This is a genomic window from Marinitoga aeolica (assembly GCF_029910535.1).
Taxonomy (GTDB): domain Bacteria; phylum Thermotogota; class Thermotogae; order Petrotogales; family Petrotogaceae; genus Marinitoga; species Marinitoga aeolica.
The window spans coordinates 1-57,671 of record NZ_CP069362.1; the positions used below are offsets into that span (position 1 = coordinate 1).

At 27.2% G+C, this 57,671-nt stretch carries 60 protein-coding genes and 1 tRNA gene (1 of these 61 running past the window's edge); 30 read left to right on the forward strand and 31 right to left on the reverse strand.

The annotated features are described in order from the left end of the window. Window positions 1-1,365 (forward strand): chromosomal replication initiator protein DnaA, encoded by a 1,365-nt coding sequence (gene dnaA / locus JRV97_RS00005; RefSeq protein ID WP_280999028.1) that lies wholly within the window; start codon window positions 1-3, stop codon window positions 1,363-1,365. A 47-nt stretch (window positions 1,366-1,412) separates the two neighbouring features. On the opposite strand, the gene JRV97_RS00010 is transcribed toward dnaA, so the two are convergent. Continuing rightward, entirely contained in the window at window positions 1,413-2,687 is a 1,275-nt protein-coding gene (locus tag JRV97_RS00010) for a TrpB-like pyridoxal phosphate-dependent enzyme (RefSeq protein ID WP_280999029.1), read from the reverse strand. 442 nt (window positions 2,688-3,129) lie between these two features. Here JRV97_RS00010 and JRV97_RS00015 point away from each other — a divergent pair, with 442 nt between their 5' ends. From JRV97_RS00015 to lpdA, 8 genes are all read left to right on the forward strand, one after another. Continuing rightward, window positions 3,130-3,960: a hypothetical protein gene (locus JRV97_RS00015; protein WP_280999030.1), complete on the forward strand. Its 831-nt coding sequence runs from the start codon at window positions 3,130-3,132 to the stop codon at window positions 3,958-3,960. A gap of 14 nt (window positions 3,961-3,974) precedes the next feature. Further along, window positions 3,975-6,113, forward strand: a complete 2,139-nt coding sequence (locus JRV97_RS00020) for a fibronectin type III domain-containing protein (RefSeq protein WP_280999031.1) — start codon at window positions 3,975-3,977, stop codon at window positions 6,111-6,113. A gap of 264 nt (window positions 6,114-6,377) precedes the next feature. After that, window positions 6,378-7,208 carry a lipoate--protein ligase family protein gene (locus JRV97_RS00025; RefSeq protein ID WP_280999032.1) on the forward strand — a complete coding sequence of 277 codons (831 nt, stop codon included), beginning with the start codon at window positions 6,378-6,380 and terminating at the stop codon, window positions 7,206-7,208. Window positions 7,209-7,220: 12 nt separating this feature from the next. Continuing rightward, window positions 7,221-7,664 carry a pyridoxamine 5'-phosphate oxidase family protein gene (locus JRV97_RS00030; RefSeq protein WP_280999033.1) on the forward strand — a complete coding sequence of 148 codons (444 nt, stop codon included), beginning with the start codon at window positions 7,221-7,223 and terminating at the stop codon, window positions 7,662-7,664. 2 nt (window positions 7,665-7,666) lie between these two features. Continuing rightward, window positions 7,667-8,638 (forward strand): pyruvate dehydrogenase (acetyl-transferring) E1 component subunit alpha, encoded by a 972-nt coding sequence (pdhA, locus tag JRV97_RS00035; protein ID WP_280999034.1) that lies wholly within the window; start codon window positions 7,667-7,669, stop codon window positions 8,636-8,638. A gap of 15 nt (window positions 8,639-8,653) precedes the next feature. Then, window positions 8,654-9,631, forward strand: a complete 978-nt coding sequence (locus JRV97_RS00040; RefSeq protein ID WP_280999035.1) for a pyruvate dehydrogenase complex E1 component subunit beta — start codon at window positions 8,654-8,656, stop codon at window positions 9,629-9,631. A 12-nt stretch (window positions 9,632-9,643) separates the two neighbouring features. Beyond that, entirely contained in the window at window positions 9,644-10,879 is a 1,236-nt protein-coding gene (locus JRV97_RS00045; RefSeq protein ID WP_280999036.1) for a dihydrolipoamide acetyltransferase family protein, read from the forward strand. A gap of 10 nt (window positions 10,880-10,889) precedes the next feature. Continuing rightward, window positions 10,890-12,257: a dihydrolipoyl dehydrogenase gene (gene lpdA / locus JRV97_RS00050; RefSeq protein WP_280999037.1), complete on the forward strand. Its 1,368-nt coding sequence runs from the start codon at window positions 10,890-10,892 to the stop codon at window positions 12,255-12,257. Window positions 12,258-12,297: 40 nt separating this feature from the next. Here the strand turns inward: lpdA and cysK are convergent, their stop codons facing one another. Beyond that, window positions 12,298-13,185 carry a cysteine synthase A gene (cysK, locus tag JRV97_RS00055; RefSeq protein ID WP_280999038.1) on the reverse strand — a complete coding sequence of 296 codons (888 nt, stop codon included), beginning with the start codon at window positions 13,183-13,185 and terminating at the stop codon, window positions 12,298-12,300. 184 nt (window positions 13,186-13,369) lie between these two features. On the opposite strand from cysK, the gene JRV97_RS00060 reads away from it, so the two are divergent. From JRV97_RS00060 to JRV97_RS00115, 12 genes are all read left to right on the forward strand, one after another. Next, window positions 13,370-14,842, forward strand: a complete 1,473-nt coding sequence (locus tag JRV97_RS00060; protein WP_280999039.1) for an FGGY family carbohydrate kinase — start codon at window positions 13,370-13,372, stop codon at window positions 14,840-14,842. Then, window positions 14,782-15,261 carry a tRNA (adenosine(37)-N6)-threonylcarbamoyltransferase complex ATPase subunit type 1 TsaE gene (gene tsaE, locus JRV97_RS00065; RefSeq protein ID WP_280999040.1) on the forward strand — a complete coding sequence of 160 codons (480 nt, stop codon included), beginning with the start codon at window positions 14,782-14,784 and terminating at the stop codon, window positions 15,259-15,261. The genes JRV97_RS00060 and tsaE overlap by 61 nt, the downstream gene beginning before the upstream one ends. After that, window positions 15,258-16,337, forward strand: coding sequence for a redox-regulated ATPase YchF (gene ychF / locus JRV97_RS00070; protein ID WP_280999041.1), 1,080 nt, complete (start codon window positions 15,258-15,260; stop codon window positions 16,335-16,337). The genes tsaE and ychF overlap by 4 nt, the downstream gene beginning before the upstream one ends. 9 nt (window positions 16,338-16,346) lie before the next feature. Further along, the gene (queA, locus tag JRV97_RS00075; RefSeq protein WP_280999042.1) at window positions 16,347-17,381 is read left to right on the forward strand and encodes a tRNA preQ1(34) S-adenosylmethionine ribosyltransferase-isomerase QueA; all 1,035 of its coding nucleotides are present in this window, start codon (window positions 16,347-16,349) and stop codon (window positions 17,379-17,381) included. Between the two features lie 28 nt (window positions 17,382-17,409). Further along, a complete protein-coding gene (locus JRV97_RS00080; protein WP_280999043.1) occupies window positions 17,410-18,285 on the forward strand; it encodes a DMT family transporter in 876 nt (291 codons plus the stop codon). Between the two features lie 161 nt (window positions 18,286-18,446). Further along, window positions 18,447-19,271 (forward strand): phosphate ABC transporter substrate-binding protein PstS family protein, encoded by an 825-nt coding sequence (locus tag JRV97_RS00085; protein ID WP_280999044.1) that lies wholly within the window; start codon window positions 18,447-18,449, stop codon window positions 19,269-19,271. A gap of 15 nt (window positions 19,272-19,286) precedes the next feature. Further along, complete coding sequence (pstC, locus tag JRV97_RS00090) at window positions 19,287-20,147, forward strand: phosphate ABC transporter permease subunit PstC (protein WP_280999045.1); 861 nt, start codon at window positions 19,287-19,289, stop codon at window positions 20,145-20,147. Further along, entirely contained in the window at window positions 20,144-20,968 is an 825-nt protein-coding gene (gene pstA, locus JRV97_RS00095) for a phosphate ABC transporter permease PstA (RefSeq protein ID WP_280999046.1), read from the forward strand. The genes pstC and pstA overlap by 4 nt, the downstream gene beginning before the upstream one ends. Further along, window positions 20,958-21,737 carry a phosphate ABC transporter ATP-binding protein PstB gene (gene pstB / locus JRV97_RS00100; RefSeq protein WP_280999047.1) on the forward strand — a complete coding sequence of 260 codons (780 nt, stop codon included), beginning with the start codon at window positions 20,958-20,960 and terminating at the stop codon, window positions 21,735-21,737. Before pstA ends, pstB begins: the two co-directional genes overlap by 11 nt. A gap of 13 nt (window positions 21,738-21,750) precedes the next feature. After that, entirely contained in the window at window positions 21,751-22,413 is a 663-nt protein-coding gene (gene phoU, locus JRV97_RS00105) for a phosphate signaling complex protein PhoU (RefSeq protein ID WP_280999048.1), read from the forward strand. A gap of 10 nt (window positions 22,414-22,423) precedes the next feature. Beyond that, complete coding sequence (locus JRV97_RS00110) at window positions 22,424-23,101, forward strand: response regulator transcription factor (RefSeq protein ID WP_280999050.1); 678 nt, start codon at window positions 22,424-22,426, stop codon at window positions 23,099-23,101. A gap of 1 nt (window position 23,102) precedes the next feature. Continuing rightward, window positions 23,103-24,050, forward strand: a complete 948-nt coding sequence (locus JRV97_RS00115; protein WP_280999052.1) for a sensor histidine kinase — start codon at window positions 23,103-23,105, stop codon at window positions 24,048-24,050. 2 nt (window positions 24,051-24,052) lie between these two features. Here JRV97_RS00115 and JRV97_RS00120 read toward each other — a convergent pair whose 3' ends face one another. The 14 genes from JRV97_RS00120 to JRV97_RS00185 form a co-directional block, all read right to left on the reverse strand. Next, on the reverse strand, window positions 24,053-25,864 hold the full coding sequence (locus tag JRV97_RS00120) for a UvrD-helicase domain-containing protein (RefSeq protein WP_280999054.1): 1,812 nt from the start codon (window positions 25,862-25,864) through the stop codon (window positions 24,053-24,055). Window positions 25,865-25,877: 13 nt separating this feature from the next. Then, on the reverse strand, window positions 25,878-27,074 hold the full coding sequence (locus JRV97_RS00125; RefSeq protein WP_280999056.1) for an L-cysteine desulfidase family protein: 1,197 nt from the start codon (window positions 27,072-27,074) through the stop codon (window positions 25,878-25,880). A 29-nt stretch (window positions 27,075-27,103) separates the two neighbouring features. Continuing rightward, complete coding sequence (locus tag JRV97_RS00130) at window positions 27,104-27,979, reverse strand: DMT family transporter (RefSeq protein ID WP_280999058.1); 876 nt, start codon at window positions 27,977-27,979, stop codon at window positions 27,104-27,106. Window positions 27,980-28,132: 153 nt separating this feature from the next. Next, window positions 28,133-29,248 carry an NADP-dependent isocitrate dehydrogenase gene (locus tag JRV97_RS00135; protein WP_280999059.1) on the reverse strand — a complete coding sequence of 372 codons (1,116 nt, stop codon included), beginning with the start codon at window positions 29,246-29,248 and terminating at the stop codon, window positions 28,133-28,135. Window positions 29,249-29,265: 17 nt separating this feature from the next. Next, the gene (proB, locus tag JRV97_RS00140; protein ID WP_280999060.1) at window positions 29,266-30,315 is read right to left on the reverse strand and encodes a glutamate 5-kinase; all 1,050 of its coding nucleotides are present in this window, start codon (window positions 30,313-30,315) and stop codon (window positions 29,266-29,268) included. 1 nt (window position 30,316) lies between these two features. Continuing rightward, entirely contained in the window at window positions 30,317-31,561 is a 1,245-nt protein-coding gene (locus JRV97_RS00145) for a glutamate-5-semialdehyde dehydrogenase (RefSeq protein WP_280999061.1), read from the reverse strand. Between the two features lie 10 nt (window positions 31,562-31,571). Further along, complete coding sequence (proC, locus tag JRV97_RS00150; protein ID WP_280999063.1) at window positions 31,572-32,351, reverse strand: pyrroline-5-carboxylate reductase; 780 nt, start codon at window positions 32,349-32,351, stop codon at window positions 31,572-31,574. Between the two features lie 4 nt (window positions 32,352-32,355). Beyond that, entirely contained in the window at window positions 32,356-32,853 is a 498-nt protein-coding gene (locus tag JRV97_RS00155; protein WP_407081603.1) for a 3-isopropylmalate dehydratase small subunit, read from the reverse strand. After that, the gene (locus JRV97_RS00160) at window positions 32,853-34,103 is read right to left on the reverse strand and encodes a 3-isopropylmalate dehydratase large subunit (RefSeq protein WP_280999065.1); all 1,251 of its coding nucleotides are present in this window, start codon (window positions 34,101-34,103) and stop codon (window positions 32,853-32,855) included. Before JRV97_RS00160 ends, JRV97_RS00155 begins: the two co-directional genes overlap by 1 nt. Before the next feature lies 1 nt (window position 34,104). Beyond that, entirely contained in the window at window positions 34,105-35,223 is a 1,119-nt protein-coding gene (locus JRV97_RS00165) for a citrate/2-methylcitrate synthase (RefSeq protein WP_280999066.1), read from the reverse strand. Between the two features lie 299 nt (window positions 35,224-35,522). Further along, complete coding sequence (locus JRV97_RS00170) at window positions 35,523-36,299, reverse strand: transporter substrate-binding domain-containing protein (RefSeq protein WP_280999067.1); 777 nt, start codon at window positions 36,297-36,299, stop codon at window positions 35,523-35,525. A 209-nt stretch (window positions 36,300-36,508) separates the two neighbouring features. Further along, window positions 36,509-37,204 (reverse strand): amino acid ABC transporter ATP-binding protein, encoded by a 696-nt coding sequence (locus tag JRV97_RS00175; protein WP_280999068.1) that lies wholly within the window; start codon window positions 37,202-37,204, stop codon window positions 36,509-36,511. Continuing rightward, window positions 37,201-37,941, reverse strand: coding sequence for an amino acid ABC transporter permease (locus JRV97_RS00180; protein ID WP_280999069.1), 741 nt, complete (start codon window positions 37,939-37,941; stop codon window positions 37,201-37,203). The genes JRV97_RS00175 and JRV97_RS00180 overlap by 4 nt, the downstream gene beginning before the upstream one ends. Before the next feature lies 1 nt (window position 37,942). Continuing rightward, complete coding sequence (locus JRV97_RS00185) at window positions 37,943-38,719, reverse strand: transporter substrate-binding domain-containing protein (protein WP_280999070.1); 777 nt, start codon at window positions 38,717-38,719, stop codon at window positions 37,943-37,945. A 349-nt stretch (window positions 38,720-39,068) separates the two neighbouring features. On the opposite strand from JRV97_RS00185, the gene JRV97_RS00190 reads away from it, so the two are divergent. Continuing rightward, entirely contained in the window at window positions 39,069-39,581 is a 513-nt protein-coding gene (locus tag JRV97_RS00190; RefSeq protein ID WP_280999071.1) for a ferritin, read from the forward strand. Window positions 39,582-39,707: 126 nt separating this feature from the next. Here the strand turns inward: JRV97_RS00190 and JRV97_RS00195 are convergent, their stop codons facing one another. The 6 genes from JRV97_RS00195 to JRV97_RS00220 all read right to left on the reverse strand — a co-directional run bounded on the left by JRV97_RS00195 (window position 39,708) and on the right by JRV97_RS00220 (window position 44,528). Beyond that, window positions 39,708-40,844, reverse strand: coding sequence for a family 1 glycosylhydrolase (locus JRV97_RS00195; protein WP_280999072.1), 1,137 nt, complete (start codon window positions 40,842-40,844; stop codon window positions 39,708-39,710). A gap of 13 nt (window positions 40,845-40,857) precedes the next feature. Beyond that, window positions 40,858-41,313 (reverse strand): secondary thiamine-phosphate synthase enzyme YjbQ, encoded by a 456-nt coding sequence (locus JRV97_RS00200; RefSeq protein WP_280999074.1) that lies wholly within the window; start codon window positions 41,311-41,313, stop codon window positions 40,858-40,860. Between the two features lie 12 nt (window positions 41,314-41,325). Continuing rightward, window positions 41,326-42,387, reverse strand: coding sequence for a YqeG family HAD IIIA-type phosphatase (locus tag JRV97_RS00205; protein ID WP_280999076.1), 1,062 nt, complete (start codon window positions 42,385-42,387; stop codon window positions 41,326-41,328). Then, complete coding sequence (locus tag JRV97_RS00210) at window positions 42,362-42,607, reverse strand: DUF4911 domain-containing protein (RefSeq protein WP_280999078.1); 246 nt, start codon at window positions 42,605-42,607, stop codon at window positions 42,362-42,364. Before JRV97_RS00210 ends, JRV97_RS00205 begins: the two co-directional genes overlap by 26 nt. A 69-nt stretch (window positions 42,608-42,676) precedes the next feature. Then, window positions 42,677-43,957, reverse strand: a complete 1,281-nt coding sequence (locus tag JRV97_RS00215) for a PhoH family protein (RefSeq protein ID WP_280999080.1) — start codon at window positions 43,955-43,957, stop codon at window positions 42,677-42,679. A 1-nt stretch (window position 43,958) separates the two neighbouring features. Next, window positions 43,959-44,528: a 3'-5' exonuclease gene (locus JRV97_RS00220; protein WP_280999082.1), complete on the reverse strand. Its 570-nt coding sequence runs from the start codon at window positions 44,526-44,528 to the stop codon at window positions 43,959-43,961. Between the two features lie 179 nt (window positions 44,529-44,707). Here JRV97_RS00220 and rpsF point away from each other — a divergent pair, with 179 nt between their 5' ends. The 8 genes from rpsF (at window position 44,708) to JRV97_RS00260 (ending at window position 49,178) form a co-directional block, all read left to right on the forward strand. Further along, entirely contained in the window at window positions 44,708-45,091 is a 384-nt protein-coding gene (gene rpsF / locus JRV97_RS00225) for a 30S ribosomal protein S6 (RefSeq protein WP_280999084.1), read from the forward strand. Between the two features lie 13 nt (window positions 45,092-45,104). Then, window positions 45,105-45,608 (forward strand): single-stranded DNA-binding protein, encoded by a 504-nt coding sequence (locus JRV97_RS00230; protein ID WP_280999086.1) that lies wholly within the window; start codon window positions 45,105-45,107, stop codon window positions 45,606-45,608. A gap of 13 nt (window positions 45,609-45,621) precedes the next feature. Continuing rightward, a complete protein-coding gene (gene rpsR / locus JRV97_RS00235; protein WP_280999088.1) occupies window positions 45,622-45,849 on the forward strand; it encodes a 30S ribosomal protein S18 in 228 nt (75 codons plus the stop codon). A gap of 122 nt (window positions 45,850-45,971) precedes the next feature. Next, window positions 45,972-46,421 carry a 50S ribosomal protein L9 gene (rplI, locus tag JRV97_RS00240; RefSeq protein ID WP_280999090.1) on the forward strand — a complete coding sequence of 150 codons (450 nt, stop codon included), beginning with the start codon at window positions 45,972-45,974 and terminating at the stop codon, window positions 46,419-46,421. 6 nt (window positions 46,422-46,427) lie between these two features. Then, window positions 46,428-47,267 carry an MBL fold metallo-hydrolase gene (locus JRV97_RS00245; RefSeq protein ID WP_280999092.1) on the forward strand — a complete coding sequence of 280 codons (840 nt, stop codon included), beginning with the start codon at window positions 46,428-46,430 and terminating at the stop codon, window positions 47,265-47,267. Between the two features lie 22 nt (window positions 47,268-47,289). Further along, window positions 47,290-47,718: an NfeD family protein gene (locus JRV97_RS00250; protein WP_280999094.1), complete on the forward strand. Its 429-nt coding sequence runs from the start codon at window positions 47,290-47,292 to the stop codon at window positions 47,716-47,718. 13 nt (window positions 47,719-47,731) lie between these two features. Beyond that, complete coding sequence (locus JRV97_RS00255) at window positions 47,732-48,661, forward strand: SPFH domain-containing protein (protein ID WP_280999096.1); 930 nt, start codon at window positions 47,732-47,734, stop codon at window positions 48,659-48,661. A 4-nt stretch (window positions 48,662-48,665) separates the two neighbouring features. Then, on the forward strand, window positions 48,666-49,178 hold the full coding sequence (locus JRV97_RS00260) for a hypothetical protein (RefSeq protein ID WP_280999098.1): 513 nt from the start codon (window positions 48,666-48,668) through the stop codon (window positions 49,176-49,178). Between the two features lie 28 nt (window positions 49,179-49,206). Here the strand turns inward: JRV97_RS00260 and JRV97_RS00265 are convergent, their stop codons facing one another. The 9 genes from JRV97_RS00265 to JRV97_RS00305 all read right to left on the reverse strand — a co-directional run. After that, window positions 49,207-50,346, reverse strand: a complete 1,140-nt coding sequence (locus JRV97_RS00265; protein WP_280999100.1) for a glycosyltransferase — start codon at window positions 50,344-50,346, stop codon at window positions 49,207-49,209. 22 nt (window positions 50,347-50,368) lie between these two features. Further along, window positions 50,369-50,443: transfer RNA gene (locus JRV97_RS00270), tRNA-Val, on the reverse strand. Between the two features lie 18 nt (window positions 50,444-50,461). Beyond that, window positions 50,462-51,631 (reverse strand): glycosyltransferase, encoded by a 1,170-nt coding sequence (locus JRV97_RS00275; protein ID WP_280999102.1) that lies wholly within the window; start codon window positions 51,629-51,631, stop codon window positions 50,462-50,464. Between the two features lie 2 nt (window positions 51,632-51,633). Further along, on the reverse strand, window positions 51,634-52,746 hold the full coding sequence (gene glf / locus JRV97_RS00280) for a UDP-galactopyranose mutase (protein ID WP_280999104.1): 1,113 nt from the start codon (window positions 52,744-52,746) through the stop codon (window positions 51,634-51,636). After that, window positions 52,743-53,651, reverse strand: a complete 909-nt coding sequence (locus JRV97_RS00285; RefSeq protein WP_280999106.1) for a glycosyltransferase family 2 protein — start codon at window positions 53,649-53,651, stop codon at window positions 52,743-52,745. Before JRV97_RS00285 ends, glf begins: the two co-directional genes overlap by 4 nt. Beyond that, the gene (locus tag JRV97_RS00290; protein ID WP_280999108.1) at window positions 53,641-54,705 is read right to left on the reverse strand and encodes a lysylphosphatidylglycerol synthase transmembrane domain-containing protein; all 1,065 of its coding nucleotides are present in this window, start codon (window positions 54,703-54,705) and stop codon (window positions 53,641-53,643) included. Before JRV97_RS00290 ends, JRV97_RS00285 begins: the two co-directional genes overlap by 11 nt. Window positions 54,706-54,735: 30 nt before the next feature. Then, window positions 54,736-55,743, reverse strand: coding sequence for a lysylphosphatidylglycerol synthase transmembrane domain-containing protein (locus tag JRV97_RS00295; RefSeq protein WP_280999110.1), 1,008 nt, complete (start codon window positions 55,741-55,743; stop codon window positions 54,736-54,738). Beyond that, on the reverse strand, window positions 55,724-56,728 hold the full coding sequence (locus tag JRV97_RS00300; RefSeq protein WP_280999112.1) for a glycosyltransferase family 4 protein: 1,005 nt from the start codon (window positions 56,726-56,728) through the stop codon (window positions 55,724-55,726). Before JRV97_RS00300 ends, JRV97_RS00295 begins: the two co-directional genes overlap by 20 nt. Before the next feature lie 9 nt (window positions 56,729-56,737). Beyond that, window positions 56,738-57,671, reverse strand: partial view of a cyclic nucleotide-binding domain-containing protein gene (locus tag JRV97_RS00305; protein ID WP_280999114.1) — the 3' portion only. It continues 344 nt past the right edge of the window; the window shows 934 of its 1,278 coding nt (coding positions 345-1,278); its start codon lies beyond the right edge, outside the window — the gene reads right to left on this strand; the stop codon is at window positions 56,738-56,740.

Sequence of the window (57,671 nt, forward strand, 5' to 3'; positions counted from 1 at the left end):
GTGACAAACGAAGAATTGTTGGAACTACTTAAATCAAAAATTAACCATAATACCTGGGAACAATGGTTTACCTCTGCCCAAATATTAGATATTCAGGAAAAAAAGGTAATAATAGGTATTGGAAATCTTTTTGTTAAAGATTTTATAGCTAGAAAATACGGTTCTTTAGTTTCCAATACATTATCTGATATTCTTTCTAAAAAAGTAACTGCAGAATTTACATTTATTCCTGCTGATCAATCCACAAAGAAAAAAGCAGGTCCTTTAATAAAGGAAAGACCTTTAAAACTTTCTGATTTTAACCCTGAATATACATTTAATAGCTTTGTAATCGGAGAAGCAAATAGAGTTGCATATTATTCTGCATTAGAGGTAGCAAATAACCCAGGCAAATATAATCCTTTGTTTATTTATGGTGATGTTGCATTGGGAAAGACTCATCTTTTACATGCTATTGGAAATCATTTAATGGAAACTTCTCCAGATTTAAAAGTTATGTATGTAACAGCAGAGGAGTTTATGAATGATTTAATGAAATCATTACGTGAAGAAAAAATGGATGATTTTAGAGAACGCTATAGAAAAAAGATAGACATATTATTAATAGATGATGTGCAATTTTTAATTGGAAAGGATATGGCTCAAGGAGAGCTTTTCCACACATTTAACACTTTATTTAATCTTGGAAAACAAATAATAATATGTTCTGATAGGACTCCCGAAGAACTAGCAACATTTCACCCAAGATTAATTAGCAGATTTGAGATGGGGTTAGTGGTAAACGTTGATGAACCAGATAAAAAAACAAAATTAAAAATTGCTAAAAAAATGGCCGAAATGTCTTCATTGTATCTATCTGATGATGTTGTTTCTTATTTAGTAGAAAATATAGATAACAATTTAAGAAGACTAAGAGGACTAATATTAAATTTATTTTTTCATAGTAAAGTTACTGGAGAAAAGGTTAATATAGAAACTGTTAAAAAATTATATAGCTCTTTAAAAGCTCATAAGAAAAACATTCCTCAAACCAAAGAAACTTTAAGAGTATTAAAGAAAAACCTTATCTTAGAAGCAGTTATTAAAGAATATAATTTAACAAGAGAACAGTTGTTTAGCCCAACCAGAAAAAAAGAAATATCAGAAGCAAGACAAATATTATCATTTATGCTTAAAAATTATGGAAAAATGAAGGTTAAAGATATTTCTGAATTTATAGGAAAAAATCATTCTACAATTAGCCAATCTATTAAAAAAATAGAAAAAGAATTAACTGGCGGAAATTTAATCTTGAAAAGAAGAATAGATGAAATAAGGAAACAATTTGAAGAAGCTGAAAAAATACAAAGCCAAACAGCAAGTTAAAAAAACTATATATATAAAACTAGCGGTTGAATTAACCGCTAGTTTTTTTATGCATATGCAGTCAAGTCTAAAAGCCCATGCCCAGATAAAGTAAAAACTATAACCTTCTCTTCCTTATTTTCTTTTGCTTTAATTGCTTCTCTTATAGCTCCTGCAATAGCATGAGAAGATTCTGGAGCAGGAATTATACCCTCTAATTTAGAGAAAATCCTTGCTGCTTCAAAAGTTTCTTCTTGATCCAAAGCTATAGCATTTAACATATTTTCATGTTTTAGCTTTGCAATAATAGGTGCTGAACCATGATATCTTAAGCCTCCAGCATGAATTTTAGGTGGAATAAATTCTTTTCCTAAAGTATACATCATCATCAAAGGGGTTAATCCCGCTGTATCTCCATTATCATATCTATACTCACCTTCTGTTAAAGTAGGACAAGATTTTGGTTCACAAGCTAAAAATTCAATTTTTTCTCCAGATAATTTTTCAGGAATAAATGGCAATATAGTTCCACCAAGATTTGAACCTCCGCCATGACATCCTATTATAACATCCGGCTTTATATTTATTTTTTCAAATTGTTTTTTTATTTCTAAACCTATAATAGTTTGATGTAATAATACATGATTTAAAACGCTACCTAAAGCATATTTTGCATTATCTTTCTTAAAAACCTCTTCTAAAGCTTCACTAATAGCAATACCTAAACTTCCCGGATTTTCTCTATCAATATCTAACATTTTCTTTCCAAATTCTGTGTTTAAACTTGGACTCGGAGATACTTTACCACCAAAAAAATTAATAATAAGTTTTCTCATAGGCTTTTGTTCAAAACTCGTTTTTACCATATAAACTTCAATATTCAATCCAAATTTTAACCCTGCATATGATAAAGCAGTTCCCCACTGTCCAGCTCCTGTTTCTGTTACCAAAGTTTTAGTTCCAGAAATCATATTATAATATGCTTGTGGAATAGAAGTATTAGTTTTATGACTACCTGTAGGAGAAACTCCTTCATATTTATAATATATTTTTGCTGGAGTTTCTAAGTATTCTTCTAAATTAGATGCTCTAATTAATGGTGATGGTCTAAATACAGCATATTCATCAAATACTTTTTTAGGAATTTTAATAAATCTTTCTGTAGTGACTTCTTGTTCTACAAGCGGTTGCGGAAATATAGCCCCTAATTCTTCAGGTTTTAAAACTTCTCTTGTTTGAGGATTTAAAGGCGGATCTAATTGAAAAGGCAAATCAGCTAATACATTATACCAATATTTAGGCATCTCCTCAACAGATAAATATATTCTTTCTCTTCTACTCATAATAACACTCCCCTTTCGTTATTTTAATAAAAAAAACCGGACATCCATATGGATATCCGGTGATTGTCTACAATAATAAAAATACTCTAAACTTATCTCAGAGCATGACAAAACGGTAGACACCCACCGGGCGTCCACCACCAATTTAAGCTATTGATATTTATTGAATTAAATAAATTTTTACCATTTTTAGTTATTTTTTCCATATTCATTCCTCCAAATTTTTTACCATTATACTACATTTTTTTCAAAAAGTAAACTACTTTATTGAAAAAAAGTTAATCATAACAAAGAAATACTTATATTAATATATCTAAGATATATTAATGATATGTAAAAAATAATAGTTTTCAATCAAAACTATTTGATTTATATTTTCTAAGTGATATAATATTTGTATAAGGTTAATTTTTTTAAAATTTATTTTAATTTGGAGGTTGTTATGAGAAAATTTATAGTTTTTATAATTTTGATTTTATCTGCTATATCGTTCTCTGATTTCGTGAAAATAGGAATATATGGTTTTGAGAATAAACCTATATACAATAAAATAGCTGAATCTTATCTTTCTAAAAAAGATAATGTTATCGTCGTTGATAGAACAAATCTCGAATTAATTATTGAAGAAAAAAAATTAGAATTATTGGGTATTGTAGAAAATGATGAGAAAGCTGGAGAATTTAGCGAATTAGCTAATTTAGACTATCTTTTTATTGGCAAAACATTAGATAATGGTGTATATTATAAGATCATTGATAAATCTGGAAAAGTTATATATAGTAATGTATTAAAAGGTAATATAGAAAAATCATTAAGAAAAGATTTATCTTCGTTAGAGTTTAATATTTCAAACGGCGAAATAATAAACGTAATAAAAAAAGATATACCTAACACTTTTCAAAACACTGCTTATATATCTTTTAAAGGTACATTATCTTTTTTTGAACCATATTTAGGTTTAGATATGGGTTATTATATTATAGATAATATAGCCTTAGGCATATCAGGAGAATTAAATGTAATTGGTTATCCATTATCAAGATGGAATATTGAAGGATATACAAAATATAACTTTAATAGATTTTATTCAAAATTTGGTTTAGGTTATCACAATGATATATACAACATAGCAAATACAATATATTATTTAACATTTAATCCTGGTTATGAATTAAATAATTTTAGTATAGAATTACCTTTAAAATTGGGATATAATTTAGGTCAATTAATTTTTGATCCTGGTTTGAATTTATATATAACAATAAAATTTTAATTTGGGGGTATAATATGAAAAAAGTTTTTATTCCTATAATTACACTAATACTCATTCTTATTTCATGTATGAATTTGAATAATCCTCCAACCATACCTAATAATCCAGTGCCAGCAGATAAAGCAAAAGATATTCCAGTTAATACAACATTAAGTTGGAATGCTACAGATCCAGATAAAGATATACTAATATACAAGGTATATTTTGGAGAAAATAGTAATCCACCATTGGTTAATAAAGGACAGGTGGATAATAAATATAATCCCGGAATATTAAAATATAATACAACATATTATTGGAAAATAGTTGCTATAGATAGTAATGGTTTCAAGACAGAAGGAGATATATGGTCATTTACTACTAAACCACAAAACACAGCACCAGAATTAGAAATAACTTATCCAAAAAATAATTCAACTAATATAGAATTAAATCCAACAATAACCTGGAGCGCAACAGATAATGAAAATGATGAAGTTAAATACAATGTATATTTAAACGGAGAATCAAAAACAGAAAATTACACATCAAAATCATATCAATTATCTAACTTAAATACCAATACAACATACACAGTAAAAATAGTAGTTATAGATGAATATAATGCAATAACAGAAAAAACAGTATCATTTACAACAACAAAAGCACCAACAATATCATTAAATAAACCAGATAATAATTCCACAGTAATTGGTAAAGAAATAACATTATCATGGACAGCGTCTGATCCAGATAATGATACTTTGACATATGATATATATTTAGATAAAAACACTAACCCAACAACAAAAGTAAAATCAGATATAACAGAAACAAGTACAACAATAACAGTAAATGATTACAGAACATACTATTGGAAAGTAGTTGCTAAAGATGATAAAGGAGCCAAAACAGAAAGTAATATATATACTTTTACTAACAAAATACCTCGATGGCAAAAAACTTTCGGTGGTTCAAATGGTGATATGGCACACTCAATTCAACAAACAACAGATGGTGGTTATATCGTTGCTGGTACTACTTATTCAAATGATGGTGATGTTTCTGGTAATCATGGATATTACGATTATTGGATAATAAAGTTAGATGAGAAGGGGAACTTAAAATGGCAAAAAACTTTTGGAGGATCTGATATGGATGAAGCTTATTCAATACAAGAAACTAGCGATAATAATTTTATTATTGCTGGATATACAAGATCAACAGATAAAGACATATCAAATAATCATGGAAATTTTGATTATTGGATAATAAAAACTGACAGTGAAGGAAATTTGCTTTGGCAAAAAACTTTCGGAGGTAATGGTGAAGATATTGCTTTTTCAATATTAGAAACAAACAATGATAATTTTATTATTGCAGGCACTTCTGCTTCTAATAATGGAAAATTTTCTAATAATCATGGTGATTTTGATTACTGGATAATAAAGACCAATAATGAAGGTAACTTGCTTTGGCAAAAAAACTTTGGTGGTTCTGATTGGGATATAGCTTATTCAATGCAAAAAACTAACGATAATTGTTTTATTATTGTTGGATATACAAAATCAAACGATAATGATATTCTCTTTAATCACGGAAATTTTGATTATTGGATAGTAAAAATTGATAGTTATGGAAATCTACTCTGGCAAAAAACTTTTGGTGGTTCAAATGATGATTACGCTCAATCTATAGAAAAGACTAGTGATGGTGGTTTTATTATCGTTGGATATACAAATTCAAATGACAGTGATGTTACTGATAATCATGGTGATTATGATTATTGGGTTATAAAAATAGATAATAATGGTAATTTACTCTGGCAAAAAACTTTTGGTGGTTCTAAAAATGATTATGCTTACAATATAAAGAAAACAATTGATAATAACTTTATTATAAGTGGTGAAAGTTATTCAAACGATGGTGATGTTACTGATAATCATGGTAATTATGATTATTGGATTATAAAAATAGATAATAATGGTAATCTACTTTGGCAAAAAACTTTTGGGGGATCTGATAATGATTGTGCTCAATCTGTCGAAGAAGCAAACTATGGTAGTTTAATTATTACTGGATATACAAAATCAAATAATGGTGATATTACTAATAATCATGGTAGTTACGATTATTGGATTATAAAAACTGATAAAAATGGAAATATACAATAATATTTAAAGATAATAAGATTTATAAGTATTTCTTATCTATAAAATCAAAAAATAATATAAAAATAAAATTATAAATTTTTCGGCTAATGATTTTCATTAGCCGCTTTTTTATTATCTACTTAATCACGATAAAGAATAGAAAAATAAGTTTTTTAATTAACAATCTTATTTTTAATATGTAACAAATAAGAAATCTTTAATTCCGATAAAAATGGTAGAATTTAAATGAAATAAAATTAAAATAATTACAAAGAAGGAATTATTATGAATATAAATTTAATTAAAAGCAAAAATACTAATATATATAATAATTTAGCTATAGAAGAATATATTTTAAACCAAAATATTAAAGATATCTATTTATTATTTTGGAAAGCAAAAGATTCTGTAGTTATAGGAAAACACCAAAATCCATGGAGAGAAATTAATTTTGATAGTGATTATAACTTTAATATTGCCAGAAGAATTTCTGGTGGAGGAGCAGTATATCATGATTTAGGTAATTTAAATTACTCAGTTATTGCACCAAAAAATTATCTAAATAGTGATGAAATATTTGAATTCGTATTAGAAGCTTTAAATAATTTAGGAATTGATAGTTATAGAAATTATAAGAATGATTTAATGCATAAGGATTTTAAGTTTTCTGGTAGTGCGTTTTGTATTAAAAAAAACAATTTCTTACATCATGGGACATTACTTATTGACTCTAATATAGAAAAAATAAAAGAAACATTAAAAATAAATCCAGCATTTAATACACATGCTACTATTTCAAAACCATCTGAAATTATAAACATAAAGGAAATTAATTTTTGTATTGACGATGATATGATTATGAACAATATAATTAATGTATTTTCAAAAAGACTTAAATTACAAACCCAATTAATAGAAACCCATTATTTTAGAGATAATGAATTAATTAAAAAACATAAATCCTGGGAATGGATATATGGAAGAACACCAAAATTTACTGTTGAATTAGGAAATAATATTTATCAAATAGAGAATGGATATATTATTTCAATTAATGAAAAAAATATGAATAAAAAAGAAAAATTTGATTTTAAAAACTTATTATTAAACGTTTAGGAGGCGCTTATTATGGATAAAAATGATGTTATGGAGAAATTAGGAAAACTATTATCTGAAACCAAAACAGGTGTTTTAGGATGGGTAAATAAAGAGGGATATCCTGAATTAAGATGGATGTCACCATGCTTAATGCCTTATAACAAAGAATGCACTTATGCAGTTACTTTAGAAGATTTTCCAAAAGTTAATGACTTAAAAACAAATGATAAGGTTCAATGGTTAATACAAAATAGAGACCTTACAGAAGTTATCAATATATATGGAAAAATGAATATTATTGAAGATGCTCTATTTAAATCAGAAGTATTAGAAAATTTATCTTCTAATTTAGTAGCAATATGGAAATTAGAAGATGATGCAGAATTTGTAGTATTGGAAACAGTTATAGAAGAAATTGTATATTATGACACAATGAAAGGCATTAAAGAAAGAATTAATTTTAGGGAGGAATAATTATGAAAGATATTAATAAATATGATTCCAAATTACTTAAAGATTTACTGTATAAAATGGTTTTAATTAGAAGATTTGAAGAAAAAGCTGCTCAAGCATATGGGTTAAAAAAAATAGGTGGATTCTTACATCTATATATTGGTGAAGAAGCAGTAGCAGTAGGTTCTATTTCAAATTTAGATATGACAAAAGATTATGTTGCTGCAGCATATAGAGACCATGGTCACGCTTTAGCTGCTGGATTAGATCCAAATTCATTAATGGCTGAATTATATGGGAAAATCACTGGCTGTTCAAAAGGGAAAGGTGGTTCAATGCACTTTTTTGATTATGAAAAACATTTCTTTGGAGGAAATGGTATAGTTGGTGCTCAAATTCCTGTAGCAACTGGTATAGGATTAAAAATAAAATACAATGAAGAAGATGGAGTTGTATTGTGTTATTTTGGTGATGGTGCTATTCATCAAGGTTCATTCCATGAAAGTTTAAATTTAGCAAAAATATGGAATTTACCTGTTGTATATATATGTGAGAATAACCATTATGGCATGGGAACAGATTTTAGAAGAGTATCAGCAATTGACGATTTTTCTATAATGGCTGAATCATATGCAATGAAAGGAAAACAAGTAAATGGTATGGATGTTTTAGAAGTATATGATGCTACAAAGGAAGCTATTGAAGTAGCAAAAAGTGGAACTCCATTTTTACTTGAGGCTAAAACATATAGATTTAAAGGACATTCAATGAGTGATCCTGCAAAATACAGGACTAAAGAAGAATTAGAAAAATACAAACAAAAAGATCCAATTATTAGTTTCAAAGAATTATTAATAGAAAATAATGTTATTACAGAAGATGATTATATAGAAATGGATAAACGATGTAAGAAAATTGCTAAGGATGCTGCAAAATATGCAGAAGAAAGTCCTGAACCTGATCTGAATGAATTATATACAGATCTATACGTTTAAGAGGGAGTGGTATAAATGGCAATTATAACTATGAGAGAAGCTTTAAGACAAGCCATGGATGAAGAAATGGCAAGAGATAAAAATATTATATTAATGGGCGAAGAAGTAGCACAATATAATGGTGCGTATAAAGTGAGTCAAGGATTATATGATAAATATGGTGAAAAAAGAGTTATTGATACACCTATTACCGAAAATGGTTTTGCAGGTGTTGGAATAGGTGCTGCCATGGCAGGTTTAAGACCTATAGTAGAATTTATGACCTTCAATTTTGCTCTACAAGCATTTGATCAAATTGTAAATAACGCAGCAAAAATGAGATATATGTCAGGAGGACAATTTAAAGTTCCAGTCGTTTTTAGAGGGCCAAATGGACCTGCTGAATATCTAAGTTCTCAACATTCTCAAGCAACACAATCATTTTTTGCACATGTACCTGGATTAAAAGTAGTTGCTCCTGGAACACCCTATGATGCTAAAGGATTATTAAAATCTGCTATTAGAGATGATAATCCAGTTATATTCTTGGAAAGTGAATTAATGTATTCTTGGGAAGGTGAAGTGCTTGAAGAAGAATATGTTATTGATATAGGAAAAGCTGATGTGAAAAAAGATGGTTCTGATGTAACTATTATTTCTTATTCAAAACCATTAAAATATGCAATGGAAAGTGCTGAAATATTAGAAAAAGAGGGTATTAACGTTGAAGTTATTGATATAAGAAGTATTAGACCTTTAGATGAAGAAACAATACTTAATTCTGTAAAGAAAACAAACAGATGTGTAATTGTAGATGAATCATGGCCATTTGTTAGTGTTGCATCTCATATAGGATGGTTAATTTCACATAAGGCATTTGATTATTTAGATGCACCTGTTGAATTAGTTACTTCAGAAGATGTGCCAATGCCTTACAATCACAAATTAGAATTAGCTGCACAACCATCTGTTGAAAAGATTATAAAAGCTGTTAAGAAAGTTATGTATATTTAGGAGGACGATAATATGGCTGAAAAATTATATATGATAGCCTTATCTCCTACGATGGAGAAAGGAACTATCGTTAAATGGAATATAAAAGAAAATGAATCCTTTTCAGAGGGAGATGTGCTCTGTGAAGTTGAAACAGATAAAACTACAATGGATTATGAAGCTACAGATGAAGGAACTATATTGAAAATATTAATTCCTGAAGGTGGTAAGGCTGCCGTTGGAGAGCCAATTGCTATTTTCGGTGAACCTGGTGAGGATATTTCCGATTTATTATCTGAAGAAAAGGAAGAAATTGAAAATGTTGAAGAAAAAACTCAAATAGAAAAACAAGTAGAAACAAAAAATACTACTATCCCAAAAGAAATACCAGAAAATAATGATTTAAAGAGAATAAAAATATCACCATTAGCAAGAAAAATTGCATTAATGAAAAAAATTGATATTTCTAAAATTAAAGGTACTGGACCAGGTGGTAGAATAGTAAAAAGAGATGTGGAAAATTATACTGCAGAACCTGTTCGAACTGTGAAAGAAATCAAAAGAGAGTATGCATCTATACAAGTTGAAACAAGAGATGAAGATGTTGTTATTCCATTATCTGATAAAAGAAGAATTATTGGTGAAAGATTATCTCAATCAAAATACACAGCACCTCATTTCTATTTAACTGTTAGTGTTGATATGAGCAATGTGTTAGAAAATAGAAAAATGCTTAATAAAAAATATAACTTATCATTAAATGCATTTATTATAAAAATTGTTGCAAATACATTGAAAAAGCACAGAAGAATTAATGCTACATTAAACAATGATTCTATAATTGAATTTGGTAGAGTTGATATAGCATTAGCAGTTGCGCAAGAAGATGGATTAATAACTCCTATCGTAAGGAATGCTGATAAAAAAGGTATTTTACAAATAGATGATGAATTAAAAACATTAATTGATAAGGCTAAAAATAACAAATTAGATCCAGAAGAATATACAAATGCTACATTTACAATTAGTAATTTGGGTTCATTTGGAGTTGATGAATTCACTGCAATAATTAATCCTCCAGGATCAGCTATTTTAGCTATTGGTATGATAAAAGAAACTCCAGTTGTAGAAAATGGAGAAATCGTTATTAAACCTATAATGAAAATGACATTATCATCTGATCATAGAGTTATAGATGGTGCTTTAGCTGCTGCATTTATGAAAGACTTAAAAGATACATTTGAAAATCCAATATTAGCAATACTTTGAGGTGATAGATATGAATTATGATTTAATAGTTTTAGGTTCAGGACCAGGCGGATATGTTGCTGCTATTAGAGCATCGCAACTTGGATTAAAAACAGCAATTATTGAAAAGGAAAAAGTTGGAGGTGTTTGTTTAAATATAGGCTGTATCCCTTCAAAGGCTTTAATCCATCAAGCAGAAACTTTTTCTAGAATAAAAGAATTAGAATATATGGGTATAAAAATTGATAAGGGTGAATTTGATTATAAAAAGGTATTTGAAAAATCCAGAAAAGCTGCCGACACATTATCAAAAGGTGTTCAGTTTTTATTAAAGAAAAACAAAATAGAATTAATTCAAGGGTTTGGACAATTAATAAGTAAAAATGAAATTAAAGTTAATGATAAAATATATTCTGCAAAAAATATTTTATTAGCTACTGGATCAAAACCAAAATCCATTCCAGGATTTGATATAGATGAAAAACAAATATTAAGTTCTAATGGTGCTTTAATGTTAGAAAAATTGCCTAAATCAATAGCAATTATTGGTAGTGGAGTAATAGGTATAGAATTTAGTTATATAATGAATGCTTTTGGTGTTGGAGTTCATATTATAGAAATTATGGACAGAATATTACCTACCGAAGATTTAGAAATAGCAGAATTTCTTGAGAAAGTGTATAAAAAAAGAAATATAAAAATATATAAATCTACTAAATCAAAGATTATCGAAAAAACAGAAAATTCAATTAAATTAGAAGTAAACGGTAAAGATATTATTGAAGTAGAAAAAGTATTAGTTGCTGTAGGAAGAAGTCCTAATACAGAAAACATAGGGTTAGAAACTGTTGGAATAGAATTAGAAAATGAATATGTTAAAGTAGGTAATTATTATAAGACTAATGTGGAAAATATTTATGCTATTGGAGATATTGTAAAAACCCCTCAACTAGCTCATGTAGCTTCAAAAGAAGGAGAAATTGTTGTAGAACATATTGCTGGATTAGAAACAGAAGAATTTATTGATTTAAATAAAATTCCTTCTGCTATTTATTCAGAACCACAAATAGCAAGTTTTGGTTTAACAGAAGAAAAATTAAAAGAATTAAAAATTGAATATAATAAATTTTCATTCCCATATAGGGGTGTTGGTAAATCAGTAGCAATAGAAAAGTCTGAAGGTTTTGTAAAAATACTAACTGATAAGACAACAAATGAAATTTTAGGAGCACATATTATTGGTGCTGAAGCTACAGAATTAATCCATGAAGTTTTACTTGCAAAAAATGCAGAATTATTACCTGAAGATATTGCAAAAATGATACATGCACACCCTACTCTATCTGAAGGTATTATGGAAGCATTTAGAGGTATTGAAGGCTGGGCAATCCACATTTAACACTTTATAAACAAAGCAGCTACAAATTGTAGCTGCTTTGTTATAATAAACTCAAATATTTATCTCCAAAATCTGGTGCCACAGTAACTATCTTTTTATCAGGATATTTTTCTGCTAATTTTTTTGCTGCTAATATATTTGCAGCAGCTGATATTCCAACAAATAATCCTTCTTTTTTTGCTAAAATATCCTGCATTTCAAATGCTTCTTCATCTTTTATTGTAATTACCTCATCTAAAATAGAAACATCTAAATTTTTCGGAATAAATCCTGCTCCTATCCCTTGAATTCTGTGTTTTCCAGGCTGTTTCCCCGATATAACTGCTGAATTTTCAGGTTCAACTGCTATTATTTTTATTTTATCTCTAAAAAATCTTTTTAATACTTTTCCTGTCCCAGTTATTGTTCCACCGGTTCCAACACCAGCTACAAAAATATCTAAATTATAATCCATTTGTTTTAATATTTCTGGTCCTGTTGTTAATTCATGTGCTAAAACATTTGCTGGATTTTCAAATTGATTTGGCATATATGCATTTTTCTCATTTACTATTTCTAAAGCCTTTTCTATGGAACCTTTCATTCCTTTATCAGCTGGAGTTAATATTAATTCTGCCCCATACTTTTCTAATATCTTTCTTCTTTCTATACTCATACTTTCTGGCATAGTTAATATAACTCTATAACCTCTGTACTTTCCAATTGCTGCCAAAGCTATACCTGTATTTCCACTTGTAGGTTCTACTATAATATTATTATCTTTACCTAATTTTCCTTCTATTTCTGCTTTTCTAAGCATAAAATATGCTGCTCTATCTTTTACACTACCTGTTATATTATTTTTTTCAAGCTTTACAAATATTTTATTAGGTTTTACAATTTTTGAGAGTGTTATTATAGGTGTACCACCAATTCCTCTATCAAACATTTTTCTCCCTCCTTATGAAATTTATCACAAATAGTATATATAAATTCAGACAATTTTTATCTTGTTTCTTCCATTATATCAAATTGGATAAAAAAAGTCAAGTTAAAAAATCACAAATTATATTACATATATATGATATAATATAATTATAATAAAATTCAAATTTTGCATTGGGGGGATTATAATGTCATATTATTTAGCTATTGATGAAGGCACAAGTAGTACAAGGACGTTATTATTTAATGAAAATTTTAAATTAGTAGATTATGTTCAGAAAGAAATTAATATGTATTATCCACACCCAGGATGGGTTGAACAAGATGCTGAAGAATTATATCAAAAAACTGAAGAAACAATGATAGAAGTATTAGAAAAAAATAATGTTTCCTGGAATGAAATTATTGGAATTGGTATTACAAACCAAAGAGAAACTATTGTAGCTTGGGATAAAAATACAGGAAAGCCATTATATAATGCTATTGTCTGGCAATGTAGAAGAACTGCAGATATATTAAATAGGTTTCCTGTAAGTTTTTGGACTGAGGTTAGGAGAAAAACTGGTCTTGTTAAAGATCCATATTTTTCTGGATCTAAAATATTATGGTTGATTGAAAATGTTGATGAAGTAAAAAATGCGTATGATAATGGAAATTTAAAAGTTGGAACAATAGAATCATGGTTAGCATTTAAATTATCTGGTAAACATGTATCAGATGTATCAAATGCATCAAGAACTCAATTAATGAATATTCACACATTAGATTGGGATGACGAAATATTAAAAACCTTTGGAATAAAAAAAGAGATATTACCAGAAATTGTAAACACTGCTATTGAAAATGGTATAGAAACAAAATTTGGACCTAAAATATATGGTATGATAGGAGATCAACAATCTGCACTTTTTGGACAAAGAGCATTTGAAGTAGGAGATGCTAAATGTACGTATGGTACTGGTGCATTTGTTTTAATGAATTCAGGAAGTACTCCACCAAAACCACATCCCGGATTATTAACCTCTGTTGGATGGAAAATAAATGAAGAAGCTATATATTCTTTAGAAGGAAGTATATTTACTGTAGGCGCTTTCTTTAAATGGTTAAAAGATATTAAAATGATAGACGAATATGAAGATTTAGAAAATTATTCAAGAAATACAGATAATGGTGGAATATATATAGTCCCAGCATTGAGTGGTTTAGGATCTCCATATTGGGATTCAGATGCTAGAGGATTAATTATTGGTTTAACTAGAGCTACTAAAAAAGAAAATATTATTAGAGCCGCTTTAGAATCTGTTGCGTTTAGTGTTAGAGAAGTCATTGATTCAATGCAAGAAGCTGTTTGGACAAAAATTAAAAAGATGAATGTTGATGGTGGAGCTACAAAAAATAGATTATTAATGGAAATTCAAAGTGATTTGATTAATGCAGAAATATTTGTTCCTGAATTCCAGGAAATCACAGCGTTAGGTGCAGCATTTATGGCTGCTATTGGTTCAAAAAATATTTCTATTAATGACATAAAAAATTTGCATTTTTCAGGTATAAAGATAATGCCTAACAATTCAGATAAAATAGAAAAAGAATATTATATTTGGAAGGAGGCCGTTCTAAGATCAAGAGGCTGGATAAAATCAACGAATATAAGTTATTAGAAATAGCAAAAAATATATCTGAATATGCTTTCCCTGGAATGATAGTATTATTATATGGTGATTTGGGTACTGGTAAAACAACTTTCACAAAAGGTTTTATTAGAAGTCTTTTAAAAGATGATTCATTATCAGTAACATCACCAACTTTTGCATTAGTTAAAGTATATGATAATGATTACAAAATATATCATGTGGATTTATATAGACTCTCTGATCCGGAAGAAATTCCATATGTTGGTCTTTTTGAGGATTCAGAAGGTATATATTTAATAGAATGGCCAGAAAGATTAGATTATTATATTCCAGACGAATATTTAGAAATAAAATTATATTATAACATTGAAGATATGACAAAAAGAGATATAGAAATTGAAGCTATAGGTGAAAAATATAAAATTTTCGAGGAGGCTTTAAAATGAAAATAGGTATTTTAGGATTACCTTTAACAGGAAAAACTACAATTTTTTCCCTTTTGACAAATAAACCATATGATGGCAGTTACAAGCAAGATGCTGAAGAAAGAGTAGCAAATGTTATGGATGAAAGGCTTGAAAAATTAACTGCTATGTATAATCCAAAGAAAACAGTTCATGCTACCTTAAATTTTATTGATATTCCAAGTTATAACACATCTGCAGATAGGAAAGAAAAAAATAGAATATTACAAATGATTCAAACTGTTGATGCCATAATATTAGTAATAAGAGCATTTAAAAATGATTCTGTTCCTTTCCCAGAAGGTGCTGAAACGCCAACAGATCAATTGGACACTTTAAAGACTGAACTTATTATAAGGGATTTGGAAGTTGTTGAAAATAGATTAACAAGATTAATAGAACAAAATAAAAAGAAAAAGCCAACAAAAGAAGAGGAAAGACAGGTAAAGATTTTAAATGAAATAAAACCTATTTTAGAAGATGGAAAATTTGCTTCAAAAATTGAGTTAAGCGAAGATGACAAAAAATTAATTAGTTCTTTAGCATTGTTTACGCTAAAACCAATAATCACAGTAGTAAATGTTGATGAAGATCAATTAATGAGTGGCGAATATCCTGGAAAAGATGAATTGATTAATACATGTAAAGAAGAAAACTTTGCATATATTGAAATTTGTGGAAAAACAGAAGCTGATTTGATTGAACTTGAACCTGAAGAAAAAGAAGAATTTATGAAAGAATTGGGTATTGAGAGACCTGGTATCGCAAGATTGTCTAAAACTGTTTATGATCATTTAGGATTAATAACTTTCTTTACTGTTGGTGAAGATGAAGTGAGAGCCTGGACGATTAATCAAGGTACTACCATGAAAAAAGCTGCCGGTAAAATTCATACAGATTTAGAAAAAGGATTTGTAAAAGCTGAAGTTATGCATTATGATGACTTAATTAGATTAGGTTCAGAAGAAGAGGTTAAAAAAGCTGGATTATGGAGATTAGCTGGAAAAGAAGAAATTGTAAGAGATGGTGATATATTAACTATAAGAGCAAATGCATAGGAGGAAAAGATGAGAAAACCATTATACGAAGTAAAAGATTTTGATTATTATTTACCAGATGAATATATAGCTCAAAAGCCTGTTGAACCAAGAGATTCATCCAGACTAATGGTTTTAAATAGAAAAGAAAAAAGCATTGAACACAAGATTTTCAGAAACATTATTGATTATTTACATCCTGGTGATTTATTGGTTGTAAATAATACCAAAGTAATTCCTGCCAGATTATATGGTCAAAAAACAACAGGTGCAAAAGTAGAAGTTTTATTATTAGAAAAAACTCATGAAGAAAACACATGGAAAGCTTTGGTAAAACCTGGTTCTAAATTAAAAACGGGAGCAGAAATTAAATTTTCAGATAATTTATTTGCAAAGATAGTTCAACACAACAACGATGGTTCGAGAATAATAAAATTCTTTTCAAATTCTGATGTTTGGGAAGAAATTGAAAAAATAGGTAATATGCCTTTACCACCTTATATAAAAAATTATAATGGCCCAAAAGAAAGATATCAAACTACTTATGCCAAAGTTCAAGGTGCTGTAGCCGCACCAACTGCAGGGCTTCATTTTACAAAGGCATTAATTGAAAATATCAAAAATAAAGGAATTGAATTTGCTGAAGTTACTCTTCATGTGGGTTTAGGAACTTTTAGACCTGTAAAAGTAGATAACATTGAAGAACATGAAATGCATGAGGAATATTATGAAGTTCCAGAAGAAACAATTAAAAAAATAAGAGAATATAAAAATAATGATGGAAGAATTATCAGCGTTGGAACTACAGTAGTCAGAACCTTAGAGACTATAGCTAATTTACCTAAGCAGGATGCATATATGGGAACAACTGATATTTTCATTTATCCACCATATGAATTTAAAATGATAGATGCTTTAATAACTAATTTTCATTTACCAAAATCAACTCTATTAATGTTAGTTGCAGCTTTTGGAGGATACGATTTTATTATGAATGCTTATAAAATTGCTGTTCAAGAAAAATATAGATTTTTTTCATTTGGTGATTCAATGTTTATTTATTAATATAATTTCACATGGGTGGTGGGGTGGTTTGAATAAAAAAACTATTGGAATTTTATATATGCTATTAACTGTTATCTTTTGGGGTATCTCATTTGTTGCTACAAAAATAATTGTTCAAAATATTCCGCCTATAACAGCGGCTTTTTTAAGATTCTTTTTAGCTACTGCTGTATTATTAATTTTTATTAGAAAGGAAATTAAATATACAAAAAAAGAATTATTATATGTAATGCTCTCTGGTTTTTTTGGTGTTACTGCGTATTTTTTGTTTGAAAATACCGCTTTGCAATATACGACTCCCACAAATGGTTCTTTAATTATTTCTGCGACACCTGTGATGTATTTGTTTTTTTCTGACATTTTAAAAAAATCTTTTTCTCATAAAATGAGATATTTGGGAACTTTATTAGCTTTTTCAGGAGTAGCAGCCATTGTTTTAAATGGTAGATTTATTTTAAAATTAAATCCAATTGGCGATATGTTAATGTTCGGTGCATCATTTTCATGGATTTTTTATACAATTTTTATTGAAAAACTACATCATCATGATAATTTGATTATTACCAAGGATTTAAATTTTTATGGAATGTTATTCTTTTTACCATTTGTTTTTTTTGAATTAAAAGGTAGTGGTACATGCCCTCTATTCCAATTATGGTTTCAACCAAAAGTCATAGTTGCTTTTATTTTTCTCAGTATCTTTTGTACTGCATTAGGATATATATGGTGGAATAAAGCCATAAGACTTGCTGGTGCAAAAACAACAACAAATGGTATCTTTTTTATACCTATAGTTACTGTTATTTCAGATGCTATAATTTTAAAAAATATTCCAAATTTATATACTATTTTAGGAGTTATCTTAGTTTTATTAGGAAATTATATAGCCGAAATAAGAGATTAATCTAAAAAATAAAGGGATCTTCGAAAATTCGAAGGTCCCTTTATTTTTTTGGCCAAAGCAATCTTAACATTTCTTAATATTTGTATATATTCAAAAAAACAAAGATATATATAATCAAATCGTAAAACTAAAAAAGAAATTTAATTAATGGAGGTAAAAGTATGAAGAAAGTATTATTAGTTATAGTCTTAATGAGTATTATGGTTATTTCATTTTCTGCCAAATTAGTTATTAAAGGTTCAAATACTATTTTCCCTATAGCTCAATTATGGATAGAGGAATTAAAAAAAGAAAAACCTGATTTAGAAATAACATTAGAAGGTGCAGGATCTTCAACTGGAATTGCAGCATTATTTAATGGTACAACAGATATTGCAAATGCAAGTAGATTTTTAAAAGAAAAAGAAATAAAAAAAATGAATGAAGAAGGAAAATACTTTGCACCAATTGTTATAGCATATGACGGAATTGCTATAATAGTTAATCCAAAACTTGGAATTAATGACATATCATTAGAGACATTAAAGGGAATTTATACAGGAAAATTACGCACCTGGAATCAAGTTAGCCCTAATCTACCTAAAAAGAGAATAGTTATCTATTCAAGAAATACAGCTTCTGGAACATTTGAAACATTTGAAAAAAAAGTATTAAAAGAAGCAAGAATGGCTCCAACTGTAAAAATGGTAGAATCTACTCAATTTGAAATTGATCAAGTTGCAAGAAACCCATATGCAATTGCCTATGTTGGTGTAGGTTATGTAAATAATTCTGTTAAAGTTTTGAAAGTTGAAGGTGTTGAACCAACAAAATTAAATGTTTTAAAAGCAACTTATCCTATTTCCAGACCATTATACATGTTTATTGATGTAAGCAATGGTTGGCCAGAAACAGGAATAATAAAAGAATATATAACATTTGGATTATCCAAAAAAGGACAAGAATTAGCAGAAAAGGCTGGATATATTGCAGCATATGGATTCTAAAAAGGAGTGTTTTAGTTGAGAGAGTTTAAAAATAAAATAAATTCTTTAATTATAAAAAGTGTTGCATTAACTGGAATTATAGCTTTAATATTAATTTTTGGATTTGTTATAAGGGAATCCATACCAGCTTTAAAAGAAGCTGGTATGGAAATTTTTACGTCATTTGATTGGTATCCTACATATGATCCACCTTCATTTGGTATATTAACCATGTTAATAAATTCTATACTTTTAACTATATTTTCTTCATTAATTGTTTTACCTTTAGGATATATTGTAGCATTTTTCATGTATGATTATGCAAAAAATTTTGAAAAAAGAATGATTAAAGGAGCAATAGATTTACTATCTGGTGTCCCATCTGTTATTATAGGTATGTTTTTAATAATATATGTTTCTCCATGGATGCTTGAAATAGGCGCATGGTCACCAGAAAATATACTACTTGCATCAATTGGTTTAACTATTCTTTCATTACCCTATACAGCTTCTTTAATGGAAGAAGCCATGAGTTCTATTGATAAAAGCCTTAAAGAAGGAGCTTTAGCATTAGGGACAACAAGATTTACTGCTGGTTTTAAAGTAGTTTCTAAAGCGGCATTACCTGGAATTTTCAATGCAATTATATTAACTATAAATAGAATTATTGGTGAAACAATGGTTGTATTAATGGCTGCAGGAGGTGCTAATATGCTTCCACTTTCTATTCTTGATCCTATTAGGCCTTTAACTGCAGCTATAGCAAGTGAAATGGGAGAAGTAGAAATAGGAAGTATTCATTATTCCGCTTTATTTGTTTCTGGATTGGTACTACTTACAATATCATTTATACTCACCTTAACTTCTAAAAGACTCTCAAGGAGATGGAGCAAATGAGAAAAGATAAAATAATTTCTTTAATATTTAGAATAATAAGTTATATAACATTTTTTAGCATAGTTTTTATATTTATTTTTGTTATATTAGATGGAATAAGATATTTTTCGATAGATTTTTTTACTCAATTTCCCAAAAATATGATGACTGAAGGCGGAATTTTTCCAGCTATTATAGGTACAATTTATCTTCTTTTAATGACATTAATAATTGCAATTCCATTTGGTGTATTAACAGGTATATTTTTATCCGAATATGGAAATAATAAAATTGGAAGATTATTAGACACAGCTATTACATCTTTATCCGGTGTTCCTTCTATAGTATACGGATTATTTGGATTAGCATTATTTTCTATAACGATGGGATTAAGAACATCATTAATATCAGGTTCTTTAACTTTATCTATAATGGCTTTGCCAATTATTTCTTCTTCTACAAGAGAAGCAATGAGTTCTATTCCTAATACAATGAGAGAATCAGCATATGCATTAGGGGCAAAAAAAACTGAAGTTATATATAAAGTATTATTACCTGCAGCAAGATCAAGAATAATAACTGCTATTTTGATTGGTGCTGGTAGAGTTATGGGAGAAACAGCACCTGTGTTATTAACTGCCGCTGTGTTTTATTCAACGCATATGCCTAAATCTATAAAAGATCCAATTATGACTTTACCTACACATATTTATAATGTTGCTATGGCTTATGGTGAAGATGCTCAATGGATGGCAAAAGGTACAGCATCATTTTTAATGTTATTAATATTAGTTATATACTCAATAGCATTTAGAATAAGGAGGAAGGTTAATGATAAATGATGTAATTTTAAAAAATGATGATATAATCAAAGTAAGGAATTTTAATGCATGGTATGGTGATAAACAAGCTTTAAAAAATATAAATATAGATTTTAAAAGAAATAAAATTTCAGCTATTATTGGTCCATCTGGCTGTGGAAAATCTACATTATTAAGAAGTATTAATAGAATAAATGATGAAATTCCGACTTATAAAACCTCTGGAGAAATTATTTTTGAAAATAAAAATATATATGATAAAAACTTAGATTTAACTATATATAGAAAAAGGGTGGGAATGGTTTTTCAAAAACCAGTTCCATTTCCAATGTCAATATATGAAAATGTAGCATTCGGTTTAAGGATTCATGGAATGAAAAATAAAAATAAGATAGACGAAATAGTAGAAAAATCATTGAAGCAAGCAGCTTTATGGGATGAAGTTAAAGATGAATTACATAAATCTGCTTATGAATTATCCGGCGGGCAACAACAAAGATTAGTTATTGCAAGAGCTATTGCTGTAGACCCTGAAGTAATATTGTTAGATGAGCCTACTTCTGCTTTGGATCCTATTGCAACACAAAGAATTGAGAGATTACTTGAAGAGTTGGTTGAAAATTACACTATAATAATAGTAACTCATAATTTGCCACAAGCTGTAAGAATTTCAGATTATTTATATTTCATGTATCAAGGTGAATTAATAGAATCAGGTTTAACTTCTGATATAATTAAATCGCCAAAAAATCAATTAACTGAAGACTATTTAAATGGTAGAATAGGATAATGGAGGTTAAAATATGCAAAATGTACATCATTTTGAAAATGAATTATTAATATTAAAAGCGGATATATCCAAAATGTTATCTCTTGTTTTAGATTCATTTAATATGGCTATTGAATCACTTGAGAAAAATGATGAGATATTAGCAAAAAGAGTTTTAGATTTAGATGATAATATCGATGATATTAATAGAAAAATAGAAGATGAAGTTTATCAAATTATCGCAAGATATAATCCATTAGCAAAAGAATTAAGATATATTATTACTATGATTAAATTTTCTAATAATCTTGAAAGAATAGGAGATTTATCCTGCAATATAGCTCAAAAAGTTTTTGGATTTAAAAAAATAAACTTCATACCATATCTAAATGATGATATGCTAAAAATGATTGGTTTATCTTTAGAAATGTTAAAAGAGGTTTTTAAAGCCTTTAATGAAAGAAATATAGAATTAGCTATTGAGATTTGGAAAAAAGATAATATTATAGATAATTTAGAAATTGAAATTAGAAAAGATATTTTAAAAGAATTTAAAGAAGGGAAATATGATGAAAACATTATTATTCCTTACGCTTTAATTGCAAGAGATATTGAAAGAATCTCTGACCAGGTAACTAATTTATGTGAAGAAATAGTATATATTGAAAAAGGTGAAAAAATAACAAATCTATTATAGGAGGAAAACTATGCCTTCGATTTTAATTGTTGAAGATGATAAAGACATTAGAGATATTTTAAAAACATATTTAGAAATAGAAAAATTTGACGTTTATGAATCTGATTCAATCAACGCCATGAATAGATTTTTAAAAAATAATAAAGTGGATATTATTTTATTAGATATTATGCTACCAGATGGAGAATCTGTAGATATTTTGCCTTTTATTAGGTCAAAGAATAAAAATACCGGAATTATAATTATTTCTGCTAAAAATACTGATAGGGATAAAATTTATGGAATAGAAAATGGTGCTGATGATTATATCACAAAACCTTTTAATCCAAGAGAAGTTATAGCAAGGGTTAGAGCTCTTTTAAAAAGATTAAAAAATGATGATGAAAAACTCCAATTTGGAAGTTTAGAAATATTTTCAAATAATTATACAGTAAAATATAAAGGAAAAATTGTTGATTTAACGGCTAAGGAATTTGAAATATTATATTTATTAGCAAAAAATTCTGATAAAATATTCACCAGAAATGATATTATCAATAAGATTTGGTTTGATGATGATTTTATTACTGATAGAGTAGTGGATGTTCATATTAGTATGATAAGATCAAAAATTGGGAAAAATTGGATAAAGACTATTAGAAATTTAGGATACAAGTTTAATAAATCTGCTGATGAAATCGGTGATTAACATGATTTTTAATACTTTAGATTTTCTCGATGTGATGATTATTGAATTAGATGGCTATATAATTAAAAGAGCTAATAAAATAGCTCGAGAGTACGGATTCAAAAAAGGGATTGAAATAATAAGTGTTTTTACTTTCAATGAAATAGATAATCTTATATCTCACATAATTAATAAAGAAGATTATTTTCTGGAAACAACTATATATTTTTTTCAAGGTTCCAGTAAATTCTGTAAGATTTCATTTTTAAAAGATGATTCTACAATAATTATAGAGGATAAAACCGAAAAAGAACTTATAAAGCAAGTAAAGGCAGATTTTATTACAGCTTTATCTCATGAATTGAGAACTCCTTTATCTGTTGCAAAAGGAAATCTCTTTTTGATAGAGGATTTAAATAAAAAAGATAAATTAAAAGAACCTATAAAAAAAGCTAAAAAAGCCATATCAAGAATAGAACGAATATTAGATCAATTAACAATGCTTTCCATGGCTGAATTTGGTAATTATATGATTAAAGTAGAATTATTTGATCCAAAAAAAGTTTTCCAGGATGTTATTTCGGATCTTGAAAATAAAATTAAAGAAAAAAATATAGAATTAATATTTAATTCTGAAATTGAATTAATGCAGGGTGATCCTTTTATAATATATACTATTTTAAGAAACCTAATATCAAATGCTGTTAAGTATTCTCACAAAAATTCAAAGGTTTATGTAACTATAACTAATAGCGAAATCATTGTAGAGGATAACGGAATCGGGATAAGAGAACAAGAAAAAAACAGAATTTTTGAACGTTTCTTTAGAGGCACAGATTCAAAAAAATACGCCAATGGTTCTGGCCTTGGTTTAGCAATTGTAAAATATTTATGTGAATTAGCAAATTATAAAATTAGCTTTGAATCTCAATGGATGGTAGGTACAAAGTTTATAATAAAATTAGCTTGAGGTTACTCCTCAAGCCTTTTATTTATATCTATATTAAATATTTCTTTGTTCGAATATATTTTTAATTCTTTTTTTGCTCTTGTTATAGCAACATAAAAAAGATTAATTTCATCAATTATATATTGATGTTTAAAATGTCCAATAATTCCATTAATTAAATTTTTTAAATGTGTGCTATAATTTTTTTGAAATTCTTTAACTGTTTTATATTTTTCTTTTTTTAGTAATTCTAATATATTTTGAAAATCGTGGCAAATTATGACTTTATCCCATTCTAATCCTTTACTCGTATGAGCTGTAGTTAAAAAGACTCTACCTTTGTTTCTTGAATATTTTTCTTCCGCACTTTTCAAAAGATCGAATAGCTTTTCTTCATAATCTTCAACAATATTTATGGCAGAAATTAACTCATAATCTTCAAACTCTTCTGCATAATCCTTTAAATTATCAAGAGATTTGAAATTCAACAGCCATTTTTCATTTACATAATCCTTGTATTTCTCATCTTTAAGATATTTAATAAAATAATATATATTAATTGGAAGATGAAAAATTTCTTTTGGAGATCTGATCAACTTTATTTCATAATCTTTAAACTTCTCTATTAATTTTATAAGCGTTGCATTTGTTCTGGTAATATAACATATATTTTCTATATTTTTATCGTTATCTTCTTTAAAAGATATTATTTCTTTTTCTTCTGATTTGAAATTTTTTAAAATAAAGTTTGCTTTATCTGCTATGTAATTTGAGAATCTAAATGTTTTGGTTAAATATAGAATTTCAGCATTTATTTCATTTCTAATTTTATATAATGCATTTATTGAACCTCTAAAAGAATAAATTTGCTGATGAGGATCACCTACAATTATTTTTTTCCCTCTTAAATTTTTAAAAATATCCAGTACTACTTCATTTGTATCCTGTGCCTCATCAAGTAGAACATAATCAAATTTAATATAATTAATATATTTTTTTATATTCATTTGAAAATATTTCAGATAAACATTATGAGTTATATCCAATTTTTTATCCATATATAAATCCCAAATTTTAAGTATTTTATCTTTTATATAGTCTTTTTGTTCTCTGATAATTTTTAACTTATGATTAGAATTCAATATTTCCTCTATCGTTTCATCTGAAACATTAGTAAAATTCCCATTACAAAAATCATTAAATGCTGTTTTTACCAAATCAGCAATAAATATATCTATATTTAATATTTTTGATATTTCAGAAGTATTTAATTCTTTTCCCAACTTTTTGAAGTTTAAATCTCTTTTAGCAAATTTATAGGCTAAACCATGTGTTGTTAAAACTTTTACATTATTTAATTTTGCCTTTTTTATTTTTTCTTCTATTTCCACTTTAACTGATTTATTAAAGGCAAGAAATAAAAAGCTTTTATTCTTTAATGCATATGCTATACTTAAAAGTGTTGTTGATTTTCCAGATCCAGCAAAAGCATTTATTATTAGATTATTATTTTTTGCTTTTTTTATTATCTCAATTTGTTCATTTGTTAATTTAATATAATTTTTTTTATTTTGAACAAGTGAATTTCCAAATTCTGTATTTTCAATCTCTTCAATATATAATTTATAAAAATCTATTTTTTTATTTTTTTTCCTTTTCTTTTTATTTCCAAAATCCCATCCACAGTTCCAACATTTTTTTATGTTATCTTTCATAATTTCATTACATCTGGGACATTTTTTTGTTAAAAAGAAACTATTACAATTTGGACATATTTTTTCATTATTTTCCACTATTTCATCACATTTGGGACACATTTTTATTCCAGTACTCAAAATTTCACCTCTATTAACATTTGCCAATAAATTCTAAAACATCCTCATCAAATTTCTTTATAGATAATGTTAATTTACCAATTCTTTTTATTGTTTCTTCAACATCTTTAGCCGCAATACCATTTCCACATGGAATATTTGCGTTATTTAAAGCTAATTCTGCACTCTGCAATGCAACAAATGTTCCTGTCCCTGCTTTTAATGCACAGCCTTTTTTAGCCCCATCACATGTTAAACCAAAAAGTGTAGATAGAACATTATTTATTGCATTTTTTATTTGCCCAGCACTACCACCTTTTAAATATACAATTCCTGCAGAAGCTCCTGCAGAAGATATTGAGCCCGCACCACATATTGGCGTTAATACACCTGTATAAGATTTAATATAAATTGTAATTAACATACTTAATAGAATAGCTTTTTTTACTTTATTTTCACCATATTTTTCGCCTATTTTTATTAGCGGTAATGTACATGATAAACCTTGATTTCCACTCCCAGCAACCGTCATAACAGGAAGTAATTCACCACTCATTCTTGCATCAACAGCTGCCTGAACTATGTTCACAGGCTCAAAATTTAAAATATTACCAAAATTTCCTGGTGTTTTTAACCCTTTTTTTGCTATTTCTGTATTTATCGTTATAGCCTTTTCAACTAATTCTATAACCTCTTTTTCTGGATTCTCTATATATTCTAAAAAATTATCAATATTATATTTTTTTATACTTTCCAATAATGTTCCACCTTTTTCAAATGGTTTATCAATAATAGGGTTACCATTTTCCTCTATGTGCACTATATTATCATGTGTTCCTTCAATTATAACATTAACTTTATTTTCTCCTTCTAATATGCAATTCACTTTTAATCCTATATAATTTTTATCAACATCAACATTTATTTTTCCTAAGATTTTATGAGATGTATCTATACATTCCTGATTTACATGCTTTAATACTTCTAAACCCAACGCAGCTTCACCACATGTATATGCTAAAGCTGCAGCAATTTCAAGTCCTATAAATGGTGTCCCGGGAATATTGACTTCTAACCCATTTTTATATGTATTTTTATCAAGAATGATTTTTATGCTCTCTAAGTTCCCCTTTAAATATTTTTTTGCTGTTGCAACTGCTAATGCCACTGCTATTGGTTCAGTACAGCCATATGCTGGTTTTACCTGATCAAAAATAATATCTTTCAACATCTTTATTCCCCCCGTTTATATATTTTTATTTAGGTTATTGATTGAGATTCAACATTTGAAATATCTATAATCGGCGCAAGACCTACCATAATAAATCCCAATATTTTCAGAGCATTAAAAGGTTCATGAAAAAATATTGCAGATAATATAGAAGCAAAAACTAGTTCTAAAGGCATTAGTAAAGATAATGTATGTGATTGTAATCTTTTTAATGCTATAAAATTTAAGGTTAAAGGTACAAATGTTGCCAAAACGGCAAGTATAAAACCTGCTAATAAAAATTTATTATTCAATGTATATATTTCGTTATTTCTGATTACAAAAAGTAAGTAATATATAAATGCCCCAGTAAATGTATAAAAAGCATTTTCAAAAGGGTTTGAGTTTTCTTCTTTTATTTGTTCGCTAACAGAAACTATAAATAAAGCATTTACAAATGAACTAAACAATATTATTAATGTTCCAAATATTATATTTGGATTTTCAATCAATGCCCTCTCACCAAGATTGGCTATAATTACTCCCACGAATGAAATTGCAACTGCAGACGCATTTACTATATTAATCTTCCTTTTTGTAGTTTTTGTTTGCAATATTGAGACAAAAATAGGGTTTGTAAAGTAAATTACTGTAGCATATGCTGGATTTAAGTATTGTAATCCTATAAAAAAAGCATAAGCAGCTATTCCATAATTAACAATACCAAGTATCGAAAATAATATAAATTTTTTTAAATGAAATTTATATCCAGCAAATATAAAAATCATACCTGATATTATAAAAGAAAAAAGAAATCTCAAAAATAAGATTTGAGATACTGTTGCTCCTATATTAAAGGAATATTTTCCTAATACTGAAGTTACAGAAGAAGAAAACGCAGATAAAACAGCTAATAAATAATGCAATTTAATCACTCCAAAAATTTTTTCGTATCTCGTTTATTATATAATTTTTTTGTTTTTTTTTCAATACAAAATAACACAAAAAATATTGAAGTTTTCAATAATAAAAAACTCTTCCTTTTCAGGAAGAGTTTGATTAATTTTTATAATGGATATTTAAAATTCCTCTATAATTTTATTTGCAAATTCAATTGCAGATAAAGATTTTGATGAATCTGAGGAAATATCAGGAGTAGAATAACCATTTTTTATAGTAGTTTCAATAGATTTTTTTATCAATTCAGCAGCTTCGGTATAACCAATGTATTCTAGCATCATTACTCCTGATAAAATAAGTGAGGTTGGATTAGCCATTTCAGGATTTTTTATTCCAGGTGCTGTCCCGTGTGTTGGTTCAAATAAAGCTATTTCATCTCCAATATTAGCGCCTGGAACTATACCTATTCCGCCAATTTGAGCCGCTGCCGCGTCCGACAAATAATCACCGTTCAAATTTGGAGTTATTAAAATATCAAAATTTGATGGATTTAATAATAATTGCTGAAACATGTTATCAGCTATAATATCATTTACCATAATATTTTTATTTTCTAATTGTTCTTTGAATTCATCAACTACTTCATAACACCATTTTCTAAAATTACCTTCGGTGTATTTCATTATATTCCCTTTATGAACTATTGTTATTTTTTTTCTATTATTTTCTAATGCATATTTTATTGTTTTTCTCATAAGCCTCTTTGTTTTAAACTCGCTTATAGGTTTTATACCAATTGAAGCTTTACTTAAATTTGTTCCAAATTTTTCATTTAATATTTTTATTAATTCATTTGATTCTTTAGAGTCCTCTTCCCATTCAATACCAGCATACACATCTTCTGTATTTTCACGAAAAATAATAATATCAACATTTTCTGGATTTTTTACTGGAGCTTTAATTCCAGGTATATATTTAACAGGTCTTATACAAGCATATAAATCTAACTTTTGCCTCATTGCTACATTCAAACTTCTATAACCACTACCTATAGGTGTTTCAAGTGGACCTTTTATTCCTATTTTATATTCCTTTAATAAATCTAACGTTTCTTTTGGTAAAAGAGTTCCAAACTTTTTAAGAGCTTTTTTACCTGCATATGTTTCCTTCCAAATAATTTTTTTCTTTCCAGAATATATATAATCAATAGCTGCGTTCCAGACTTTCATAGCAGCTTTCATAATGTATGGACCAATCCCATCACCTTCGATATATAAAATTGTTATTTCATCCATTTTTTCACCGCCTATTTTCATAATATTACAAGATTATCAGCATGAATAAATTCTTCATAATCATAATTACCTAATTTTTGAATTTCTTCACTTTTTTTACCCAATATATTTTTACTTTCCAAATATGAATAATTAGAAATACCTTTTGCTATTATTTTATTTTCATAATATATATTTACAGCATCACCTTTTAAAAATTTCCCTTCTACCTTTTCAATTCCTATTGATAATAAACTTTTTCTCTTTAAAATTGCTTCTTTAGCACCTTTATTTATATATATTTTCCCTTTACTATGAGACAAATAAGCAATCCAAGCTTTTTTATTTTTCATTTTTTTATTTGGCAAGAATATCGTTCCAGGATTTTCACCATATATAAATTTTTCTATATTTCCTAAATTCTTACCATTACATATACATGTTTTTACTCCAGAATTTGATGCCATTTTTCCTGCTTCTATTTTGGAATTAATTCCACCTGTTCCAAACGACGTTTTTTTTATTTTTAATAATTCTTCTTTCTCATTGTAATTTTTTATAATATTTCCATTTTTATCATAAATCCCATCAACTGAAGTCAATATTACTAATCCATCCGCACCCCAACCAATAGCAAAATAAGCAGATAACATATCATTATCACCAAATTTGATTTCTTCTACAGATATTGTGTCATTTTCATTTATTATTGGAATTATATTAAATTGGTTTAGCCCTATTAATGTATTTTTTAAATTTAAAAATCGATCTCTATATGAGAAATCATCTTTTGTTAATAAAATTTGGGCTATTTTTTTATTATAAAAGTCAAAAGCTTGCTCATATATTTTCATTAACTGTACCTGCCCAATTGCGCACAATGCTTGTTTTTGAGCTAAACTTTTTATAGGATTCAAATTCAAATATTTTAATCCTGCAGCATTTGCACCAGAAGAAACAATAACGACTTTTTTGTTATTATCCATTAATTTAGACACAATAGAACTCAATTTTATTATGAATTTTTTATTTATTTCCTTCTCTTTAACAAGTAAATTACTTCCTATTTTAATTACTATTTTTTCCATTTTAGTCCCTCACATTATAATTGCCTTGAATTATATATTTATATGTAGTTAATTCTTTTAAACCAACTGGTCCTCGAGCATGCATTTTTTGAGTACTTATACCCATTTCTGCTCCCATTCCAAATTCTCCACCATCTGTAAATCTTGTTGATGCATTAATATATACTGCTGCAGAATCTATTTCATTAACAAACTTCATTGCATTTAAATAATTTTCTGTTAATATGGACTCAGAATGACCTGTTGAATATTTTTTTATATGATTAATGGCCTCATTTAAATCTTCAACAATTTTTATTGAAAGAATTAAATCAAGATACTCCGTAGCCCAATCTTCTTCTGTAGCTTTTTTTACTTTTATGATACTTATGGTTTTTTCACAACCACGAATTTCTACAGATTTGCTTTCAAGTTGTTCTTTTAATGCTGGTAATATTTTTTCTGCAATATTTTTATGAATTAATACAGTCTCAACTGTATTACATGTGCCTGGTCTTTGTGTTTTTGCATTATCTATTATGTCAATTGATTTTTCGATATTTGCTGATTCATCTACAAATATATGACATATTCCAACACCTGTTTCTAAAACAGGAACGGTAGAATTTTTTACTACAAAATCTATTAATCCTTTACCTCCTCTAGGGATTATTAAATCAATATATTCATTTAATTTAAGCATTTCATTTACTAATTCTCTATTTGTGTTTTCTATTAATTCGATAGAATTTATAGGTATTTCAGAATTTCCCAACCCATCTTTTATAGCTTTTACAATAGCTTTATTAGAGTTTATTGCATCTGAACCTCCTCTTAATAATACTGAATTTCCGGATTTTAAGGCTAATATTGTAGCTTCTAAAGTAACATTAGGTCTAGATTCATATATTATACCTATTACACCTAAAGGAACTCTTACTTTACTTATTCTCAAACCATCTTCTCTTAAAAATGAATCGAACATTTCACCCACTGGATCTTTTAAATTTACAACCGTTTTGCAAGCTTCTATCATCCCTTTAATTCTTTTCTCATTTAAAGCTAATCTATCTATTAATGATTTTTTTATTCCTTTTTTTTCTGCTATTTCTACATCTTTTTTATTTTCTGTTAATATATATTCTTTATTTTTTTCTATTGATTTAGCTATTTCTAATATGGCTTTATTTTTTTGTTTTGCATTTAACGTTTTTAAAATATTAGAACTTTCTTTCAAATTTTTCGCTTTTATTATTAATTCACTCATTTTTACCACCTCATAATTCTTTATTTTTTAAATATGATTCATATACTGCCTTCATAATTGCACCTTTAGTTCCTTTTTGTTCTAATTCATATAAACCCTTAATGGTTACTCCACCAGGAGAAGATACTCGGTATTTTAACTCTGATAAATCTATTTCCTCTTTTTCTAAAAAACGTATTGATCCTTCAAATGTTTTTAAAACAATATCCTTAGCAGTATCTGCATGTAACCCTATATTTATAGCCCCTTCTATAAAACTTTCGAGTATGAATGCTACAAATGCTGGTCCGCTGCTGTTCAATATTGTAAACGCATCAAATTTTTCTTCTTCTAATTCCAATACTTTCCCAAGGGGTTTTAATAATTCTATGATTTCTTTTTTTTCATCTCTTACAATAGTTTCATGAAAAGCTATTGCTGTGACTCCTTTCCCTATTTTAGAAATTACTGTTGGCATTATTCTAACTACATTATTTTTTTTTGATTTTTCTGATATTTCATTTATTTCTTTTCCTGCTGCGGTACTAATAATATAATTCCCGTCTTCTTCTAATTCTGATATTTCTTTAAATACTTCATCAATATGTTGAGGTTTTACAGATACAAATACATACTTTGAATTTTTATATACATCTTTTATTGATTTGCATATTTTTATATTTCCTATTTTTTCATATTTTTTTAATTTTGATCTAGTTCTATTTATTATATGAAAAGTATGTTCTTTATTTTGTAAAGTTTCTAACAACATACTACCAATATTTCCTATTCCTATAATTCCAATATTCATGTTCTCACACTCCATAATTTCCATATTTTTTTATATATTCATCTATGCCACCAATTTCAAGTATTTTATTTATGAATTTTGGAAAAGGTATGAATTTATATTCTTTGTTTTGAGTTAGATTATTTATTATTCCTTTTTCTGTATCAACTTTTAATATATCGCCTTCATTAATTTCATCAACTTCTTTTAATTCAATTACAGGCAATCCAATATTAATAGAATTTCGATAAAAAATTCTTGCAAATGATTTTGCGATAACACATGAAACACCGGAAACTTTTATTATTCTTGGAGCATGTTCTCTTGAGGAGCCTAACCCAAAGTTTTTCCCACCTACTATAATGTCACCAGAATTAACTTTTTTAGCAAAATCTTCTCTTGCATCTTCTAATACGTGTTTAGCTAACTCTTTAAGATTTGAACGCAAATGAAAATATCTTCCAGGTGCTATATGATCAGTTGAAATATTATCTCCAAATTTCCATACATTTCCTTGTAATATCATTCTAATACCTCCCTTGGATCTGTTATATAACCTGTTATTGCACTTGCTGCAGCAACTGCAGGAGAAGATAAATATATTTCTGAGTTTGGATTTCCAGCTCTTCCGTGAAAGTTTCTATTTTGTGTAGACAACACTTTTTCACCATCTGCAGGTACTCCAGCATGTACTCCAACACAAGGGCCGCATCCAGGTGGTAGGATGGTGGCTCCTGCTTTAATAAACGTATTAATTAATCCCTCTTTTAAAGCTTGGAGATATACATCTTTTGAAGCTGGTGCAATAATTAACCTTATATCATCTGATTTTTTTCTGTTTTTTAAAATATTGGCGACAATTCTCAAATCTTCAATTCTTCCATTTGTACATGTCCCAATGTAAACTTGGTCAATTTTTACACCTACAGCATCTTTTATATTTCGTGTGTTATCTACTGTATGTGGAAATGAAACCTGAGGTTCTATTTCGGATAAATTTATTTCAATTGTTTTTTCATATTTTGCATCCGGATCTGCGGTTATTTCTTTATAATCTTTTTCTCTGCCTTGTGATTTTAAATATTCTTTTGTTATTTCATCTGTTGGGAATATACCCACTTTTGCTCCAGCTTCCACAGCCATATTTGAAATTGTCAATCTGGATTCCATTGAAAGATTTTTAATTCCATCACCATCAAATTCTAAAGCTTTATATGTTGCACCATCAGCACCAATCTTCCCTATAAAATATAAGATAATATCTTTTGCATAAACACCTTTAGACAATTTTCCTTTTAAAATTATTTTGAATGTTTCAGGAACTTTTAACCAGACTTTTCCTAAACCATATGCAAGGGCAATATCTGTTGATCCCATACCAGTTGCAAAAGCTCCTAAAGCTCCTGCTGTACATGAATGTGAATCAGCTCCTACAATAACATCTCCTGGTTTTGCATATTTTTCAGCAACAATTTGATGTGATATACCTTCACCTATATCATAAAGGCCTGCAGAAGACTTTTTACAAAATTGTCTGAGTTTTTTTTGTGTATTGGATAATTCTTTTCTAGGACTTGGAGAAGCATGATCTATAAAAACTAAAGATTTACTTTTCACATCATCAAAATTTAAATAATTAAATTGATCAACTGTTAGTGGTCCTGTTCCATCTTGAACAAATGCTAAATCAATATCTGAAATGATTATTTCTCCTGCTTTAACTTCTTTTTTTGCATGTTCACTTAATATTTTTTCTGCTATTGTTTTTCCCACTTTATTCAACTCCTTTCACTTCTTTATATTTTAGATTTTTTGGGCCATTGTATATAGCTTTTGGTCTAAATATTCTATTATTTTTGCAATATTCCATAGCATGTGCTGTCCATCCCACAATTCTGGCCATTGCAAAAATAGGAGTAAAAAATTCTTTTGGAATACCAAAGTAGTTATAAAGAATTCCAGAATAAAAATCTACATTTGGATAAATCTTTTTATCTTTAAATTTGTTTACTACTATTTCCTCTACTTTTAAGGCTATTTCAAAATACTTTATGTTATTGTTTATAAAGATTTCTTTTATCCAATTTTTTAAAATTTTTGCGCGAGGATCGTATGTTTTATATATTCTATGGCCAAATCCCATTATTTTTTCTTTTTTTTCAATTAGATTGTTTATATAAAACTCAACATTTTCTATACTACCAATTTCATCGAACATTTTTAAAACTTTTTCATTCGCACCACCATGTAAAGGTCCTTTTAATGTTCCAATAGCAGTTGTTATAATAGAATAAATATCTGATAATGTTGATGCTGTAACTGTAGATGCAAAGGTTGAAGCATTCATTCCTTGTTCTTCATGTAGAATTAAAGCTTTATCAAATAAATTAAAATGTTCTGGAATTTTACCGAACATCATATATAAGAAATTTTCTGAATGTTTTAAAGATTCTTTAGGTTTAATTAAAGGTAAATCGTTTCTTATTCTATACCAGTACGCAATTATAGTTGGTATCTTTGCCGTTAAGTTAATAGCGTTTTCAAAAGTTGAATTTTCTTTTTTTGAATACATACCTAACATTGAAACAACACTTCTTAAAACTTCCATAGGATGAGAATTTTTAGGAAATAATTTCATCATTTCTATTATTTGGTTAGGTAATTCTCTTTTTTTAGATAGCATTGAAATTAAAAAATCCAATTCATTTTCATTAGGCAAAGAACCAAACCATATTAAATAAGCAGTTTCTTCAAAATTAGAATTTTGTATCAAATCTTCAATTTCAAAACCTCTATAAACTAATTTACCCTTTTCTCCATCAACACAGGAGATTGAACTAATAGCTACTGCTACACCATCCAAACCATATTTAACTTCAAATTCAATATCCATCATTTCACCTCCTTGAAAATAAAAAAGGCCACACTTTTTAAGTGTGGCCTTAGGATTACCTTAAGTAAAATATAGCTATACACCGAACTTAAGGTGTTGTGAAGGCCACACCTTGGGTTCGGGTTGATTATTTAATGTATTTATTAAATTAAATAAAGAAAGGATAAATATTTTCATTACAATAACCTCCTATATCTATAAAAATTATAGATAACTTTTAATGAATTCTAACATATATATTATTAAAAGTCAAGTGAATTTTTACAATTATATTTTAGTAACTGAATTTTAAATATATTTTAATTATTTCCCCAATTATAATTTAATATCCATTCTTGTTTTAATTCTTCTAATGTTCCATCTACTTTCAATGTCTCTATAACAGTGTTTAACCATAAAAGTAAATCTATATCTTTTTTGTTCACAGCTATACCGAGGTTTTCTTTTGTTAATAATTCATTAATCATTTTCATGGAAGGATATTTTTTTACTAAAGTACCAAAATATAAATCATCAAATACCATAGCATCAGCTTTTTTTATAATTACCTGATAAGCAGCAGCATCAACAGTTTCAAAAGTTAGAATTTTAGCTTTTGGAAACATTTTCCTTGCAACAATTTCCCCAGTTGAACCCAGTTGGACAGCAATTTTAACTTTAGACCCCATATTTTTAATGTCTTTTATTGTTAAGTTGGAATATTTTTGTGAATTAAACATTAAAGCCTGTCCAGTTTGATAATAAGGTATTGTAAAATTAACTTTTATAGCTCTTTCAGGAGTTATAGTCATAGCAGCCAAAATAATATCAAACTTATTTGCCATTAAAGCAGGAATTATCCCATCCCAATTAGTTATAACAAATTTGACTTTTACACCTAAAAAATCTGCTAAAATTTTCGCAAAAGCAATATCGTGTCCAATTCTTTTACCATTAATATCAATTCCATAGAATGGGGCATAAGCAGGATCCTGACCAACTAACAAAACACCACGTTTTTGAATTTCTTCGATTTTTCCACTAAATATGCTAATTGAAATAATAACTACCAAGATAAATAATGCTAATTTTTTCATAATATCTACCTCCTAATAAAGTTTTTTTAAATAAATAAAAAAGCCACACCAAATTATGGCGTGGCCTCTGATTTTCCTTGAGCAGCATCACAACTCAAGGTGTCAGCCTGAGGCCACACCTGAAATGATGATGTTTGAAGTTTTGATTTGATTTATAATTATAGGCAAAGAAAAGTTTTTCCATATTAACCACTCCTATACTCTAATTTTTAAGCTATTTCGTATTTTAATTCTGTTTTGAAAAATGTATCGGGATCCATATTTTCTAATATTTTCCCATCTTTCATAAATATAATTCTATCTCCAGCTTTTTTAGCAAAATCAACTTCATGTGTAACTACTAACATCGTTTTTCCGCTATTAGATAGTTCTACCATTGTTTCTTTTACTTCATATACTAAACTAGGATCAAGTGATGAGGTTGGTTCATCAAATAATATTATTTCTGGGTCCATCGCTAAAGCTCTTGCTATACCTGCCCTTTGTTGTTGGCCGCCTGATAATTGAGAAGGAAAATTATAAGCTTTATCTTTTAAATGAACTTTCTCTAAAACATTAAGAGCAATTTCATATGCTTCGTCTTTTTTCATCTTTTTAGTTCGTATTAATCCCAATGATATATTATCTATTATTTTTAAATGAGGAAATAAATTATGTTGTTGAAAAACAAAACCTATTTTTTGTACCAAGGTTTTTCTTGAATAATCATAAATATTTTTTTCTTCTAAAGCAATTATTCCTTTTTGATATTCTTCTAAACCAGCTATACATCTTAATAATGTTGATTTTCCAGAACCTGATGGGCCCATTATTACTAATACTTCTCCCTTTACAACTTTAAGATTTACACCCTTTAAAACCTCAAGGTTTCCAAAACTTTTCTCTAAATTTTTTATTTCAATCATACTATTGCAAACCTCCTTTCAAAATATTTCCCTAATAATTGCAATAATGCAGTTATTGTAAAATAAAATACTGCTACTGTAATATATGACTCAAATGATGCAAAGGAAGAGGTGGCGATTTGTCTTCCTACCATTGTCAATTCCTGTAATGCTATAACAGATGCTAGAGAACTATCTTTTACCAAGCTAATAAATTGTCCTGTTAATGCAGGTAACGTAGTTCTAAAAGCTTGAGGTAATAATATATCTATATATAGATAAAATGTATTTAATCCTATTGTTTTTGCTGCTTCAACTTGACCTTTTGGTACAGCTTCAATACCACCTCGAATAATTTCAGACACATAAGCACCTTCAAATAAAGATAATGATACTATCGCACCAATCATTGCACTTATTTCTATCATTGAACCTATACCATAATAAACAATCAATATAATAACTAATAAAGGTATATTTCTAAAAATTGTTGTATATGTATTTGCAAATTCTTTTAAAATTTCGTACTTAGATGTTTTCATAACCCCAAATATTATCCCTATAATCATTGCAAAAAATATTGAAAATACTGATATTTTTAAAGTCATATAAAAACCCTCTAAGTATAGATTCATATATTTAAAAGGAACCTTTTGCCAATTAAACGGATATGTTTTTGACATTTCAATATAGAAGACAGCTAGAATAATTATTAATACGGCATAAGCTATAAATTTTTGTATGTAATTTTTGTTCAACTTATTCACCCCAATCGTAGTCTACCATCCATTTTTGTTTTAATTGATCTAATGTTCCATCTGTTTTTTTACATTCTATAAATGTGTTTATCCATAATAATAAATCTAAATTTTCTTTTTTTACAGCTATACCTAATTTTTCTTTGTTCAATAATTTACCAATAGTTTTTATTGATGCATATTTTTTTGAAATTGATCCATAATATAATTCATCAAATACTAATACATCCGCTTTTTTAGTTATTATTTGATATGCTGCAGCATCAACTGTTTCAAAAGTTAATATCTGTGCTTCCGGGAAAAACTTTCTTGCCGCAAATTCACCAGTTGTTCCTAATTGAACAGCTATTTTAGCTTTTTTACCCATTTTTTTAAGTTCATCTATAGTGATACCATTTGGATATTTTTGTGTATTATAAAATATAGTTTGTCCAGTTTCATAGTATGAAGTTGAAAAGTTAACTTTTATAGCTCTTTCAGGAGTTATTGTCATACCAGCTAATACAAAATCAAATTTATCGGCTAATAATGCTGGAATTATACCATCCCAATTTGTAATAACAAATTTCAACTTAACGCCTAAAACTTCTGCCATCATTTTAGCCAAATCAACTTCATAACCTATTCTTTCACCTTTAGTATTTACACCATAAAATGGTGCATATGCTGGATCTTGACCAACTAATAATACTCCACGTTTTTGAATTTCTTCAATTTTACCGCCAAAAATAGTAATAATGGAAACGACCATAATCAATACAACCAATAACTTTTTCATAATCTCTACCTCCTTATATAATTTTCTTTTAAATAATAAAAAAGGCCACACCAAATTATGGTGTGGCCTCTGATTTTCCTTGAGCAGCATCACAACTCAAGGTGTCAGCCTGAGGCCACACCTTGAGTGATGTCTTAATATTATATTTGAGTTAATATTATTAATAATTAATAAATAATTCTTTTTCATAATTTCTCCTCCGGAATTTTTTTCTTATTATAGCATAAATTTGTTCTCATGTCAATGTATTTTGTAATTTTAATCTTTTATTAACTTTTTGGTAAATTTGATTTTTTTTAATAAAAATGATATAATTACAATAGCGTAGAAATTACAAGGGGGTGTTTTAATGATATCAAAAACTATGGAAGAAGCATTAAATAAGCAAATTAATGAAGAAATGTTCTCTGCTTATTTATATTTGTCAATGGCTGCCTATTTTGAAGAAATTGGCTTAAAAGGCTTTTCAAATTGGATGAGAGTACAATATCAAGAAGAAACATTTCATGCAATGAAAATGTATGATTATTTATTATCAAGAGGAGGAAGTGTTAAACTTCACGCAATAGCTGAACCTCAAAAGGAGTGGAATTCACCATTAGAAGTTTTTAAAGCTACTTTAGAACATGAGAAACATATTACTAAATGTATAAATGATTTAGTTGATATCGCAGAGAAAGAAAGAGATAGAGCTACATTTAATTTCTTGCAATGGTATATTGATGAGCAAGTTGAAGAAGAGGCTAATGATGAAGAAATTATACGCAAGCTCGAATTAATAAAAGATAATCCAAATGCTTTATTTATGTTAGATAGAGAATTGGCATCAAGAGTTTTTAACGAACCAACGACAAAAGAATAAAAACTAATAAAAGCATCTGTGTTTAACAGATGCTTTTATTTATACTATTTATAAAATATTTTGTGTTTAAATTAAGTTTATTTACAATTTGTAATAAAAACATCTGTGTTTTAATAGACGTTTTTATTATTGTGTATATTTTTCAAGATATGATGGAATCCCATTGTTGTTGATTATATTGGAAAATATTTTCCCGCTTGATCTAATATGAATTTTTATATTTTCATAATCATACTCGTACAAACCATATTTAGCGGAAAAACCATTTTCCCATTCAAAAAGATCAAATAATGTTTTATGATGGAAACCAAAAACTTTTATATTTTTCTTTAAGGCTTCATATATATTTGTTAATACTTTTATCAAAAATATCGATCTATATATATCATTTTCATCCGCAATACCTGTAGATAATATTAATATAGGCTTATCATGTATTTTTAGTTTTAATAGATTCTTTAGTATTTCGTCTGGATTTATGTTTTTGCCTATATCATCTTTTTGAATAGGTTTTCCTTCACTAAAATTATCATCCCCATCATAACTAATAGAAAAGAAATCCATATATTTTAATATGTTATTTTTTCTATACTCTATCTCTTCATATGCTATATTTTTGGTTAGTGAAATCTTTGAGTATCTATTTTCTTTTTTTATCATTACATAAATTTGTTTATGTAAATTATAAATATTGTTTATAAAAGTTTCTTTCTTTTCATTATATTTACTATATGAAGGAAAACTTTTGTCTTCAAATGTCTTTTTTATAAATTTACCTGGCTCAAAAAAAGTTATATAATAATCTACAATATTGCCTATGTTTTTCAACAATAATTCAACATATTCCAAAAAAAATTTAAAATTTTCTTCTTTACCAAAACTTCCTTTTTCTTCAAACCACACTGGCAATGTATAGTAATTTAAAATTAATATTGGTTCTATACCTTCTTTTTTTAAATTAAGAATAAAATTTTTATAACTTTCCAATTTTTTATAATTAACAAATCCCATTTCTGGAACTATCTTAGCCCATTCTAACGAAAATGATAAAGAATTGTATCCCATTTCTTTTGAAAGTTTAAGTATTTCATTAAATAAATTTTTATTAATATTATTTAAAACATCTAAACCAGTACCATCTTTTATATGGCCTTTTTCCTGCCATATATCCCAATTAGTTTTTTTATTCATTTTTTCAATTTGATAAGAAGAAAATGTACTACCCCACATAAATCCTTTTGGAAAAGAAATGTTTTTTTCCATTTTTATCACCTATTTATTCATTTGTTATACCAAAAGCCTTTAGAATAACTCGTTTATTTCTTTGACCATCAAATTCTGCATAAAAAATTTCTTGCCATGGTCCTAAATCAAGTTCTCCATCTGTTATTGGCACTATTATTTGATGATGCATAATCAAATTTTTTAAATGTGCATGCCCGTTTATTTCACCAGTTCTATGATGTTTATAAGGATAATCTTGAGGAGCTAATTTTTCTAACCATTCTTTTATATCCTCAATTAAACCTGATTCATAATCATTAATATACACAGCTGCTGTTAAATGCATTGCAGAAACCATTACATATCCATCAATAACTTTGGATTCTCTTACAAAATTTCTTACTTCATCCGTAATATGTATAATTTCAATAGGCTTTTTTGTATTAAACCATAAATATTTAGTAACACTTTTTACTTTATTACCAAAAACCTCTCTATCTATCGACATATAAAATTCCCCCTAAAATTTAGGTTTTTCTCTCATTGTTTTTATACTAATTTTTTCGAAAAATCTTAAAATTTTTGTAAAAAATCTTTCTTTATTTGACAATGGTTTCACTTTTATAGTATAGAATCCATTTTTATTTCCTGCAATTATATCAGTAAAAAGTTGATCCCCTATTAATGCAACATGTGTTGATTCAATTCCAAATTCTTTAATTCTTTTTTTTATTCTAAAAGTAAAAGGTTTTAATGAATACCCCATTACTTTAATATTATATTTTACCAATTGCTCTTTGATTCCTTCAAATCTGTATTCTTTACCATTTGAAGCAATCATAATTTTAAAATCTTTTGATATTTTTTCAAATAATTTTATTATTTCTTCAGGTAATTTCTCAGAACGCCATGTTGTTAAAGTATTATCAAAATCAAATATTAATAATTGATAATTCTTATTTTTTAATTTTTTATAATCTATATCAAAAACAGAATCTACAAATTCATTTGGAACAGCTAAATCCATAACTCTAAAAAACCAACCCAATGTATAAAAAAATATAAAGTAAGTAATCTTTGATATTATAGCAACTGTTTTTTTGTAAAAAGAATCTATCTCATATGTATAAGGATTAACTAAAATCGTATATAATCTATTTTTATTACCTACTAAAATATCTGTAAAAAAAAGATCACCTATTAATACTGTTTCTTCTGGTTTTGAATTTATATCTTCTAATACTTTTTTTAGTTTTTTTGAAAACGGTTTTTTCATTCTCCAATAAATTTTTACTTTTCCATAAGTTTTTTCTTTTACATTGTTAATTCTTTCTTCAGGTCCATTGGATACAACTGCTATTTTAAATCCCATGCTAATAAGTTTATTAAATAATTTAACTGTTTTTTCATCTATTTGTTGTTTCCATGGAGCTAATGTAAAATCATAATCAAATAAAATTGTAGAAAATCCAAATTTTTTTAATTTTTCATAGTCTATATCAAAAATCGTAGAATGATGTTCATATGGAATTGGAATATACTTATAATAATTTTTCCTAGACTTCGCCGTTGTTTGGCTCAACCCTTACTACCTCCAAATCTGTCATTTCTTTCAATGAATTTATTAATTTCAACGATTCATCTAATGTATCTTTAGGGCATATTATTTTCATTAGGTTATTTTCAATAACATTTCTTACATTCATTAAATTATCAACTGATTCCAATAAATACGTAACAAGATGAATATCTTTTCTCCTTACTTTTACATATACATCATATTCTAATACTTCTTGTTGCATCAAATCACCCTCTCATAAATTCTTTTTATCTATCAAAATATATTTTACATTAGATTTCTTAAAACTTTTTTACAAAAGTTCTGCAGCTTTAGTAGCCAATTCTGATCTTTCACCTTTTATTAAGTATATATGTGCAGCTAAATCAGAATCTTTAAATTTCGTAGAAACATAAGTTAACCCATTTGATGAAAAACCTAAATATGGATTATCTATTTGGAAAGGATCTCCTGTTAATACTATTTTAGTATTTTCTCCTACTCTTGTTATTATAGTTTTTATTTCATGAGGAGTTAAGTTTTGCGCCTCATCTATTATCATGTATTGTTCTGGTATTGATCTCCCTCTAATATAGGATAACACTTCTATTTCCAATATATCTTTTTTTTCAAGATATTCATCTGGTTTTTTACCTTTTCCCTGAAATAAAAATTCAAGATTGTCATAAATTGGTTGTAGCCATGGTTTCATTTTTTCAGCAATAGAGCCAGGCAAAAATCCAATATCTTTTCCAACAGGAACTACAGGTTTTGATATCAACAATTTTTTATATTTTTTTTCATCAAGAACTTTATTCAAACCAACTGCTAAAGCTAATAATGTTTTCCCTGTACCTGCACTCCCCACAAGCGTAACAAGAGGAATTTCATCATTTAGTAGAGCATCAAAAGCAAATATTTGTTCTCTATTTCTTGGATTTATACCAAAAACTTCTGTAAAATATGACACGTTCAATTTAACTAACGATTTTTCTTTTTTTGAATACCTATAATAATTACCATCATTTAAATCAAAATAAGTATTCGGTGATGGTTCTTCCTCTAAATCTAATAAATTGTAATTTATTCTATCTTTTTCTATTAATTTTTTATCCACATTTAAATTTACAAACCCCGGAAAATAGTTTTCATATTCTACTCTATCAGTTAAATAATCCTGTGCTATAATCCCTACTGCTTCTGCTTTTATTCTTAAATTCAAATCTTTTGTAACCAAAAATGTAGGAATATTACTTTCTTTTTTTAATTCTATTGCATATAATAAAATCCAATCATCCATTTTCTTCCCCAAATATTGTGGAATATGAATACCATTTTTTTCTAGTGTTGCTATTTTTAAAGTACCACCATTTTCTAATTTTATTCCTTCTCTCAAACTTCCTTTTTTCCTTAAATTATCTAAAACTCTATTTACTTCACGAGCTGCTGCACCGGTTCTTTCACCTCTAGTTTTCAAATTATCTATTTCTTCAAGTACAGGAAATGGAATAATTACATTGTTATCCTGGAAATTAAACATAGCCTTTGGATCATGAATTAATACATTAGTATCAAGAACGAAGTTTTTTACCATACTATCCCCTCCATTTTTTTATAAAATCACCCAGACTTTTTAACCCAAATTTCTTTATAAAAATTAAAAACAATTTAGCAGTCATCAAAGCATCTTCATAAGCTCTATGGGATCTTCCAACATAAATATTAAATTTTTTAGAAAGATGTTCTAATGAGTATGGTCCTCTCTCTAAAAGAACTTTTGCAATTTCTAATGTGTCTATATAATAATTTTCTACAGGTAATATCCCACTTTCTTTGGCTGCAACATCCAAAAATAACATATCCATTTTCGCATTATGAGAAACAAGTATTGTATTTGCAATGTATTCTTTAAACTTTGGAAAAATTTCAATCATTGTAGGTGCATTTTCTATATCTTTATTGTTTAACTTATGAAACTGAGAACCTTCAACTGGAATCCTTATTTTCGGATTAACTAATGTATGAAACTCAAATTTCCTTTTTATTTTTCCATTGAATATTGGAATTGCAGCAATCTCAATAATTCTATCTCCTAAATCTGGCTTTAAGCCTGTAGTTTCCAAATCAAAAGATACGAATACTTGTGTATCAAGATTATACATCATTAATACCTCCTATAATTAGTATAGCATAATTTTTTCTAACTTGCAATTTTAGTTTCAAAAAGTTATTAATTTGAATAACATTAGGTTAAATATTTCAAAACACAGATTTTTTTTGGTATAATATATTGGCAAAAATTCCGCTCTTATAAAGGGGCCAAATTGTCCGAGGAGGTGTGGTAATGAAAAGGATTTATGAAGTAATGTTTATTGTTTCTCCAGAATTATCTGAAGAAGCTAGAAACACTGAAGTAGAAAAGGTAAAAGGTTGGATTGAAGAAAAGGTTGGAGGAGAAATCCAACACTGGGAAAGATGGGGCATGAGAAAATTAGCTTACAGAACCCATCAAGGTTATACTGAAGGCGATTACACTTGGGGCATTTTTAAAGCCGAACCTAATAAAGTAAATGAATTAGATGGACTTTTTAGAATTAACAGTCAAAACACTTTTAGATGGCAAGTATTTAGAAGAGAAGATTTAGAAAAAGCTGAAAAAAACAAAGAAAAAAAGGCAGCTGAAAGCCAAGAGGTTGTTGTTGAAGAACCTGTAAATTCTGAAGAATGATAGGGATGAAATTATGAGTTATTCATTTAATAGAGTCATTTTAGTAGGAAGGCTTACACGTGACCCTGAGGTTAGAATGACTACTTCAGGAGATAAAGTAGCCAATTTCACATTGGCTGTAGATAGGCCAAACTGGAATAATGATTACAATGGTCAGAAAACTGATTTTATAAGAATAGTTGTATTCGGCAAAAAAGCTGAATTTGCAGAAAATTATTTAAAAAAAGGTGTTTTGATTCTCGTAGAGGGTGCTTTGAGAATAAATAGCTGGAGAGATCAAAACAATAACTATAAAGAAAGAGCAGAAGTTTCAGCATCAAGTATTCAATTTATGGAATCAAAAGCTAGCAGAGATGCATATATAACAGATAATTTCGAAAACAACTCTCAAATTGAAGTAGTTGAACCGAATATTGAAGAAATATCAGATGATTTAGACGATTTTTCTAACGATGATTTTCCGCAATTTTTCCCAATAGATGATAATGCGGAAGATGATACTCCGCCAAATTTTTAGGAGGTGAATATTTATGGCATTTAATAGAAGACCAAGAAGGGTAAAAAAATGTAAATTATGCTCAATGAAAGTTGAATATATCGATTATAAAAATATAGATTTATTGAAAGATTTTATTAATGAAAAAGGTAAAATTATTCCAAAAAGATTAAATGGTAATTGTTCAAAACATCAAAGAATGGTTAAAACTGCTATTAAAAGAGCAAGACAAATGGCTTTATTACCTTTCATAAACGATTAATCAAAGGAGGCTTTGCCTCCTTTTTTTATATATTGATGTCTTAAAATTTATACGTTAAATTTTTAAAGTAATTATGGTATACTTAGTATATAATATAAAAGTATTTCATGGAGGGTGAAAATATGAAAGTTATGTTATTAAAAGATGTTGCGAAAGTTGGTAAAAAAGGTGAAATTGTTAAAGTTTCTGATGGCTATGGAAGAAATTATTTAATCCCAAGAGGGTTAGCTATTGAAGCTAAAGAAGGAGAAATTAAACATGTAAAAAAAATTCAAGAAGTAAAAAATGAAGTAAAACAAAAAAGAAAAGAAAAAAATGAAAAACTTTTGAAAAAATTACAGGAAAGGGTTTATAAAATAAAAATTAAATCTGGTGCGAATGGCAAATTGTTTGGTTCTATTACAGCAAATGACATAGCCAAATTAATAAAGGAATCTACAAATGTGGATTTTGACAAAAGATGGTTTGCAGAAAAAGTTGGTATTAAAGAAATTGGTTTATATACATTAAAAATAAAATTACCTGAAGGAGTTAAAGGTGAGATTAAGTTAAAAGTTGAACCTTTGGAATAATGGATGGTGAATATTTTGGAATTTATAATTCGATCAAAAGCATTATATACAACCTGGATATATTATAAACCAGATAGACTTTTATTTGATGTTGGAGAAGGAATAAGTGCTGCATTGGGTAATAAAATATATAGTATTGAGAAGATATTTATTTCACATTCACATGTAGATCATATTGCAGGGTTATGGGGATTTATTAATACTCGTAATAATGCAATGGGAAGTCGTGAAAAAAATTTAGAAATATATTATCCTAAAGGGTCCAAAAATATAGAAGAATATTTAAATTTTATTAAAGGAATGAATAGATATTTAAGATTTAAATTAATTACAAAGGAAATTGAACATGGAGATAATATCCCGTTAAAAAATAATAGATTTTTAAGAGCATTTAAAACACGTCATACACCTGGCGAAAAATCTCTTGGATTTCAGATTCTTGAAAGACGAAAAAAATTAAAATCTGTATATAGCAATTTATCAGGAGAAGAAATTAAAAAAATTATTTCAGAAATCGGTAAAGAGAACGTCCTGGAAGAATATGTTAAAAAGATCGTTACTATTAGTGGTGACTCTTTACCTATATCTCCAGATATTATAGAAGATTCTGATACTTTAATTCATGAATGCACCTTTATAAAAGAGTCTGACAGAAAGTTAAGAAATCATACTTCGTTAAATGAAATTAAAAAATTATTGAATTCAATACACCCAAAAAGAGTTATTTTATACCATATATCTAGCAGATATAATAGGTTGATTAATAAAGTTAAAAGAGATTTAACTGAAAATTTTAGCGATATAGAGTTTCACATCGTTCACCCAGAAGAAATTTCTATTATTTAGATTGTATGAGAGGGGGGAAACTATGCTAGAATGGCAATTCTGGATAATATTGGGGATTATTTTTATAATACTTGAAATTATTACACCAACTTTTTTCTTTTTCTGGTTCGGCTTGAGTGCTTTTATAACTTCAATTCTAGGAATATTTATCACAAATAAAATTATCACATCTATTATTTTTATTGTTTTATCTACTATTTTATGGCTATTTTCGAGAAAAATTGTAAAAAAATGGATAAAACCTGTTCAAAACAAAAATTTCCATCTTGATGAATTAATCGGGAAAATCGGTATCGCTCTTACAGATTTTGATAAAGAAAATTCTGGAATAGTTAAGGTATTTAGTGAGGAATGGAGAGCGTATTCGGAAAATGAAGAAATAAAAAAAGGGGATAAAGTTATCATTTTAAAGAGAACTTCAAATATCTTAATTGTAAAAAAACAACTTTAAGGAGGGGGATGTTATGTATTTATTGGGTATTATAACGCTATTTATACTTATTTTAGCTGCTACGAGTTTAAAAATTATTAGGCCATATGAAAAAGGTTTGATTGAAAGATTAGGTAAATTTCATAGAGAAGCACAACCAGGGTTACAATTTATTATTCCATTTCTTGACAGAATGATAAAAGTAGATATGAGAGAACGCGTAATTGACGTTCCACCACAGGAAGTTATTACTAAAGATAATGTTATTGTTACTGTAGATGCAGTTATTTATTATGAGGTAACAGAAGCTTTTAGAGTCATATATAATGTAAGTAATTTCGAAATTGCTGCTATAAAATTAGCTCAAACAAATTTAAGAAATGTTATTGGTGAATTGGAATTAGATCAAACATTAACTTCAAGAGAAATGATAAATACTAGATTAAGAGAAGTTCTAGATGAAGCTACTGATAAATGGGGAGTTAAAGTTACAAGAGTTGAAATCAAAAAAATTGATCCTCCAACTGATATTATGGATGCTATGAGTAAACAAATGAAAGCTGAAAGGATGAAAAGAGCTGCTGTTCTTGAAGCAGAGGGATATAAACAGGCCGCTATATTAAGAGCTGAAGGAGATAAAAGATCTGCTATTTTAAAAGCTGAAGGGCAAGCAGAATCAGTTAAAAGAGTTGCAGAAGCACAAAAATATAAGTATGAAGTTGAGGCCGAAGGACAAGCACATGCTATTATAAATGTATTTAATGCTATTCATGAAGGAAAACCTACAACAGATCTTTTAAGAGTAAAATATTTAGAAGCATTAAAAGAAATGGCAAATGGAAAAGCTTCAAAACTATTTATACCTTACGATGTTATTGGTGTCCTTGGTTCAGTAGCTACTTTATTTGAAGCAAATTCTGCTAAAAAAGATATGATGAATGAAGAAAAAGGGAAGGAGAAATAAATAAATGTTTTATTTTTGGTACCTTATTTTTGAATGCTTCATAGCTTCTTTTCTGGCATTTTTTATCGCACAATATTATATAATTACGAATAAAAAATTCCCTTATATTTTTGAATTAATGAATATTTATAATTTTGTGGCCATAATTTTAATAATAAAAATGGTCAGCGCTGATTATGTAAAAATTACTAATTTTTTGTTATTTATTTCATTGATATTATTTTATGTAAGGTTTTATTTAACCGCTAAAGATAAATTTGATAGTAGATTTAGATCTATGATTCTTTCATTTGGTTATACAAGAGAATCCTATTTTTATAAGTTTTTAATGAAGAGAATTTTGGTCAGAGGGTTAGAAGGTTTTTCTTTTTCAATCGCACTAATATTACTTGTAAATAAGATTCCATTTTGGATTAATTTAAAAAATAATTTAGATGAATTCTTTTATATTATCTTATTTTTAATTGGTGCTGGAATAGTAAAATCTACAAATTTCGGTAAAATTTCAAGGATATGAAAAAGCGGCCATTTATTTAAGATGGCCGCTATATTTTTTCTCGTTGAACTTTATACCATTGTCTTTCTTTTTTATTCAAATTAAAAAACGAATTTAGTAATATAACATACTCAAATATCAACATTAAAGGTGTTGTTATAAAAAGACTAATTATTAATTTTAACAAATTTCCTGTTTTTACAGTGGTTAGTATAGCTGATCCAATGCTTAATCCCCAAAATACATTCAAATAATTCCTTAGCAAAAACATACCAAGTCCAATATCTTTTAATAAAATTATAATAGATATTATTGGAAATACTATTATCATCAGAATTAATAAATTTATAAAGAATATATTAAAATCTTTATATTTTAATGCCTTTATTAGTTCTTCAACTCCACCTAAATACCATCTTTTATGTTGAAAAAAAAGATCTCTGAAATTTGAAACATATTGGATCATTACTTTCGGTGAAATGATGAATATTTGATTGATTTTTTCTTGGTTTAACTTAATAGCTAAATGAACATCATCTACTAATGTTGCATTGTCTAAGGGTAAAACTTTTTCGAGAATATTTTTTCTAATAAATACTCCATTCCCCATAAAAACTACTTTAGAAAAAATATTTGAATATAAAATATTCCTGCTAAATTCAAAATATATTTCTTGATAATCAAAAATCAGTTTTTCTTTATAATTATATGCTTCAAAATCTACATACGTCATATTTATTTTAGGATTATAAAAATACTTTATATGTTCTTCCAAAAAGTTCTCATCAATTAATGTATCTGCATCCAAAAATAATACTACATCACCTGTAATATATTCAAATGCTTCATTTATAGATTGAGGTTTCCCTTTTTTCCCTTTCTTTTTTACTATTTTAATATTATCAAATCTATTTTTTAGTTCTTTCAATATATCAAATGTTCTATCAGTTGAATTATCATCAATAACTATTATTTCAAAATTTTTATAATCATTTTTCTCTATACTTTCAATGCTTTTTTTGATAACTTCTTCTTCATTATATACAGGTATTACAATCGATATTTTCAAAATTCTATCAGAAATTTTTTGAATATTATTTTTACTTACAAATGTTTTATATAAATTTGTATATTTACCTAATATTTGGAATAATAATGAAAAAATAATGCTAAAAAATAATATTTCCATTTCTTCGCTCCTCTATAAAAAATGGTGGGTGCTGCAGGGATCGAACCTGCGACCTCTTCCGCGTCAAGGAAGCGCTCTCCCACTGAGCTAAGCACCCACTACCTGCAATATTTTATCATAAATTCTTTTTTTTGTCAATATTTAAGAGGCTCTTATACACATTAAGTATTTTATTTACTGAAACTTCTATGGAATAATTCTTTTTCACAAAATCGATTGCATTTTTTGATAATTTTTCATACAATTTTTCATCTTTCAAAACTCTTATAATTTCATGTGCAAAATCATCTTCATTTAATTCTTTAAGCATTATTCCACCAGCATTTTCATGATTCAATAAATCATATACTCCCATTTTCCCCAACGCTACCACAGGAGTACCAGCTGCCATTGATTCTAATACCACTAATCCTTGAGTTTCTGTATAAGAAGCAAAAATAAATAGGTCTGCTTGTTTATACGCATCTAAAACTCTTTCTCTTGGTTGACCTCCTGTAAATATAACTTTATCATGCATATCTAATTCAACAACTAATTCTTCTAATTTGTTTCTTTCAACTCCATCTCCAACAATAATTAATTTAACATTTTTCTCTTCATATGAAACTTTATGAAAAACTTTTATTAAAAAATCAATATTTTTTTCAGGACCCAATCTTCCCACAAATAATAAAATTTTTTCTTCTGGAAGAATACCATATTCTTCTTTTATATTCCATTCTATTTTTTTATTAAATTTTTCAGTATCGATACCTGTAGGTATAACAACTATATGTTCATCTGGAACACCATAACTTACTAAAAGCTCTTTTATGTTTTTGGTGGGAGAAATTACCTTGTCTAGTTTCAAACACCAATTTTTTATTACCCTTTGTGTTTGTTTTAATGTTGGTCTTATGATTAGCGGTAAATAATTTCTGTAATATTCATACATAGTATGATGAGTTCCAACGTGCTTAATCTTTAATAATTTAGACATAAATTCAGCAAATATTCCCATGGAAAAAGGATCTTGAGAATGAATTATATCAAGATTAAGATCTCTTATTTTAAAAATATCTGTCGAAATTGGTAATGCTATTCTCTGTTCTTTTTCAAATAAAAATTTTATTGCTGGAAATTCAAAAACATTTTTTTCATTTCTTTTATAATCTTTAGAATATTTAGGAATAAATAAATATACGTTGTGACCTAATTTTTCCATTTCTTCTTTATATAATTTAACCGCTGTAGAAACTCCATTTTTTTGAGGAAAATATACATCAGAAAATATTCCTATGTTCATTTTTACCACTCCTTATAAATCTTTATTATTTTTTCTGCACTTTTTTCTATAACCTGATCCATATTGTAATATTTATATTCAGCTAATCTTCCAACAAATATATATTCTCCACTTTCTTCTAATTTTTTTACTTCGTTTATGTATTGTTTTCTTTTTTTCATATTATCTTCCGTCATTACTATATAATATGGTTCCCCTTCTGCCTTTGGATATTCAAAACATACTGTAGTTTTATTTGATTTTTCATCTAAAAAATGTTTGAACTCTGTAATTCTTGTCCAATCATAATCATTTGGATAATTTACTGTTGCTACTGGTTGATAATTTTCTGTATCATATGTTTTTAGTTCCAATTCTAATGACCTATATTCTAATTTCCCATATTTGTAATCAAAGAATCTATCTAATTCTCCTGTATATATTGTTAATTCAGGTTTTATTATATCTTTTATTTCGAAATAATCTGCCCCTAATAATATTGATATGTTTTCATGATCCAACATATTTTCTACCATTTTGGTATATCCATATTTTGGTATTCCTTGATATTGATCAGAAAAATATCTGTCATCTCTATTTTCTCTAATTGGTATTCTCTTTGCTACTTCTGGAGATAATTCTTCTGGATCTCTTTCCCATTGTTTTATTGTATAATTTTTAAAGAACATTTCATATAATCTTTCTCCTACTTGTGATACTACAACATCTCTAAAGTTTTTTGGTGGATTATTATATCTAGACTTTTTAACTTCTTTTTCTAAAAATTCTTTTACTTCATGTGTTCCTATTTCAATTCCAAACACTTCTTTTAATGTATCTCTGTTAATAGGAAAGGGTATTAATTTCCCTTCTGCATAACTTAATACTTTATGTTGATAATAATGAAATTCTGTAAATTTGTTTACGAAATCCCATACTTTTTTATTTTTTGTATGAAATATATGCGGTCCATATGTATGAACAGTTATTCCATTTTCATCTTTATAATCATGACAATGTCCAGCCACATGTTTGTGCTTTTCTATCACTAACACTTTTTTACCTTGTTCTGCTAATAATCTGGCAGAAGTTGCTCCTGCTAATCCTGCCCCTACAACCAATATATCGAATTTCATTTTGACACCTCTTTTATATCCTTTTGCCCTGGTTTAATAACTTTACCACCTATTCCATTTAACCCATCTTTTAATCCTTTTAAAGCAAAAGGATATAATTTAGGATCTATTCTCTTCCATATTAATGCATCAAATTTAAAAAATATTTTCAAGAAAAATTTGATCATTTCATTATTTTTATATATTAAAAATGGATTCCTAAATACATAATATATTTTCCAACCAGGTATTTTTATTTTCCTCTTTTTAAAAATATAATCCCATTGCGTTGTCCATGTTGGATGATAAATATAACTTCCAAATATTGTCAATGTTTTATAACCCATTTTTCTTACTCTTAAAGTATATTCTACATCATCTGAATAAATAAAAAACTCTTTTTCAGGGAATCCTATTTTGCCTACAACTTCCGTTTTTATTAAATATCCAACAAATGTTCCTGCCCATCTTTTTTTTGCTTTTAATGGAAAATATTTCCCATTATTTTCATCAAACCATTTTCTATCTAACACTCTTTTATTTTGTAATACCCCTATTTTATTTTGCTTTTTTTTCGGAAGATTGTTATAATATGTAAAAAGGGTTTCTAGTGCATTTTCAGCTGGTACAGCATCATCGTCCATCAGCCATATCCAATCATATTTAAAAGTATTATAAATATAGTGGATTCCGTAATTAAATCCACCAGCTCCACCCAAATTTTCTTCGAGGTTTACAATCTTTATCTTGTCTGAGTATTTTTCTTTATATTCTTCTAAAACTTTATCTGTTCCATCTGTACTTGCATTATTTATAACAAATAATGTATTTATTGAAAATGTTTGCATTAAAATTGCTTTTAATGTTTCTCTCAATAAATCTTTTCTATTATAAGTTACTACTAATGCTGCAATTTTAGGTGCCAATATGAAGATCCCCCTTAGTTTTTCTAAAATATATCCCCATCAAAATAAATAAAAAGAAAATTTGAAGATAATATGTAGATATTCTCCATAAAAATATCGATAAAACTATTAATGATTTGTTTTTAAAAAAATCAAGAAATACTAAAATATATGCACTTTCAATACCACCACTTGCACCAGGTGTAGGTACATAAAAGCTAACTAACATAATAAGAAAGTATATTAAAGAAAATTCAAAAAAATTCATATCTATTTTTATAATCTTAAAAAATAAATAATACATTGAATAAGCCTGCAATAATAAAACTATTAACCCTAAAAATATATCCAAAATCATTATATATAAATTTTCTCTCCATAAGATGGTTACACTATTTTTTAATTCTATAGTCCATTTATTTATTTTTTCAGATAATTTTTGTTTATTAAATTTCTTTTCAAGTAAAATGATAAATTTCGTAGTTTCAATTTTTTTAGCAAATTTACCAATATAATCTGGCCTTATAAGGAAAAAAAGAAAAAAAATAGCAAAAAATAAAGAAGTTACTAAACCTAAAAATAAAATTTTTCTATTTAAATTTGTAGTGTATACAATATCCAATACCCTTCTTATAAATATTAAAATAATGATAATAATTGAAATTGTATTTTCTACAAACCTTGAAATTATTATACTACTCGACTCTCGAGCTTTAACATTAAGCGTCTTTAGATGATATATTTGAAAAGGTTGTCCTCCAGAAGCTAAGGGAGTTAAATAACTAAATAAATACCCCATAGCACTATTAAAAAAAGAATCTTTAAAAGAAATTTTATACTTAAAAAGCCTTAAAACAATTGTTAATCTGAGTGATTCTATTAAATATACCACAATATAAACAAAAAAAGGAATTAAAAAATAGCCTAATTTTATTGTTTTTAATGCCTCTCCCATTTTTCCAAAATCTGTATAAAAAGAAAATATTATATTTATCCCTAACCCTAACGCTAAAACAAAGATTAAATTTTTAATTATATTCTTTTTATTTATAAAACCCGGGCTGGATTGAGACATATCCCCACCTCAATATTATTCTACACTTTATTATTCTATATTTTTAAAAAAACTCTTTACAACAAATCTAAGTATTACCCCAAAAAAAATCTGCATATAATAAGTAGCAAATCTCCACCCAATAATAGATAAAAAAACACCATTCTGGATCTTCAATATTGAAGAAAATATAAGTTGGTAAGATGCTTCTATTGTTCCACTTGCCCCTGGCGTTGGTATATAATAAACTACCATGTTTAATAACATCATTACTCCAAAAACTATAAGAAAATTATCAAAATTATTATTTAAATTAGCATATCTTGTAAACAAGAAAAAAAGCGAAAAAGCTTGTAAAGACAAAACTAAAAGGTTTAATAATATATCTAAAATCATTATATGAAATTTTTCATTCCAAAGAAATGCTATACTTTCTTTTAAACTTTTTGACCATTCCAAATATTTACTTTTTAATTTTTGAACTCTTTTAAATTTAAAAAAATCTAAAATTTTTATTACTATATCAGAATTTATAAAAACCAGTAATATTAAAATTGTTATTGTCGAAGACACAATTAATCCAATGTTTATTAAAGCAGATTCTATTGTTGTTCCATATAAAGAATGGATAACTTTTTTATAAGAAAAAAAAGCTATGATTAAATTCAACATCATTGCTGTAATAAACCGTGAAACTACTATATTTGTAGAATGTTCTGTACTTAACCCATGTTTATTTAAATGATAAATTTGATAAGGTTGTCCCCCTGCCGCAAATGGCGTAATTGAAGAAAAAAATAAACCCATAACATTATTATAAAATAAATTAAAAAATCGTATCTTTTTACCAAATTGCTTAATAATTATTAAATATCTCAGAGAATCTATTATATATCCCATAAAATATATTAAAAATACACTGATAACATCATAAATATTAATTTTCTTTATTTCTTTTAAAAAATTAGTTTTGTAAAACTTTTCTATAAATAAAATAACAAGCAATCCTATAATAATTGAAGATATAAGACCTATTATATTATTGTATTTCTTCTTCATAAATCTCACCATATATATTCTTTAATTTGATTCCAATATTTTTTAAATCTCTTTCTTCAGCTATCTTCCTACCATTTTCCACCATTTTTTTTACATCTACTTTATTATTTACAATCAGATCAATATTTTCTATAAAATCTTCAAATGTTTGTGATTTTAAACAATTTTCTTTATGAGATAACCAATTTTTATATACTGGAATATTTCTTATTATTAAAGGTGTTTTTGATGATAATGCCTCCAAAACAACAATTCCTTCATTTTCTTCATAACTTGGAAACAAAAATACAGCTGCTTCACAAAATGCTGAAATTAACATTTCATCAGATACAAAACCAGGAAATTTTAAATTTGGTAATTTATGATTTAGTATTTTTTTTATTTTTTTCGGAATAATATTTAATTTTGCACCTAACCAAACAAAATCATATTGTGGTAATCTTTTTGCTAAATTGTAAAAATCTATAATCCCTTTTCTTTCAAATGGCAATCCAACTGATAATATTAAAGGTTTATTTATACTAAAAGTTTGTTTAAATATTTTTTTTATATTATTACAATTGAATTTATTTGTATCGACACCATTAGAAACCACTTCAATTTTATTATCAATTCCATAAGACAATACTACATTTTTTGTATATTCAGAAGGTGAAATCAACATATCTGCTTTGGAATACATTCTAATTAATCTTCTCTTTATAAAAGGTGCTAAATAATTGCTGAAAAGAAAGCTGTTCCTAAAATCTTCATACGTTGTATGAGTATGAACTATAACCTTTTTACCTTTTTTCTTTGAATTTATTAATATTTTCTCACTTAAAACCCCTATTGTATTAATATGCGCTATGTCATAATCTTCATCTGGATCCAAAGTATAATTAACACCAGCTAGTTCTAATGCTTTCATTTGATGTTCTAATGCTTTTCCAACACCAGATTTCTTGAATAAATTCTTTCCTTCAGAAAATAGTAATACTTTCATTTTTACCTCCTACATAAATTTTAATGTCCCATCTGCCCTTAATGTCGCTATATTTGACTTAAACAAATAATCTATTAATTCACTATCCTTTTTATCATTAATTCTAAATAATTCTTTTATCTCTTCTATTTTTAATTGTGATTTATTCAAAATATTTTTACCATATTTTTTTATCATAAAGTTTAATTTTTCTTCAAAAGATAATGGCGAATGCCAGTAACGTTCAAAATCAAGTCTTTTTATTAAATTTTTTACAATCTTTAGCCCAAATGCTGGATTACTAATTACTAACTCATCCAAATTGCTCTTTTCTATTTTTATCACCTGTAAAGGAGTTGAGGTAAAAACAGTTGCGGTTCTTTGAATTTCTTTAAAGCAGGCTATTTCACCAACAACCTCTTCATTGGATAAAACAGCAAGTAATCTTTCACCTCTTTCATCAAATTGCGAAACCCTAACATTTCCTGTCAATATCATAAAAGCCCAATTACCCTCTTCTCCTTCATAAAATAAAACTGTATTAGATGGTATTAAATAACCGCTTTTTAAATAAGTTACAAGAGGTTTAGATAATGGAGTATTTGTTATAATACTTTCAAATATCATAAATGAAAAAAGCTCTTTAACAAATGGATATTTTTCTTTTAATGTTTTTTCAAGATAATATTTTTTATCTGGAGAAATTAAAATCATGCATAAATACTTCCAAATTTCTATTTCAGCCTGAAAGTATATATCAAAATTTGTATATTGAATTTTTTTTAGTTCATTAAGTGATTCTTTTATTTTCCCTTTGTTAAATAACCATCTGGCTTTGGTATAAATTCGAAAATGTTCATCCTCAATATGATGAAAAAGCTTCCTTCTACTTATTTTCAAGTATTTTTTAGATAATTCTTCTTTTGTAAGATTTTTATCCTTTATATTTTCTTTATTATTTTTA

What these genes read in the sequence shown, in the direction of transcription:
- JRV97_RS00010 (WP_280999029.1), bottom strand. Translation starts at nt 2,687, where the DNA reads ATGAGTAGAAGAGAAAGAATATATTTATCTGTTGAGGAGATGCCTAAA.
- JRV97_RS00015 (WP_280999030.1), top strand. Translation starts at nt 3,130, where the DNA reads ATGAGAAAATTTATAGTTTTTATAATTTTGATTTTATCTGCTATATCG.
- JRV97_RS00020 (WP_280999031.1), top strand. Translation starts at nt 3,975, where the DNA reads ATGAAAAAAGTTTTTATTCCTATAATTACACTAATACTCATTCTTATT.
- JRV97_RS00025 (WP_280999032.1), top strand. Translation starts at nt 6,378, where the DNA reads ATGAATATAAATTTAATTAAAAGCAAAAATACTAATATATATAATAAT.
- JRV97_RS00030 (WP_280999033.1), top strand. Translation starts at nt 7,221, where the DNA reads ATGGATAAAAATGATGTTATGGAGAAATTAGGAAAACTATTATCTGAA.
- pdhA (WP_280999034.1), top strand. Translation starts at nt 7,667, where the DNA reads ATGAAAGATATTAATAAATATGATTCCAAATTACTTAAAGATTTACTG.
- JRV97_RS00040 (WP_280999035.1), top strand. Translation starts at nt 8,654, where the DNA reads ATGGCAATTATAACTATGAGAGAAGCTTTAAGACAAGCCATGGATGAA.
- JRV97_RS00045 (WP_280999036.1), top strand. Translation starts at nt 9,644, where the DNA reads ATGGCTGAAAAATTATATATGATAGCCTTATCTCCTACGATGGAGAAA.
- lpdA (WP_280999037.1), top strand. Translation starts at nt 10,890, where the DNA reads ATGAATTATGATTTAATAGTTTTAGGTTCAGGACCAGGCGGATATGTT.
- cysK (WP_280999038.1), bottom strand. Translation starts at nt 13,185, where the DNA reads ATGTTTGATAGAGGAATTGGTGGTACACCTATAATAACACTCTCAAAA.
- JRV97_RS00060 (WP_280999039.1), top strand. Translation starts at nt 13,370, where the DNA reads ATGTCATATTATTTAGCTATTGATGAAGGCACAAGTAGTACAAGGACG.
- ychF (WP_280999041.1), top strand. Translation starts at nt 15,258, where the DNA reads ATGAAAATAGGTATTTTAGGATTACCTTTAACAGGAAAAACTACAATT.
- queA (WP_280999042.1), top strand. Translation starts at nt 16,347, where the DNA reads ATGAGAAAACCATTATACGAAGTAAAAGATTTTGATTATTATTTACCA.
- JRV97_RS00085 (WP_280999044.1), top strand. Translation starts at nt 18,447, where the DNA reads ATGAAGAAAGTATTATTAGTTATAGTCTTAATGAGTATTATGGTTATT.
- pstA (WP_280999046.1), top strand. Translation starts at nt 20,144, where the DNA reads ATGAGAAAAGATAAAATAATTTCTTTAATATTTAGAATAATAAGTTAT.
- pstB (WP_280999047.1), top strand. Translation starts at nt 20,958, where the DNA reads ATGATAAATGATGTAATTTTAAAAAATGATGATATAATCAAAGTAAGG.
- phoU (WP_280999048.1), top strand. Translation starts at nt 21,751, where the DNA reads ATGCAAAATGTACATCATTTTGAAAATGAATTATTAATATTAAAAGCG.
- JRV97_RS00110 (WP_280999050.1), top strand. Translation starts at nt 22,424, where the DNA reads ATGCCTTCGATTTTAATTGTTGAAGATGATAAAGACATTAGAGATATT.
- JRV97_RS00115 (WP_280999052.1), top strand. Translation starts at nt 23,103, where the DNA reads ATGATTTTTAATACTTTAGATTTTCTCGATGTGATGATTATTGAATTA.
- JRV97_RS00125 (WP_280999056.1), bottom strand. Translation starts at nt 27,074, where the DNA reads ATGTTGAAAGATATTATTTTTGATCAGGTAAAACCAGCATATGGCTGT.
- JRV97_RS00135 (WP_280999059.1), bottom strand. Translation starts at nt 29,248, where the DNA reads ATGGATGAAATAACAATTTTATATATCGAAGGTGATGGGATTGGTCCA.
- proB (WP_280999060.1), bottom strand. Translation starts at nt 30,315, where the DNA reads ATGGAAAAAATAGTAATTAAAATAGGAAGTAATTTACTTGTTAAAGAG.
- JRV97_RS00145 (WP_280999061.1), bottom strand. Translation starts at nt 31,561, where the DNA reads ATGAGTGAATTAATAATAAAAGCGAAAAATTTGAAAGAAAGTTCTAAT.
- proC (WP_280999063.1), bottom strand. Translation starts at nt 32,351, where the DNA reads ATGAATATTGGAATTATAGGAATAGGAAATATTGGTAGTATGTTGTTA.
- JRV97_RS00165 (WP_280999066.1), bottom strand. Translation starts at nt 35,223, where the DNA reads ATGGATATTGAATTTGAAGTTAAATATGGTTTGGATGGTGTAGCAGTA.
- JRV97_RS00170 (WP_280999067.1), bottom strand. Translation starts at nt 36,299, where the DNA reads ATGAAAAAATTAGCATTATTTATCTTGGTAGTTATTATTTCAATTAGC.
- JRV97_RS00175 (WP_280999068.1), bottom strand. Translation starts at nt 37,204, where the DNA reads ATGATTGAAATAAAAAATTTAGAGAAAAGTTTTGGAAACCTTGAGGTT.
- JRV97_RS00185 (WP_280999070.1), bottom strand. Translation starts at nt 38,719, where the DNA reads ATGAAAAAGTTATTGGTTGTATTGATTATGGTCGTTTCCATTATTACT.
- JRV97_RS00190 (WP_280999071.1), top strand. Translation starts at nt 39,069, where the DNA reads ATGATATCAAAAACTATGGAAGAAGCATTAAATAAGCAAATTAATGAA.
- JRV97_RS00195 (WP_280999072.1), bottom strand. Translation starts at nt 40,844, where the DNA reads ATGGAAAAAAACATTTCTTTTCCAAAAGGATTTATGTGGGGTAGTACA.
- JRV97_RS00200 (WP_280999074.1), bottom strand. Translation starts at nt 41,313, where the DNA reads ATGTCGATAGATAGAGAGGTTTTTGGTAATAAAGTAAAAAGTGTTACT.
- JRV97_RS00210 (WP_280999078.1), bottom strand. Translation starts at nt 42,607, where the DNA reads ATGCAACAAGAAGTATTAGAATATGATGTATATGTAAAAGTAAGGAGA.
- JRV97_RS00215 (WP_280999080.1), bottom strand. Translation starts at nt 43,957, where the DNA reads ATGGTAAAAAACTTCGTTCTTGATACTAATGTATTAATTCATGATCCA.
- JRV97_RS00220 (WP_280999082.1), bottom strand. Translation starts at nt 44,528, where the DNA reads ATGATGTATAATCTTGATACACAAGTATTCGTATCTTTTGATTTGGAA.
- rpsF (WP_280999084.1), top strand. Translation starts at nt 44,708, where the DNA reads ATGAAAAGGATTTATGAAGTAATGTTTATTGTTTCTCCAGAATTATCT.
- JRV97_RS00230 (WP_280999086.1), top strand. Translation starts at nt 45,105, where the DNA reads ATGAGTTATTCATTTAATAGAGTCATTTTAGTAGGAAGGCTTACACGT.
- rpsR (WP_280999088.1), top strand. Translation starts at nt 45,622, where the DNA reads ATGGCATTTAATAGAAGACCAAGAAGGGTAAAAAAATGTAAATTATGC.
- rplI (WP_280999090.1), top strand. Translation starts at nt 45,972, where the DNA reads ATGAAAGTTATGTTATTAAAAGATGTTGCGAAAGTTGGTAAAAAAGGT.
- JRV97_RS00250 (WP_280999094.1), top strand. Translation starts at nt 47,290, where the DNA reads ATGCTAGAATGGCAATTCTGGATAATATTGGGGATTATTTTTATAATA.
- JRV97_RS00255 (WP_280999096.1), top strand. Translation starts at nt 47,732, where the DNA reads ATGTATTTATTGGGTATTATAACGCTATTTATACTTATTTTAGCTGCT.
- JRV97_RS00260 (WP_280999098.1), top strand. Translation starts at nt 48,666, where the DNA reads ATGTTTTATTTTTGGTACCTTATTTTTGAATGCTTCATAGCTTCTTTT.
- JRV97_RS00265 (WP_280999100.1), bottom strand. Translation starts at nt 50,346, where the DNA reads ATGGAAATATTATTTTTTAGCATTATTTTTTCATTATTATTCCAAATA.
- JRV97_RS00275 (WP_280999102.1), bottom strand. Translation starts at nt 51,631, where the DNA reads ATGAACATAGGAATATTTTCTGATGTATATTTTCCTCAAAAAAATGGA.
- glf (WP_280999104.1), bottom strand. Translation starts at nt 52,746, where the DNA reads ATGAAATTCGATATATTGGTTGTAGGGGCAGGATTAGCAGGAGCAACT.
- JRV97_RS00290 (WP_280999108.1), bottom strand. Translation starts at nt 54,705, where the DNA reads ATGTCTCAATCCAGCCCGGGTTTTATAAATAAAAAGAATATAATTAAA.
- JRV97_RS00295 (WP_280999110.1), bottom strand. Translation starts at nt 55,743, where the DNA reads ATGAAGAAGAAATACAATAATATAATAGGTCTTATATCTTCAATTATT.
- JRV97_RS00300 (WP_280999112.1), bottom strand. Translation starts at nt 56,728, where the DNA reads ATGAAAGTATTACTATTTTCTGAAGGAAAGAATTTATTCAAGAAATCT.